Raw genomic sequence first — 57,671 nt, 5'->3', positions numbered from 1 at the left:
GATACAGTAATAATATAGATTGCTATGTTAATAATGCATTATATTTTGTTTTTTTAAGAAAAACAACACATTTTTGTATAAGAAATACACTGTATATAACATCAGAATTTATAAAAATACCACAGATAAGAATAATAATTTAATTCGTGTCATAACATATTACAGTGCTATCTGGTTGATTTTGCCAAACCAATCCTATAAAAAAGGCAACTACAAAAAATAGTACAACTACAGAGACTGCTTCAGAGCACGGCTATCTGGAAATTGTAAAAGCGCTAATTGAAGCAGATGCACCCCATTTTATTAAAGAAGAATGGGAAATACCACTTTAGCATCAGCCCCAAAAAAAACAAGCATAAGTATATTGTTGAGTGTTTGATAAAACATTTCCGTATGGAATTGTTTTATCAAACTAAGTGATATTAAATAGTATTTGGTTCAAAAAATCAAGGTATTAGCTAAAATAAACAAATAACAAAAAAATGAAAAAAACATTCACCTACACAGACGACAAAAGCTCAAAATTCTGGAGCATAGAAGTAATCAGCAACAGCTTTACCGTTAACTACGGCAAAACAGGTACTACCGGACAAACACAAACGAAAACATTCGACACCGAAATGCAGTGCCAGAAAGAAGCAGACAAACTAATAGCCGAAAAAACAAAAAAAGGTTATATAGAAGAAGGCGCAGCAACGGCAGAAAGAGTATCCTTAGCAAAAGGAACGCTTGCAGAGCAAATAGCAGCACTGCAAAAACATTTTGAGTCCTGGGCCGCAACGCCTGCATGTAAAGAAATTCTGCAAGATCTGCTTGCACGCCTTGTAGCATGCAGGGACAATGCCGGCTGGCTTGAACTGGACCTGAAAGCCACCGATGGCACAGTGTACACCGCACAATTTGGCGCACCCAATGCAGCCCGCGCACCAAAAGACATGCCCGCATCTCACCGCAAAGCAGCAGCATTGCATGGCTCAGTAACGTTCGACAATGGCGATGTAGGCGGCTTCTATTGGGATGCATCCGGCGACTCAGGTTCTTTTGAAGGTTATGATGATTATGATTTTGAAGAAGACGAAGACGGAAAATTCAGCAGCAACGAAGAACGTTACAAAGATTTTGCACAGGCTGCACAAAACTGGTTCCTGCTCGACAAAGGACGTAAAAACAAATTAGGCGAACCGCTCATCATCACCTTTGACCACGGCGGAGATTTTAGTGATGCCCGCATATTTGGCGGCGACAAGCAACTGAATACAGCCTTCGGCATACCAGGATTCATTCTCCGAGTAATAAGCTATTACATACTGGAAAACGATCCACGCTTGGAAGATTGTGATATGGGATAATTTTTTTTGAACACAACTACAGTGCAACTATTAAAATAACAGACAGGATTTTAAGGATTTGCTGTTCCACATGTTAGCGCAGCGCATGTGGAACTACAGATAAAAATGGATTTCCAAATCCATTACATCATGGGATTACAAATCCCTATTAACAACCGTTCAGGATGTTCTGTGCTAACATCCCGAACAGCGAAAAGAAGCAAGGGCTGAAAGCCCGAAAGCAATAGCATAGGGCAACGCCCTATGAACAAGCAAATAAAAAAAGCCCTGAAAGGGCGTAAGCAATTATGAACAAAACAAACGAATATAATAACGCAATGGCTTTCGCCCTTTCAGGGCTTAGGTTTAGGTTCGCTACTATTCATAGGGAGTTGCCCTATGCTATTGCTTATGCGTCTTCAGTGCAGGATGCAAATTTTTCGAAACAACCTTTAATAAACAATCATGTAAATCCTGTAAATTCTGTCAAAAAAAATAAGTATAAATACAACAACCAGTACATTGCCCAATAGTATTACTATGGTACAAGTGTGCGAGGCAACAAAAGCCCAACAGTAGCAATGCTGCTTAGTACAAAAAATAAAAAAAAGATCTTATTAATTCTATCAAAACAAAAAACATATGCTATTACAAAACACAAAAAGTTTACGCAAATGCGAAATAAGCAAAGAAGAAATCTATAAGCTGATTGAAAAATCAAACATAGATAAAGAACTATTGGAATATCATATAGATTATGATGAAGAAAATGAATGGGGTTGTGATACATTGATATGTATAGGCGATCTTACCATCGATGGGAACTTTGAGTTGGGTGATAAAGTAAACAACCTCATTGTAACCGGTAACCTTACTGTAAATGGTTTGTTAGAGCACTATGATGATGAGCCAATCACATTTCTTTTTGTAGGCGGCAACTTCAAAGCTAAAAATCTTATAACTGGTGGCACGTTAGAAGTACTGGGTAATGTAGAAATAGAAGGCGCTCTTATAGGCCACTACAACGATTGTTCAGCCATTATACAAGGCAATGCAAAGGCCGAATTCTTTTATCCCGAAGAACATTTTTTTGAAATAAACGGTATAATCAATTTTGAAAAAGCTTACGGCAACACCTGGCGCGTAAATGAAAAGAAAAATAATATTGACTTTATGAGCGACAGGGCTTTTTACGACCTGGTTGATCATGCTATACTTAACGAGCCTGTAACCGATGAACAAATAGAAGAAGATGAAATGGACGAAATGGATGATTACTATGACACCATTAACGATAATGAATGGTATGACAGGTTACGTGAAGGAAAATCTTTTTACAAAGAAATATAAAAAATTATCTGCTGTTTGGTATGCGTTGGGCTAACATCCCAAACAGCAGGTTTTATTGTAAGTTTATTTGTAATAGGTTTTGTTTTATATTAGCGCAGCAGTTTACTATAACTGCAATTAAAAGTATAATATGAAAATCAGTACAATTATTTTAAATATTATATGTGGAGTCCTTTTATTAGCCTTTTTTATAGATATTGACGAATATATTCCAGGCTTAAGTAATTATATTCCATTTATTTGTTTGCCTTTACTATTATTTGATATATACCAATCAATAAAATATTTAAACAATAATTATGATAATGAAATTAGATTAAAAAGTAGTAATGATACTTATTTAAATATACTGCCTTTTATTTTTGGGCTTATGGCTTTTGTAGGTTCCATTATATTCTTTTCTGTTTATGAAAACGAAAAAATGATATCACTTCTTTTTTTTATTTCAGGTTTGTTATTGATTCTAAAAGGTGTAATTATTATTCCAAGTGCACTAATAAAACAGGAAAATAAAATCTTGTATTTTGAAAATGGAAAGCAAAAACATTTTATAGAAATAGAACAAATTGAAAGTATTGTATTTACTAAAGATGATTTGATCTTAAAGCTAAAAGATGGTAAAAATTGTTTTTTTCAGCATCTTGAATTACATCAAACTGATATTAATAATGCTACAATTTTTTTCCGAAAATATTTTGATCGAAATATAGAAATCAGTTAAAATTTAAAAGATAAAAATGAAACAAACATTATTTTTAATATTAGCCTCTATTTTAATTAGTTGCTGTAATTCTAAGTCAGAATATAAAACAATTGACTTTGAAAGTTTTGAGATAACCGTTCCTCAAGATTGGAGTCAAATTGAAATCAAGGGAACAGATAGTTATGTAGGAGGAGTTATTACGGAGAAAAAAGATACTTTAATTTTTGATATTGGTTGGTATTCGGGTGATGTGACTAAAAATAATATCTCTTTAGTATATGATAAAAAAAGTTATGCAGAATTAAGTAAAATACAAAAAGAGCTTTTAAAGAAAACGAAGCATTTAGTTGTAGATTCGATTTCCGGGAATATTGATTTTAAAAAGTATCTGAAGCAAAAATTTGTATCACAAAAAATTGATTGTTTTATGGCAAAGTTAATTACACCAGTAAATAAAGAGTTTGGTACAACTGGTATTTATATTGATAGTTTAGAAGGAAGTAAAAAAAACTTCAATAAAACAAGAATGTCTTTTTATGGACAAAATTTGAAAGAGAAAACAGAGAAAGAATTTATAAAAGCATTGAAAACGATTAAGTTTAAAGAGTATTGCCATTAAAAAAAAATAAAATCTTTTATAAACAAGGGTTAATAAAAAAATATGAAGAAAAAATACATTTGGATTCTGATAATTTTAGTTATAGTAGTTTTTATTACTATTCCGGTTTGCCATGTTTTAAAAACAAAATTGAATGAAACGGACAAGAAAACAGATATTCCGAATGGTTATGCCAACGATGCCAGCCAGCTTAATTTAACTAAAGTAGATACAATTATTAAAGTTCCTAATGATAAGAAGGAAATGATAAATCAGCTGAAAGAAGTTTTAAAGTATGCCCAGAAACATCATCTCAAAATTTCTATCGCAGGCGCTCAACACAGTATGGGCGGACATACTATTTATCCAGATGGGATTGTTTTAAATATGTTGCCCTACAAACATATGTCATTAGATGAAGTAAATAATGTATTAATTATTGGGTCTGGCGCCTTGTGGCAGGACGCAATTGAATATTTAGATCAATACGGAAAATCGATTGCAGTTATGCAGGCTTTTAGCTCGTTTTCGGTTGGAGGCTCTATAAGCGTAAATGGGCATGGCTGGCAAAAAGATTCAGCGCCAATTTCATCCTCAGTACTTTCTTTTACTTTAATGAATTATAAAGGTGAAGTTATCACTTGCAGCAGAGATAAAAATCCTGAATTGTTTAAACTTGTATTAGGTGGTTACGGACTTTTTGGTATTATTTTAGAAGTCAAACTTAAAGTGGTTGATAATAAAGCTTTACAATTTAAATATTTTCGTTTAAGTCCTGAAAATTATATTTCTTATTATAAAAAACTAATTCTGGATAACCCGAAGGTAAATTTAGTTTTTGGAAGGTTGAAGATTTCTAACAAAGAGTTTTTAGAAGAAGCAACTCTTAATTTCTTTGAAGAGGTTGATCAGAAACCATTACCAATTCATGAGCAAAATAATAAGAATGAAGAAACAAAACGATTGGTTTTTAGAAGCTCTGTACGTAGTGAATACGGAAAGCGTTTGCGCTGGGACTTAGAAATCGGAATGAATAAAATAACAAAACACAATGTCTTTTCGCGAAATGAATTACTGAACGACCATGTATCATTAATCGAAAACAAAGACCCAAATTCTACTGATTTATTGCAGGAATATTTTATTCCGGAACGAAATTTTAATCAATTTATAAAAGACATAAAGCCAGTTTTACTGCAATCGAAACTTGATTTACTTAATATAACTATTCGCGCTGTTAATAAAGACGAAGATACTTATATGAGTTATGCTAAAGAAGATGTTTTTGGATTTGTTTTTCTTTTCAACCAGAAAAAAAATGAAAAAGAAGAAAAGGAAATGAAAGTTTTAACGAATCAACTGGTAGATGTTGCAATTAAAAATAATGGCACATTTTATCTTCCGTATCGTTTGCATATTGATAGAGAGAAAATGAGAAAAGTTTATCCCGAATCTGATGAGTTCTTTAGATTAAAAAAGAAGTATGATCCAACAGAATTGTTTAGAAACCAATTTTATGATCATTACAAATAACGATTTACAACTATGCAAATTGAATCAAAATTCAGAAAATTATTTTGGGCGAGAATAGGAGCTGGTTTTCTGCTTTTCATGATTACAGTATATCTGTGTTTAAACAGTATTTCGCAATATTCCCGACTTATCAAAAATCCTGTATTTATTGTATCATTTATATTTATATTATTTTTCTTTTTTGCAGCATTGGATTTGTTGCGAACTTTCAAATTAATAATTACAGATCAGGGAATTGAAAAAATCTTATTAATTTCTGGTCAAAAACAGTATATTCCTTTTACAAGTATAATTGGTATTGAGAGAAGAAAAATCAGAATGCAAACTAAATCAGGATATTTAACTGATGGTTATAGTATAAGTATCATAAAATTAGAAAATAACAGGACTTTGGTTGTTTCTCCTGATAATTTCGAAAACTACGATGAGATTATGTTTGCTATCAAAAATAAGGTAGCGTAAAAAAGTAAATACTCTGATGCTCGTTAATAATCTCTTTTTTTGAAGAAAATATTATTGTCATTATCAAAAGTTTGTTTATTTCGTATAGGCATTACTACTTTTATTTTCAGAATAACAAGGTTCTTTTTTATTGAAAATACAATGTGGAAAGCGAACATCTACCGAATCTTTTAATGTGTATGTTTTTGTACTGTCGATTACGCCATTTTTATTGTAATACTTCCATTCACCAAGCTTAAAATTATTTTTAACCTCGCCTTCTTCTTTTAAAATTTCTTTTGAATAATTCTGAGTTTTGCCATCCCATTTACTGTAATAATATTTCTTTAAATTACCTGTTCCGTTTATAAGTGTACTATTGTAATCTAAAAATGTAAAAATAGTTTCATTTGGGGTATATTGAATACCATACATACTTGGATAGGGATTATTGGCAATAATAATATTTTGACTTACTGGTAGGCCTTTTAAAATACCAACATTATAAAAAACGCCATTACATGCTCCAAAATATATTTCAAGGCTATCAACTAACTTATTATTAAAAAAAAGAAATCCATTTTTAATAGAATATTCTTTTTTTACGGTTAAGATATTTTTAGCAGTGCTCAAATTATAATAGCTTTGTTTTTCATCATAATAATTATTGGCTCGCCAATAATCTCTTTTTTTGAGGGAAATATTATTGTCATTACCACAAGCTTGTTTATTTCGTATAGGTATTACTACTTTTACAATTGGCTTATTTTCTTTCTTTATTTGAGCATTGCAATTATAAAAAATGAACAGAATTGCTATAAAAAAAAGTTTTTTCATTTTATTTCTTTTCTATATTGATTTCAACTCCTTTCTTAAAAAATGATTTATTTAATATCTCTCCTTTTTCATTATAAGTAATCCACTGACCATCTTTTTTATCATCTTTATATCTTCCTATAATTTTAATTATGGCATATTTATATTCATAATAGCCATGTTTTTCTCCTTTTTTGTATGTAATAATTTCGGAATCTCCAGTATCACTCGAATGTTTCCATATTCCATCTTTTCTTCCGTTTTTATAAAATCCTGACCATTCTCCAAGTGAAAAATATCCATTACGAATACCATTGACATAATATTCTTCACCTACAAATTCTCCCTTATTAAAATAAATAAAATGCCCGTGTTTTTTCCCATTTTTATATTCTGCTATCTGATTAGCAACATAACCAATTCCTTTAACATATCCTTGATATATTACTTGTCCATTAAGGTTTTTGGGAATGCCCATTTTATCAAAATCATCTTTATCAAAAACAGAATAATTTTTCATTTGAGCAAATATATGTATGCTACTAGCACACAGTAAAAAATATAAAGTAAAGTTATATTTCATGATTTCTTAGTTATAATATTTGATAGTCTCTTCTTGCATCAAGTCCCAATGCCATTTAAAAAATGATATTAAATTATTTTTATTAGGACTTTCTTCATCTTTTTTAGAATCATAATCCATGATATTATCGGTAGTACCACGTTCGAACACACACAAATTTATTAATCTTTGAAAATCTTCTAAATCACATATATTGGTATTTAATTCTATATTTTCATTTTCGATTTTTTGTTTCTGGTCATTGATTGCTTCTTGCTGTTCTTTTTGTATTTCACCTACACTTTTCTTTGTACCATCCTTAAATTTTATTATTTCGGATGCTGATTTATTCTTAAACTGCTTTAAAAAATCTTCTTTATCTTTTATGTTTTTTTCAAAAACCTTTATGTTATTTTCGTTAATTTTAATATTGCTTTCAAGATTCAATATATTTGCATTATTTTTGTTTTTCTCCGTAAATACATGCTCAAGACCTAAACAGTGACCAATCTCATGCAAATAGGTAATTTTTGAATTTACTCCTCTAGTTCCTATAATAACTGCCTGATTATTTCGAGGATAGGTCCAGGAAAAACCTGATTCTTTTCCTTTTTGATGGAAAACAGTCATGAAAACGAAAATTCCTTTAAAATTTTTATTCTTTTCCTTTGCTAATTTAATTAATTCATCTTTTAATAAATTATTATCTTCTGGAAATCTAGGTTGTTTCATTCCTTCAGGTATGTCAATTAATTTTCTGTTTTTAAAATCTTCAAAATCGATTTTTAAAAATTCTATTTCGGCTACAGATTTATCGACAAAAACTGGATTTATTAAAGCTTGATTAAGAGAGTTACTACTAAGAGTCTTTTTTAAATCAGAAAAAAAAGGATCATCAAACGCATCAAATACTTTAGAATAATAACTTTTTGATGTGTCAGCTTCATCCACAATTATGAATTTTATTGGTAAATTATATTTAACTGAATTTTTTATGATGTTTAATTTTCCTATTGTTTGATTATTTTTGTTAAATGCTTCAATAGCAACATCACTATTTAAATCTTGATTACATGTGATTAAAATTTCTGTATCATTTGCTTCTTTTGCATTTAGAGTATTTGGAATAATTTTAATCCCAATTGGTGGTTCTAGCCGAATTATATCAGTGTCATCCAGATCTCCTTTTTTTAGTGTTACAGATAGTTTTAACCTTACATCTACACCAGTTTTACTTCTATGTTCTTTAAATAAACTTAACCAAGGAATATAATAATCTTCACTGTTTATTTTAAAAGGAGAACCGTCAATATTTGAATATAATTTTTTTAAATCCTCAAGACCATCAATACAAATTCCTTCTAAATATTCATCTCTCATCCAATCGAAGCCAAACTCTCCATTATAAGAATCCAAATGCCTAAATTGAACTATAAAATCCGCATCCGTTTTTTCTATTACACTAGGCACAGGCGCACCAATAGTATCAATATCTGTAATTAAATTTCGTTGTCCGCAATCTGTAATTTTGATATCAATACTTCCGTATTCGCATTTTATGGTGCTTCTTAAAAGTACAGGTAACTGATCCTGAAAATATACAGTTCCGGGATCTTTCCAATCGGTAAGTTTCATTACCGAGGCACATGGGCTGGAACTGTAAGGGCTTTTTTTGCAATTGCCTTTAAAGATCAGACTTGTCATATCTTTTTCTACGACTGTAACAACACGTTTGTCTTGTATGCTTGGGGTATCAAAATTTGCTTTTAGGTCTCCATCTGGAACGGTACATAAATCGCACCTGATTTTGGCCCCATCGATAACAAATTTTAAACCATCTTCGGCGTTTTCTTTTTCTTCACGCATTTTTCGTTTTAAAGTATTATCCGGTTTTGCCATTATAAAAGAAGGTTAACATTATAAAAAGTGTTTATTTTTTCAGATCCGTATTTTGCAAACAGGATTTTAGTAAAGTTGAAAAAACAGAATTCTTTTATAGGCCCTTATAAGTTATATGAATAACAGAATAAGACTTTTAACTACATAAAAAAAACAGGAATAATAGGTGAGGATTTTTTTCAAAGAACAAAAAAGACGATACACTTTTTAGTATATCGTCTTTTGTTTATAATAGATAAATTTTTAAATGAACTGGTAAAAAAACTTTACTCTACACCCAAATAAGGATTTAAAATTTCGGCTAATTCGTTGAGCCAGTAAAAACTGTTTTCGAGGCTGGCTCTTTCGTTTTGAAACGTTTCGTGTTCTCTCATAAGTCCAAGGGCAAGTATGTAATTTGCTTGTCTTATTGCTTTTGCCATACCTTGTGGATCGATGGTATGATTAAAAAAATTCATCAGCCTGGTTTCGGCTTCTTTCGAAAGGGTGTTTGTACTCATAATGTCGTAGTTTGAGAATATAAAAACCCCTGTATCTTAGCGTTTCTAACGCCTACGACAGCGCCTACGGTCGTTTCCGATACCGCACACATAATACAAGGGCAAATCTTATTTCGTTCTTAAGGTCGTAGTTTAAGAGCCGCAAATATAGCAAAATCCATTATTCTTTTTATAATAACTTTCTTATGAAACCGAATATCCTAGCCCTGATGGGAGGGAAAATCCTTTTGTGCCGGGGTTCGGCACAAAAGATTGGAAGGACAGCAGGAAATAGCTCCTGAAAATTCTAATAACAAAATTGCATTCCTGATTAAAAGTAAAAATTGAATGTTTATTTCGACAAACGATCTCAGCTGTAGTTAATTATGAAAAGTTATAACAGAATTATATAACGGTTAATTCTTTCTTTTTGAGGAATTTTGGTAAACCATACATTGATTATTAATCTAAAAACTTTTAGTCATGGCAAATCCACGAATTAAAAATGAGGAACAATACGAAGCTCTTGTAAAAAAGGGTTACAGTAAAGAAAAATCGGCCCGAATTGCTAATACTCCAGATGCAGGCGAAAAAGGAGGAAGAGCAAAGCCTTATGAAGAATGGACAAAAGAAGAATTGTACCAACAGGCTAAAAGAGTTGGTATTCAGGGACGTTCGTACATGAACAAAAAAAATCTGATTAAATCCTTACGTACCAATTAAACTAATTATGCCACAGAGAAACGGATGAATTAAATATATCGGAAAACATTTTAAAAATCTGAAATCTGTGGCAAAATAAAGCAACCAACTACCATGAATGCAGCAGCAAAAACCGAAAAATTAATGAATCAATTGATTAAAACACCGCATTTGGTGCTTGAAAAATTAGATTTGGTTTATATCAATAATAATCAAAAATTGCCTATTGAACGCTGTAAATGCGAAGAGGGTTTTGTTTATAAAAAAAACGGACGCTGTATTAAACAAAAAAGCGAGCTTAAACGCATAAAGAGTCTGGTGCTTCCGCCGGCGTGGGAGAATGTTCAGATTTCGGATTTGCCAAACGGACATTTGCAAGCGGTTGGTCTGGATGATAAAAACAGAAAACAATACCGATATCACCCTAAGTGGAATTTGATCAGAAATCAAACTAAATTCTACAAAATAGCCGAGTTTGGAAGCAAATTACCCGCTATAAGGGAAAAAGTCGATCTGGATTTGGAACAAAAAGAATGGTCTAAAGAAAAAGTGATTGCTCTGGTGATTCGGTTAATGGAAGAAACCCACATTAGGATTGGAAACGAGAAATATGCCAAAGACAATAAATCGTACGGACTTTCGACTTTAAGAAAACGACATATCAACATTAATAAAAATTCGCTCAAGTTTGAATTTACAGGTAAAAAAGGAGTGAAGCACACGATTACAACCCGAAATAAGAAATTGATAAAACTGGTAAGCCGCTGTGAGGAAATTCCGGGTTGGGAAGTTTTTAAATATTATGATAAAAACGGCGAACGTAAAGTACTCGACAGCCATATGGTAAACGAATACTTGCATGAAATTTCGGGAGAGTATTTTAGTGCCAAAGATTTTAGAACCTGGGCAGCTTCTATCGTGTTTTTTGAAACTTTGATGGAAATTGGAATCACTACAGATGAAAAAGAAATCAAAAAGAACATTTTGACTGCTTTTGATACTACAGCCGAAGCTTTGGGCAATACGAGAAATGTATGTAAAAATTATTACGTTCATCCGTTATTGGTTTCTACTTACGAAGACGGTTCGATTGAGCAATATTTTGAACGTGCTAAAAAATGCCGAAGCAACAAAGAGTATTTTTCGCATAGCGAAATTGCCTTTTCGGAACTCATACAAAACTATCAGGTCGATTTATTGTAAAACGGCTTTGATTACGATAATAAAAGAATTTTTGGAGTTAATACATCTCTTTAAAAAGTATGAAATTTGAGTAACAAACAAAATCATTATTAATTAAAAAATCACACTTATGTTACGTTATACAGTCATTTTTATTATTCTTGCGATCATCGCCGGAATATTTGGTTTTACCGGAATTGCAGCCGGAGCCGCCAGTATCGCTAAAGTTTTATTCTTCATATTTTTAGTTTTATTCGTTATATCTCTAATTACCGGAAGAAAAAGAATTTAGTCAGCATAGTAAATAAAATAACAATCAAAAAACGACACATATATTCAGGTAAATGTGTCGTTTATATTTTCAAAAAATAAAAAACAAGAATTATGGGAACGAAAAGCGGTGCTTACCAGGACGTTTACATCAAAAGAGACGATGAAATGGTAAGTTTAAAAAACGATGTAACAGATTTTTGCGAAAAATATATCAAACCTGTACATCCTCAAAATTGGGACTGGTCAACACGGGATTTCGAAAATCCTAAAAACGATCCTACAGTTGACGAGGCAAGAGCGATAGGAAACGTCGTTTTTAAGGATTTAAACGATAAAAAGCAGACAGACGTAGATTTGTCTACAATGAACAACGTTGAGTCAATTAAGGCCTATTTAAATCCAAAAAGCAAATATGAAGCTTTTAACATGGAAGAATTTGCTTTTGCTTTGAAAGTTGAACTCGAACACGGAAAAATTAAAGATGTCAATGTAACCAACAATCATCCGTTTCTAACAGCAATGATTGCATTGGCACACATGACCGAAAGCCTGACTTATTACAAAAGACTGAAAGTAATGGAAGCCGAAGGTGAGATTTACGAAATCATGCGTAAAATTGAACAGGTTTCTTCTGGAAAAGACGAATTATACAAAGAACTCATAGCTGCCGAAGAAGAACTAAAAGAGGCAAGGGCAGGACTGGCAGAGCGCCTGGAAAAAATGGACGATATTCCGGTTCTGGAAAAAATTGGGGATTAGGTTTTTTTAAGGTTCAAAGGGGCAAAGGTTCTGAGGGACTAAGGTTGAAAATAGAAGTGAAAAGACAAAGGTTCAAAGGGGCAAAGGTTCTGAGGGGCTAAGGTTGAAAATGAAAATGAAAATGAAAAGACAAAGGTTCAAAGAAGAAAGATAAAGTATATAAACTTTTAACCTTTGCCTCTTTGAACCTTTGTAGCTTTGTAGCTTTCTCTATCTCTGAACATCATCTTCGATATATTCTTCGCCTTCGTCATCTTCATCGTCGTCATCAAGATCTTCAAGGTCGTCTTCGGTTTCATTAAAATCGTCTGATGGGTTATCAAGTTCATCGTTTACTTCATTGAGTTCATTTCCGTCAATATCCAGTTCGGCATCTTCATCTTCCAGTTCAACTTCATACACATCATTGTTGTCCTCCAGATCACGGTCTGTATGAAAATCATCATTTAAGTCATCATCGAGATCAAGATCATCCTCATCTGGATTTGGTTTATTAGGATTGTGTCCGTCTCTTACCGTATAACCGCGATTAGCGATCTCTTCGTTACTGTCTTTTGTTTCTTTTGTTCTGTCTAAATCAAAGAATTCGTCATTGACTGCATTGTTTCTGTCGTATGAATTATGATTTTTAAAAACGCTGTTTTTTTTATTTGAAGTATCCATGATATTTGAATTTTAAATATTTGTATATCACAAATCTAGGTATGAAATATGTCGTTTCTATTATAAGATTATCAATTGTAATTGTATAATTAACAGATGATTATGTTTTGATGATTCCATAAAAAAATCCGCTATAAACAATAGCGGATTTTTTTATTTTCCTGAAAAATGAGTGTAGCAGTAAAAGAATTCTAATTATCATTTCTTTCTAAATCATCGTCATCAAAATGATCTTCATCTTCGATATGTTCTTCATCATCAAAATCTTCTGGTTGATTAAAATCATCTTCATTTTCCTGATTATTAGTGATGTAATCGTCTTCATTGACTACTTGCTCTTCATTCGGAATATTTTCATTTCTGATAATATGGTCTTTTTGCAGGAGCTTGTCGATAGCATTATCAATCAAAATAGCAGTATCTACATCCAAATGTCCCTGCTGGTATTTTTGATGAAAGAAAAGTATGGCTTCCTGATAAATAGTATCTGTATGTGCTTTCATGGCAATTATGTTTAAAATTTAAGTCATACAAATTTATCTCCCGTTCAAACGAATTGTCTTACAGAATTCTAAAATCAAGTTGTATAATCTGCAGGTGATTAGCTTGCAACTTTAATGGTTAATGATGTAACCTGACTGATAATCAAGGTGGTAATTTTGAGTATTATTAATCCATAAAATTATTACCATGAAAACTATAGTGAGTAAAAAAGAAACTACTGCAAAACCGGGAGTCAAAAAAGGAGTAACCAAGCCTAAGTCAAATGCAGCATCCGGATTGACAGAATTGTTTGAAGACGGACTAAAAGACATTTACTGGGCAGAAAAAGCCTTGACAAAAGCGCTTCCAACGATGGCTAAAAATGCAACATCACCAGAATTAATCGATGCAATAAACCATCATTTAGTCGAAACTGAAGAACATATAACACGTTTAGAGAAAGTTTTTGCACTTATTCACCAAAAGGCAACCGCAAAAAAATGCGATGCTATGGAAGGCCTAATTGAAGAAGGAAAAGGAATTCTGGAAGAAACCGAAATAGGAGTAGTACGTGACGCCGGAATTATTGCAGCAAGTCAGAAAATAGAGCATTATGAAATAGCAACTTACGGGACTTTAAGACAATTTGCAGAAACGCTTGGTCTGACCGAAGCCGCTTCGATCTTGGAACTAACATTAGACGAAGAAAAAGGCGCTGACAAAAAATTGACAGAAGTAGCTGTTAATGCAGTAAACCTTGAAGCTGCAGAAGCTGATTAAGAAGTAAATAACAGACTAAAAAGTGTGACTTAAAGTTGCACTTTTTTGCTTTAAAAAATAAAGTATTATGCCAGAAGGTCCATCAATATTGATTTTAAAAGAAGAAGTACAGCAGTTTTCGGGACAAAAGATCATTTCGGTTTCCGGGAATAGTTCTATTGATATTCAACGAATGCATCATCAGGTCATAAAATCCTTTAAAACCTGGGGAAAGCATTTTTTGATTTGTTTTGAGGACTTTACGGTAAAAATTCACCTGCTCATGTTTGGTACTTATCGCATTAATGAACGAAAAGAAACGGTGCCCAGACTAAGTTTAGTCTTTAAAAACGGCGAACTTAACTTTTATACCTGTTCAATTAAAATTCTGGAAGGCGATATAAACAATTATTACAATTGGAGCGAAGATGTAATGAATGATTCCTGGGATCCTGAAAAGGCAAAACAGAGTTTAGAAGCCATACCAAACGAAATGATTTGCGACGCTCTTTTAGAACAAAATATTTTTGCCGGAGTAGGGAATATTATCAAAAACGAAGTTTTGTATCGATGCCGGATTCATCCGGAATCATTGACAGGGAAAATTCCGCCGGAAGATCTCAGCTGGATTATTAGCGAGGCTTCGATTTATAGTTTTGAATTTTTATACTGGAAGAAAAAATTTGAATTGAAAAAACACTGGCTGGCACACAACAAAAAAATGTGTTTGCGATGCAATCTTCCGCTAATCAGAAAACACACAGGAAAGAAAAACCGCAGAAGTTTTTTCTGTACCAACTGTCAAAAATTACACATATGAAAAATAAGTTTTTAATAGGCTGTTCAAGTTACAATAACAGGTTCTGGAAGGGAATTTTCTACCCTGACAATATGTCTGGTTCAGGGTTCTTTGAGTTTTATTTCCAGCACTTTAACACGTATGAGTTCAACGGAAGCTTTTATAGGTTTCCAACGGTTAAAATTTTTGAAAACTGGTATAAAAAAGCACCGGAAAATTTTATTTTTTCAGTAAAAGCGCCTAAAGAAATTACACATATTCGCAAATTTACAGACTGCGAAAACCTGTTATCAGAGTTTTATAATGTTTGTAAAACCGGTTTAAAAGAGAAATTAGGCTGTATATTATTCCAGTTTCCGCCCAGTTATTCGTTTACCGCAGCAAAACTCCGTCAGATAATCGATAATGTAGACTTAACGTTTCAAAATGTAATTGAATTTCGTCATGAAAGTTGGTGGAATCAGGAAGTCTGGGACGCCTTTTTAGTAAACAATATTACCTTTTGCAGTGTAAGTCACCCGCAATTGCCACAAACTATTTTTAAAGATTTTCCGCTTATTTATATCAGATTGCATGGAACTCCTAAGATGTTTTATTCAAGTTATAGTGCTAAAGAATTACTTGATATAAAACGTGTAATTAATTCTAAATCAGGATTTTTGTATTTTAATAATACGGCAAGTGAAGCCGGAATTTTAAATGCTTTAGAGTTAAAACATATGTTGGAATGATCTAAAAGCTTAAACACAAAAGTTATAAAAAAATTAGCCACAGATTTAAGGATTCAAAGGATTTTAAAATCACTGTAATCTTTTAAATCTGTGGCTAAAAAACTTTGTGCTTTTTGACGTTAAATCTTTATAACTTCAAATTACCTTCAATTCCGTCATCCATTGTTTTACCGCTTACCATTGCAACGGCCATTTTAGCAATAGCGACCATTTTCCCGTTTTTGTTGTTCCAGTAATAACCATCTTCCGGAATTACCTTGATTACGCTTAAATTCCGGTCATCTTCGCCGCCTGGCATCCAAACCTTCACAATTGGATCGTATAATTCTTTAATTGTTTCCCTGTCGTACGAAATAGAAGCGTTACCATGAATGGTAAGGAATTTGTCGTGTGGCTCAGAAAAAAAGAGCTCAACCTGAGGATTAAGGCTAATTTCGGCATTATGGCTGCTGTTTCGGTCTGATAGAAACCAAAGCTGGCCTGAATCATCAATTTTCTGAACAGACATTGGGCGTGATTGTAGTCTGTATTCGTCGTAAGTGCAAAACATGCACGTTTTTATATTTTCTGCAAGATCTTTTATTTTATCTACAGCAAATTCGTTCGTAAGGTCTTTGTGATCTCCCATGGCTTTATACTTTTTAAATTGTGATATATTATTTTATAAAATTCTCATTTAGTGGTTACTAAAATCACGAATTTCATCAAAAACTTAATACTTGTAAAGTTGCCATTTTTATGCTTTTTGAGCTTACATAATTCAGTTTTTAAATTATGAGATTTCAATTATAGTGTTTTGGAGTGATAATCGAAAAGGCATTGATTAATCTATAAATTTGGTTATCTTTGGAGAAGAACAATTCTCAAATTTGCAAATACCACATGACTGATTTTACTATATTTTATACAGATGACGATGAAGATGATTTAAGCATTTTTACAGATGCCGTAGAATCATTATCCAAAAAAATACAGCTTCAGACATATTCAGGAGGAGAAAAGTTGCTAACGGCTATTTATAATCCGCCCCCAACGCCACATGTAGTGTTTTTAGATTTGAACATGCCGGGTAAAAACGGATTTGATGTTTTGTCTGAGCTTAAAAATTCAGAAAAGAAAAATGACATTCCTGTTGTTATTTTCTCGACTTCAAATGAGCCGAGCATTATTGAAAGATGCCGTAATTTGGGAGCGAGTTTATTTATCACAAAACCTGTTTTGATGAAAGATATCGTAAAATCGATCGAACACGCCATCGAAATTGACTGGACAAAGTTTCATCCAACAGATAAAGATTTCGTATACAAATCCTAACTCAATTACTGGATTACCGGAATGTAAATATCAAAAGTAGCACCTTTATCTTTTTCGCCCCTTGCGGTAATAATGCCTTTGTGGTTTTCTACAATCTTTTTTACAATGGCAAGTCCAATTCCCGTTCCGGCAAACTCATTTTCTGTATTTAAGCGCTGAAAAACCTCAAAAATGCGATCCTTATATTCCGGGTCAAAACCAATTCCGTTATCAGAAACCTGAAGATGGTAATACATTTTATCCGGATAATTTATTTCCTGTTTTATTCGGGTTCCTCTTATTCTTTTTGCTTTGATTTCGACAACCGGATCAACTTCTTTTCTGGAGAATTTTAACGCATTCCCGACTAGATTATGAAGTAATTGTCTAAACTGAAACGGAATAATAGTCGCTTGTCCTAAAGGATAAAAGTTAATTTGCGCATTTTTTTCTTCGATACGTTCAGAAAAATCACTTTTGATTTCTTCGGCAATATCGTCCATATTGGTTTTTACAAAAACTCTTTCGGCAGAGTTGGTTCTGGAATATTCTAAAAGATCCTGGATTAAAGTCTGCATTCTCTTTGCCGAAAATTCAATTCGGTTGAGGTATGTTTTGGCTTTCGCCGAAATATTCTGTTCATCCAGATCAGACAATCGGCTGGCAAAAGTCTGAATTTTGCGAAGTGGTTCCTGCAAGTCATGACTTGATATATAAGCAAAAGACTGGAGTTCAATATTCATATTAATCAAATCCCTGTTTTTGATTTCCAGCTGTTCCGTACGTTCAAAAACTTCTTTTTCCAGCTGATTGGTAAAATTCTTTTGATCGTGAATATCAGTACTTGTACCTACCCACATCTGAATTTTTCCCTGAGCATCTTTTTGAGCAATAGCGCGGCTTAGCTGCCATCTGTATTCGCCATCATAACGTCGAAATCGATGTTCCAGTAAAAAATCTTTTCCTGTTTTTACAGCTTCCATCCAGGCGTTAACATTGGCTTCGCGATCTTCAGGATGCACAATCTGAAGCCATCCTTTTTTAGTAATTTCTTCAACCGGTATTCCGGAATAGGTATAAACAGACTGGTTAAAATAATTGAGATTTCCCAAAGGATCACTTGTCCAGATATGCTGCGGCATCGAATCAGCAAGAAGCCTGAATTTTTGTTCGCTTTTAATCAAAGTCTCCTGATTGTTTTTCTCATCTGTAATATCCATCACAGTTCCCAGCATTTTTACAGGCTTTTTATTTTCGTCAAAAAAGATCTTGCCGTGTGCCCTGATCCACGAAATTGAATTATCAGGTTTAATAATTCGCGATTCGTATTTGTAAATACTGGTTTTAAGCGCCATTTTATAAGCTTCTTCTACAATTTGCTTATCATCCGGATGCATTTGCTCTTTGATCTCCGGACGTGTCAATTTTAAGGCTTTATCATGTCCGAAAATAGTAACTAAATTTTCAGAGTAAATCAATTCCTGAGTTGGTACATTTAAATCCCAGGTTGCGATTTCGGCAATTTCAGCAGCTAATCGGGCTCTTTCTTCGGCATCTTCGACCTTTTTACGCGCTTCTACTTTTGAGGTTACATCATTAACCGTTACCATAACTCCAGAGGGATTTCCTTCTTTCTCCAGTAACGGAGTATATTGATAATCCAGATAGAACTTTTTAGGTTCTCCTTTTATGTTCACATAAGCAATTGATTCGTTTTCGCGTACAATTTTCTTATTCAGAACAACCTGATCCAGCAACTCAGGATATTTTTGTTCCAGCAATTCAGGGAAAACTTCAAGAATAGGTTTTCCAATCGTTTCCTTTTTCTTCTTTTGCCAGATTGTTTTCATCATAGCATTGTTCGCCATTTCAATAATATGATCTTTTCCCCTAAAAATGGCCATTGCAATAGGAGAGTCCATCACCAGTTCTCTAAATGCCTTTTCACTTTCAGTCAGTAAATGCCTTGCTTTTACAGCTTCTGTAACTTCATAGGTCACAATAATAACACCTTCAATAGCATTGTTTTCGTCTTTTAAAGGATGAAAAACCAAATTAAAGTAGCAAACCTCCTGTTTTTCATAACGATTCAGTGTAACCTCTAATTCGTCGGTATAATACGGGATTCCGTCTTCATAGACTTTAGAAAGTAACGGATATACTTTGTCTTTTGCCTCAGGAACCAATGCAAAAACAGGCTTTCCCACAATCTGATCTTCTGTTTTATCTACAATTTGCAAGTAAGTTGCATTAGCCATTTCTACCACCAAATCAGCACCTTTAAGAATCGCAATTCCAAGCGGAAGCTGTTTTACCGTGTTTCTAAAGCGTTTCTCACTTTCCTCAACAGCAAAACGCGAAATTACCTGAACCGTCACATCGTTTGCAATTGCAACAATACCGGAAATTGTTCCGTCAGGTTCTTTCAAAGCTTCGTAAACAACATTGATAAAAGTATTTTCGATCTTGCCTTTTCGGGTTAACTTAACCGGAAGTTCATACGCCATAAACTTTTCTCCCGTAGTATAAACATCTTCCAGAATTGCTTCTAAACCCTGATCTCTTACTTCTGGCAGCGCATCAAAAACAGGCTGATTGATAACATCTTCTATTTTTCGTTCCCAGATTTCGAGCATCAAGTCATTTGCAATTTCAATTACATGGTCTTTTCCCCTAAAAATGCACATGGCATTAGGAGTTTGTAAAATATTATTTCGATAACGTTCGTTGCTGTTTTCCAGCTTTTTATGAATTTTTACCTTTTCGGTAGTTTCATTACAAATAACCAATACGCCGGTTACTTCGCCTTCATCATTGTTTACAGGACTATAGCTAAAAGTCCAGTAAACATCTTCCATTTTTCCGTTTCTGTAAATTGGTAATAATTGGTCTTCGTGCCAGGTTGCTTCTCCTTCAGTTAATACCTGATCGATTAATGGTTTTATAAAATCCCAGATTTCCGGCCAGAATTCAGCACCTTTTTGTCCTAAAATAGCAGGATGTTTACCATCATTTCCAAGACTTGGGCGATAAGCATCATTATAAAAACAAATATGATCCGGTCCCCAGAATAAAAACATGGGAAATTTTGAATTTAAAAGAATACCCAGAGTAGTGCGTAAACTTTGTGGCCATGAATCAACAGAGCCAACAGGAGTTGAACTCCAGTCTTTGGCGCGTGTTAATGCACCCATTTCGCCTCCATTCGCCAGAAAATTGTGATTTACAGTACTCATTAAAAGTGGTTTTGTTTTGGATTAAAACAATAAAGCATCAGTATTACGTATTTAGGATTTTAGGAATAAGCTCCGGATAATTGTTAAAATTAGTAAAATAAATATTGATTCTATTTCGATTTTTTTGAATGAGATAATATAAAAATCAATTGAGTTAATTTTATTTGATTTCAATGATGAAATTTGAATAAATAACAGATTTGAAAAAAATCTTAAATCGACTGAATCATGAAAAAAGAGCAAAAACACGAAACCGACTATATAAAAAAATACCAAAACGAAGGCTATACCACTAATTATTTGTTTGATGGTAAATATCTCGTAGATTCAGAAACTAAAGATGTTTATGATCCTGAAGACATTTTTATTGTGGCTCATCACAGATATGAAGGCATGAGCGATCCTGATGATATGTCGATTTTGTATGTAATCGAAACAAAGGATAAAAAGAAAGGAACACATTTATTGGGATACGGACCAACAGCCGACTTAGAAGAAGCCGAATTTTTTAAAGAAATCCCAAAGGTAAATTATGCTAAAAATGCCGATATAAATGAGCTTACATAATTAAATATAAGAGTTTTTTATTTTGCTGATGAACAGTTGTTTCGGGTATTATCCGGAGCAGCTGTTTTTTTTATGTTAGGCGCTAAGGTACTAAGATGCTGAGTTGCCAGGATTTGAGAGTATACAATTCAAAACTTATGATTCACAACGTCTAACTTTTAATTATGAAATATCTCTCTGAAATTGTATAATAAATTGATTAGCAACATGTACGAAATTTGAAATATCAAAAAGTTGTAAAAACCAAGCTGATGTTTTGTACGTAAATAAGTACGAACCATTTTATTAAAACCAGAGCATTATGAAAAAACTATACTTAAATACAGGAAGATTTGATACTATTTTTAATGATCTTAAAGATAGTTTTAATGGCGAATTAACCTTTAATAATAATGAATATCGTTTAGCGATTAAATCAAAATGGGCAAAAGGAACTATTAGTGGCGTTTGTCTGGACAATAAAATGTCTCATTTGACTTTTGACCTTACATTAAATCAGGATGTAAGTTTAAGTATAGAATCTTTTCAGACAGCGCCTGTATTTTTTGCCTATTGCGAAAACGGACGATTTACACACAGTTTTGGTATAAATGGAGAGAAAACAAGTCTTAAAAAGAATCAAACCGGAGTTTTAAGCAATACATCATCAATCAATAGTGTGTTGCATTTTGAGAGCCATAAACAGATACAGTTTTCATTAATAGGAATACCAACTATGATTGCTGCTGAAGATCAGGATTTTGAAATGATTTCGCAGCTAAAGAAAAGATTTATAAACGAACCTGGAAATTATATTTATACAGGTTACGGAAACTTAAAGATTGCTCAGAAATGGCAGGAATTAAAAACACTTCCACAACAGGGAATTGTTAGAAATTTGCTTAAAAAAGTAATCTTAAACGAAATTGTAGAGATGGAGATAGCCCAGCATAGTTATAACTACCTCAAAACAATCGAATCTATTTTTAATCTGGCAACCAGACCAATCAATGAAATAAAAAGAATTTCAGGTATGCATATTTCTGAAGTAATAAATGCCGCAGGATTAGCCAGCCGACACTATTTGCCACGCATTTTCAAAGAAAAATATCATTTATCCTATAAGCCATTCAATCAAAAATTAGCTAGCTAATAAGCATTACATACACTTCGACTATTACGAAAAACAGCTTTTACGGGCTGTTTTTTTTATTTCCATAACAAACTTAAAATCTCAGAACCTTAGCATCTCAGCATCTCTAAAAAAAACTCATTCTTTTTCATAGTAAATGATAAAATAAACCATAATGAGGTTCAGGCATAAAGAAACGCTGTTGGTAATGATAATAGGGAGATCTTCTTTTAAGATTCCGTAAACAATCCATACCAAAATACCAAAAGTCAGAATCCCAAAAGTTTTAAGCGAAATCTCTTTGACTTTCTTGGTTTTCCAGACTTTTAAAATTTGCGGAATCACCGAAATCGTAACGCAAGTTCCTGCAAAAAGTCCAATAATATCTATGAAGTTCATTTTTTTAAGGTGCTAAGGTTCTGAGATACTAAGATGCTAAGGTTTTGAAATCTCGTAAAGGCGAGACGTCATGTTTTTATTTAAGATTTGATAAACTAAAAACTTTGCGTTTTTACGAGATTAAATTATACTATTAAAGTCAGGATAAAAACTCAGAATCTTAGTACTTATAAATTACCCACCAACCAATTCACCACCATTAATATGGATAAATTGTCCGGTGATATAACTACTGTCTTCGCAAGCCAGAAAAACATAAGCAGGAGCGACTTCAGATGGCTGTCCGGCTCGTTCCATTGGATTGTCTTTTCCAAAATCTGCTAGATTATCAAAACTGGCCACGATTAGCGGTGTCCAGATAGGACCGGGAGCAACACCATTTACACGGATTTGTTTTTTGGCAAGCATTGTCGATAAAGATCGCGTAAAACTTACAATAGCCCCTTTTGTACTCGCATAATCTGCCAGATGCTCACTGCCGCGATAGGCTGTGACCGAACTGGTGTTGATAATAGTATCGCCTTTTTCTAAGAAAGGTAAAGCTGCTTTTGTAATATAAAAATACGGATAGATATTGGTTTCGAATGTTTTATGAAGCTGAGAAGCTGTTATTTTTTCTAACTCGTTTTGAGGGAATTGTACAGCAGCATTATTAACCACAATATTTATTTTTTTGAATAAGATCTGGCACTTTTTCACAGCACTTTTGCAGAATTTTTCGTCTTTTAAATCACCGCTGATAATCAAACATTGCTGGCCTTCTTTTTCAATTAATTCTTTGGTTGCCAGTGCATCTTTATCTTCTTTGAGATAAACAATGGCAATATTAGCGCCTTCTCTGGCAAAATGTACCGCAACACTTCGGCCAATACCGCTGTCACCGCCGGTTATAAAAGCGACTTTTCCCAGTAGTTTCCCGCTCCCCACATAATTTTCTCTTATAATTTCAGGTTCCGGATTCATTTTATATTCGTGTCCCGGAAGCTCCTGTTTTTGTTCCGGAAATGTTTGTGTCTTTTTCATAATTCGTAAGTTTAGAGCAATTAATCTGACTCTAAAGTAGTTAATGAAAGAAAACCAGATTAACCGAAAGAATTTTAAAATTATCCCAATAAAAATGGTTGTGCAATTTTAAGGTCAAACATGGGAATTATGTAACGATTTTCAATTTCGATAAAATTCCTTTCCTCTTTTTTTTTATACATTTGAAGGCTTTGCCAATGTTGTTTAATAATAGGATCAGCTATTTTTAAAGGGCATTTTCAATATTTTTCAAACCAAAAACGAATTTTATTCCTAACATTTTACTCCCCTAAAAACAGTATGGTATTAATTGTAGACGATATAAAGGCCAATATCATTGCCTTAAAAAAAACATTAGAGCTGCATAATATCGACGTAGATACTGCGGAGTCGGGGGAAGAAGCCCTGAAAAAAATCCTTAAAACAAATTATTGCCTGATTATAATGGACGTTCAGATGCCGGGACTTGACGGATTTGAAGTGGTTAAAATCCTTTCGGGCAACAAACGCACTAAAGACATTCCGGTTATTTTTCTATCAGCACTTAATATTGAAAAAAAATACATTTTTAAAGGGTACGAAACCGGTGCGGTAGAATACATTACAAAGCCTGTCGATTCTGATTTATTGATTTTAAAAGTAAAAACATTCCTTAAGATCTATGAACAGCAAAATGAGCTGAAAGGAATTAAAGAATTGCTTTCTAAAGAAATAAAAATCAGGAAAGAAGCACAGGACAATCTCGAAATTAAAATCGCGGAAAGGACCAAAGAACTGGTTTTGAAAAACGAAGAATTAGAGATGAAAAACCACGAACTCCAACAATTTTCCTGGGTCGTTTCGCACGATTTAAATGAACCGATCCGAAAGATCCAGATCTTTATAAAAATTATCAAAGAACTTTATCTTGCTAATGATGCAAAAGCGGTTGATTATGTAGATCGTACGATTAAATCAGCCGAAAGAATGCAGACTTTAATTACAGACTTACTGGCTTATTCCAGATTATCGTCGCAGGTAAAACCGGAAGTAACAGACTTAAATGTGGTTTTGCAGGAAGTCCTTTCGGATTTTGATTATCTGATCGAGAGAAAAAATGCTACCATAAGAACCAGCGAACTTCCTACTATAGACAGTATTCCGAGTCAGCTGAGACAGGTTTTTCAGAATCTGATCGGAAATGCCCTGAAGTTTTCCGGAAACTCAGAACATCCGTTAATCGAAATTACCTCAGAAATCATTTCAAACAAATCGTTTGACAGTCCTGTTTCCCCGCAAGGGAAATTTTGCAGAATTACTGTAAAAGATAACGGAATTGGTTTTGATGAAATTTATCTCGATCGTATTTTCATTATTTTCCAAAGCTTAAACGATCGTCAGTCTTACGAAGGAACCGGAATTGGACTGGCAATTGCCAAAAAAATCATAGAAAAACACAACGGATTAATTACAGCAAAAAGTCAGCTGGGCAAGGGAGCAAGCTTTATTATCATACTTCCATTAAAATACGAATAACTATAACCAAAAAACATGAAGAGTAATTTTAAAAGAAATTTATTAATAAGTTCAACGGTTTCGTTGCTGGTCTTAATGATTAGTTCGACAGCCTCGTATCTTAGTATAAAAAGCTTGTTAGACAGCAATTCCTGGGTCAATCATACTCAGGATGTTATTTATAATCTCAACGAAGGTTCGGCTATCATTACAGAAGCGCAAACCAGCATGCGAGGTTATCTAATTACGGGCGACGAACAGTTTGTAGAAAGATACAATGATGCTGAAGCAAAATCAAATGCTTATTTTGAAAAAGTAACTGAACTTACAATCGATAATTCTTCACAACAAACACAGTTAAAAGAATTAAAAACGCTGCGCGACAATTTTTTTAAATACCTGAACAATCAAATTGTAAAAAAACGTTTCGGAAAAAACTCAGCCACATTCGACCTTACCGAAGGCCGTAATATGATGAGCGATTTGCGTGCAAAAATTAAATCAATTGAAAACACAGAACAAAATCTTTTAAAAGAACGAAACGAGAATTCAGAACGCTATGGTAATTACAGCGTTATCCTGATCATTGTTGCTTTTATTATCGCCTTTATTATTTCGATTGTGTTTTTAATCAGAATATTAAAAGATTTTAACGAACGTGCTTTACTTCAAAACGAACTCGAGAAAAAAGACAGGGAAACTGCAGACAGAATTGATGTTATCAGTACGATTGCCAGCAATATTTCGAACGGAAATTATGACATTCGTGTAGACGATACCAAAGCTGATGCATTGGGAAGTGTGGGAGAATCATTGAATAATATGGGTGTTTCGCTTAAAAGTTCTTTCGATTTATTGTCACAAAAAGAATGGCTTCAAACCGGTATTGCGAATTTGAATAATGTGATGCTTGGCGACAAACTGATGCAAAAATTATCTAAAGATGTAATCGAATTTGTATGTCAGTATACCAATAGCAGTGCAGGAGTTTTATATGTTTTAGAAGATAATGAACTTTATGCAGCCGGAGGATATAGCTATATACCAAGTAAAAATAGAGAACGAATCCAAAAAGGAGAAGGCTTAATTGGTCAGGCAATAGTTTCAGGAAAATTACTGGAATTAAAAACATTATCTCCGGATGATATTCAGATTAATTATGCTTTAGGACAAATAAAACCTACTCATATTGTTGCCCTTCCTTTGTTGGATAACAGGATCGAAGGTGCCATGGAATTAGCAAGTATTTATGGATTTTCGGACCTGCATCTGGAATTTTTAAGAACAGTTGCAAATAATATTGGAATTGCTATTAAATCAACTCAAAACAGAAAAAGAGTACTCGAATTACTGGAAGAAACCAAAGCGCAGTCTGAAGAACTTCAGGTTCAGCACAGCGAACTGGAAGCGATCAATGCAGAATTAGAAGCACAAACAGAAAAACTTCAGGCTTCTGAAGAAGAACTTCGTGTACAACAGGAAGAACTGGAACAAACCAATGAAGAATTGTCTGAAAGAAGTGTTTTACTGGAAGAAAAAAACAACGAAATCCAGAAGAAATCAGAAGCTCTGGAACTGACTACACGTTACAAATCAGAGTTTTTGGCAAATATGTCGCACGAATTAAGAACTCCTTTAAATTCGATTTTGCTGTTAAGCCGTTTGTTATCCGAAAATAATAACAAAAGCATGGTAGCCGAAGAAATTGAGTTTGCCAAAGTAATCCAGAGTTCAGGAAACAGTTTATTAGGATTGATCGATGAGATTCTGGATCTTTCGAAAATCGAAGCCGGAAAAATGGAGTTGGAGTTCTTAGATGTTTCAACAAAAGAAATCACGGATACGTTATGGAATTTATTCAATCAGGTAGCAAAAGAGAAAGGAGTTGCTTTTGAAATCATTTCGAAAGATGCGCCAATTGTCATTAAAACAGACAAAATGCGTTTAGAGCAAATTCTGAAAAACCTGATTTCGAATGCGATAAAATTCACTGAAAAAGGTACAGTTAGTCTGGAAATTAAAATAAGTACAGACGACGATAAAATTATTTGTTTTATTGTAAAAGATACCGGAATCGGAATTCCGTTAGAAAAACAGCCTTTAGTTTTTGAAGCTTTCCAACAAGCAGATGGTTCTACAAAACGTAAATATGGCGGAACCGGTTTAGGGTTGTCTATTAGCAGAGAACTGGCAAAACTGCTTCGAGGCGAGATTATCCTGCATAGTAAAGTTAATCAAGGAAGTACATTTACATTATGTTTGCCTGTTTTTGGATCTGCCATTCATAAAATCAATGTAGAAAAAATACCGCCAACTGAATTTACTGAGGTTGAACCGGATGAAAAAACAACTGCAAAAAACAAATACATCAGCGCAACAATTCCTGATGAAATCGAAGATGACAGAGATTCTGTTTTACCGGGAGATAAAGTCATTTTAATTGTCGAGGATGACATCAATTTTGCCAAATCACTTTTAACCTTTACCAGAAAAAAAGGATACAAAGGTATTGTTTCTGTCCGAGGCGATTATGCGCTTAATTTTACTTTGCATTATAAACCGGTTGGAGTTTTACTGGATATCGAATTACCAATAAAAAGTGGCTGGGAAGTACTGGAAGAATTAAAAAACCATGCAGAAACCAAACATATTCCGGTTCATATTATGTCATCGCACAAATTGAAACAGGAAAGTTTGCTAAAAGGAGCCGTAGATTTCTTAGACAAACCGGTTGCTTTTGATAAAATTCCGGATGTGTTTTTACGAATTGAACATATCATTAATAAAGAAGCCCAAAAAGTTCTGATTATAGAAGATAATCCAAAACATGCAAAAGCATTAGCCTACTTTTTAGAAACATACAATATCAACTCCGAAATAAAAAGTGAAGTTTCACAAGGATTAGAAGCACTTACCAAAACCGAAGTAGATTGTGTGATTCTTGATATGGGAATTCCGGACAAACATGCTTATCAGATTTTAGATGGCGTGAAGAAATCTCCGGGATTAGAAAACCTGCCTGTAATTGTATTTACAGGAAAAAGTTTATCGATGAAAGAAGAAGTTAAAATTAAAAAATATGCTGATTCTATTATTGTAAAAACTGCACATTCGTACCAAAGAATGCTGGATGAAGTTTCGCTTTTCCTTCATTTAGTCGAAGATAAAAAAGATGCAAAAGACAAAAAAGAAAGCTATAAAAAGCTAAATTTACTCAACAACATTCTACACGAGAAAAAAGTATTGATTGTAGACGATGATGTTCGTAATATTTATTCGCTTACAAAAGCCCTGGAAGTTTTTAAAATGAATGTCATTACTGCTTTTGATGGTAAAGAAGCCATTAAAACATTAAATGAAAATCCGGATACAGATATTGTTTTACTGGATATGATGATGCCGAATATGGATGGTTACGAAACTGCCGAAAAAATCCGTAGCATGCCTAAATTTTTAAACTTACCTTTAATAGCTGTAACAGCCAAGGCTATGACAGGCGACAGAGAAAAATGTATTAAGGCGGGAGCTTCAGATTATATCACCAAACCGGTAGATATTGATCAGTTACTTTCGTTATTGAGAGTATGGTTGTACGATAAAATATAAAATAAAAAAGACGCTACGAATTGCCCGAATTTCCACAAATTAAAAGTAAAGCAGGAATTTAAAAATTAGGGCAGATTCGTGCAATTCGTGGCAAAAAAACAGAACGCACATTCGTGACAAAAAAATAAAAAGTAGACGAAATGAATAAAAAAAGACTCTTAATTATTGATGATGATTCTAGAAACATTTTTGCTTTAGAACACACTTTACGTGCCAAATCATATGATTGCTTGTCTTGTTTAAGTGCCGAAGAAGCTTTGAAACTATTAAGTACTGATGAACATATCGATGCGGTTTTGATTGATATGATGATGCCTGAGATGGATGGTTACGATGCTATTCCGTTAATAAAGGCACTTCCTGGCAGAAGATCAGTTTTTATTGTGGTAGTAACGGCACAGGCAATGGTAGGAGATAAAGAGAAATGTTTGGAGGCCGGAGCAGATGCGTACATCTCTAAACCGGTTGATGTGGATAAATTACTGCTTCTTTTAAGCAAAATTTAATGGATTATGATTGAAGATATCGAGTTAGAAACACTTATTAATGATGTTTATGAATATTATGGTTTTGACTTTAGCAGTTATTCGAGAGCTTCGTTAAAACGACGCGTAAACCGGGTAATGCATTTGGATGGATTTACTCATTTTCATGAATTTCTCTCAAGAGTTCGATATGATACCGAGTATTATAAAAGAATGGTCGACGAAATTACGGTAAATGTTACAGAGATGTTTCGTGACCCGGCTTTTTATACTGTTCTCAGAAAAGAAATATTACCCTTATTAGGGACAAAACCCTTTATTAGATTATGGCATGCCGGATGTTCTACAGGCGAAGAAGTATATTCGATGGCCATTATGCTAAAAGAAGCAGGTTTGCTCCACAAATCCCTTATTTATGCCACAGATATAAATGCTACAGTTCTGGAAACAGCCAAAAAAGGAATTTTCCCTTTACGGATGATGAAAGAATATTCAGAAAACTATCGTGATGCCGGCGGACAGGAAGATTTTTCAAGTTACTATATTGCTAATTATGGCATTGCCAAGTTTAATGAAGAACTGGCAGAAAAAATGGTTTTCTCACAGCACAACCTCGTTTCAGATACTTCATTTAATGAATTTGATATGATATTGTGCCGTAATGTTTTAATTTATTTTGATAATGATCTCCAAAAAAGAGTCATTAATTTATTTGACGAAAGTTTAGCTGTTTTAGGTTTTCTGGCATTAGGAACAAAAGAAACAATAAAATATTCTATAGCGCCAAACAAATACAAACAGTTAGGCAAAGAAAAAATATGGAGGAAAGTAAAATAATATCAAATTGCAAAGTAGTCATCATTGGCGGATCGGCAGGAAGTTTAAATGCTTTGATGCAAATTTTACCTGATTTGCCTCAACTAAATGGTTTTGCTATTGTAATTGTAGTACACAGGAAAAGTACAGATGATCAGACATTAGAAGAATTAATTACGCTAAAATCAAAAGTTTCAGTAAAACCGGTTGAAGATAAAGTGCCGCTTTTACCCGGATTTGTTTATGTAGCGCCTTCAAATTATCATTTACTATTCGAAAAAAACGATACACTTTCTTTAGATATTTCCGAGAAAATAAACTACAGTCGTCCAAGCATAGATGTTTCTTTTGAGTCTGCTGCCGAAGTTTACAAAGAAACTTTAGTGGGCATTTTATTATCAGGATCCAATACCGATGGTACTTATGGTCTAAAAGCCATAAAAGCCGCCGGAGGAACCATTGTAGTACAAAACCCAACAGCAGCCGAAATGCCTTTTATGCCACACAATGCCGTTTTAAATGCAGCTCCTGATTTTGTATTGGACAATCAGGAAATCCTGGAATTTATTAGCATTATCAATACCTAATATTATTGTTTAGGTTTCACCATTTCATCTTCAGGAAGAATAACTTTATTTAGTTCAGCTTCTTTTTCAGCTCGTTTTTGCGCTGCTTTTCCTTTTCCTATAGGAATTCCGGCAGTGAGATAGAATGATCTGTTGTACACATTTGGACCATCGCCTTTCATGACCGGAACCAGTCCGTAATAATATTGCACCGTTATATTCAAGCCATTGCCAACATTCATATGATAACCTGCGCCAAAAGCAATACCGGCATCAATAACCCGAATCTGATCCCTGATATTCTTTTTATAGACCACATCGTCCTTGTCAACTTCTTTCTTAAATTCATCAAATGCTTTAGCCAATAAACCAAATTGCGGACCTGTTTTAAGGTAAATATTATTTTTAAACTGATATTTAATCAAAATAGGCACATTAAAGTAACGTATTTCGCGGTTTACGCTTCCTCCGGCAAAAGTATTGTCCAGATTGACGTCGTTTAAAGAATAGACCGGAATGTCATGCGCACCCATTGGTGATTTCACAATAACACCTGTATTAATCATCCAGGCAGGATTTTGTTTAGATCTGAAATCAAAGTAAAAACCAAGATTAAAACCCACATTTGTTCCCGTACTTTCAAGGCCTGAAATAGTAGAGAAATTGGCACCGCCTTCTAAACCAAATTCCAGAAATGGCGAATTAAGTTTGTCTCCAAAAATTAAAGAAATTAAAACCTGAGAATGTATAGGAGCGATACAAAATAACGCGATAAGTAACCATAAACCTTTTTTCATAAAGAAAAGATTAAAGTCCAAAACGGTACTGAAGACCCGTTAAAAATTGTGTACGGGTTCCTAAAAATCCGGCTTCTGCTCTAAACATAATATGTTTATTGTATTGAAACTGAGACCCAACAATAAAATTCCACATATCTTTAGGTGCCTTTTGTAAAGAATACTGAACCGTTGATGATCCGGCAGTACTCAAAGCCCCATCCAGAGTAGCTAAAAAGTTTCCGGCAGATTCCAGCGCTCTGTTAGCAGTATTGTGTTTCGCAATATTGGCAGGATTTTTTTGCTGAGAAGCCGTTAATCCATCCCACCAGGTATCAACTTTTGTCTGGTTTTCAGATACTTTGTTCAAGCCTTCATCTACTTTTTGCTGAGCGTTATCCAGATTTAATACATCAGATAAAGCAATATTTCCCTGCGTATTTCCTTCAATGTGAACCCTGAAACCGCCAACCCACAAAGCAATAGTTCTTTCAGGCTTACGAAGTTTAAAGGTTTTTCCAAGCCTTGGTCCAAAAATATAAGAAAAAGCAGGTTTATCCAGCGCACTCACATCGCTCCAGGACATATTCATGTCAAGAGCCAGCCAGCCGCCGCCAATACCAATAGTAGGCGTTAAGCCTAATCCAAACGTCGTCGCATCAAAATTGGCTTTGGTATTAAAACTGGCAATTTGCGACCAGTTATTATCGGCATCGGGAATCCAGATTCCCGCATTTATTTTGGTAGTAGGTTTTGCTTTTCCAAAAATTCCGTAGACATTTAAAAAAGGAAGCAGCCAGATATCCGGTCTGATTGTGATCGCTCCGGCTTCTACAGACGATTTATCAAAACGAACAATTTCGTCTAAATTATACATGGGGCCATTATTAAAACCTACCTGAAGGTTTTTTATCGTAATTTCTGAATCCTGCCAGAAATAGTTCACTGAAAGCCCTGCAGAATAAGGTAAATTATACCCTTTTTGAGCTACCTTTTCTCCCCAGATGGGCAGAGCATAAGGATAATCGATTGTTTTAAGACTATCTTTTAATTGTTTGTTTTTTTCTCCTACGATTTTGTCAGTATAAACCTGACCGAAAAATTGAATACTAAAGAATAAGAAAGCGGCTGATATTAGTTTGTTACATTTCATTGATGAGTGTTTTTAAAATTAATTAATAAAACTGCGTAAATAATAATGTGTACTAATGAATAGGGGGACTATGTCGGCTTATCTTTTTGTTTTACAGGAGTATAGTTTATATGGTTTTAAGGGTAAAAGTTTTGAAATATGTGTTAATTATTGTTAAAGTTAATTAAAAAAAATTAACAGTTATAATATTTTTTAAGAAACTATACTTATAAGATGAAGATAATCAGTGTGTTCTGTTAAAATGTTCTTGATTTTTAAAAATAAACATCATAAAATATTTACTTTTTGTAAAAGAATAAATATTATTTTTGTGCTTATGAAATGGATAACAATACTATTATCAATTTATTTGATGGCACTTTCAAATATGCCCTGTGCAGATATGGAAGTAAATAGTGTTGCACATAAAACGGCTCAGTTCTCTTCAGAAGCGAATCATACTCATGATAAACAAAACGATTTATGTTCACCATTTTGCACCTGTAATTGTTGTGGTGCACAGGTTTTAAGTTATCAGACCTCTGTAGTTTTTGATTTTCCTGTAACCTGTTCTATTATTTCAGTTCCATTACCCAATTATAATTCTGTTTTAGCTTCCAATTTCTACGGAAGTATCTGGCAGCCCCCTCAAATAGCATAATGACACCTGTCCGGGAGATTATTGATTTTAGATCTTAGATTGAAAATTAACGGCTTTTGATTTTAAAAATGCTGTATATCTAAAATTTTCCATCAGCAATCACTGGAAACGTTGTGGACTCTCCACAGAAGTAACAGACAAAATCTTGTCTAAGTTTCTCACGTCATTATACCTTAAAAATGTTAGATAAAATTATACAGTTTAGTATAAAGAATAAGTTCGTTATACTATTACTTACCCTTGTTTTAATAGCCTGGGGAAGCTATTCGCTTAAAAAATTACCATTAGACGCTTTGCCGGATATCACCAATAATCAGGTGCAGATTATCACAACAGCGCCTACTTTGGCCAGTCAGGAAGTCGAACAATTAATAACCTATCCGCTGGAACAAGCTGTAAAAACAGTTCCGGATGTGATCGAACTTCGCAGTATTTCCCGTTTTGGATTATCTGTAGTCACCGTTGTTTTTGAAGACGATGTCGATATTTACTGGGCCAGAGAACAGATCTTTCAACGCTTAAAACAAGCCGAAGAAAATATTCCTGCCTACGCTGGTTCGCCCGAATTAGCGCCTATTTCAACCGGATTGGGAGAAATTTACCAATATGATGTGTATGCCAAAAAAGGCTACGAAAACAAATACGACGCAGTTAAACTAAGAACCATTCAGGATTGGATCATTATTCCGCAATTGCAGGGCGTTAAAGGCGTTGCAGATGTCAGTACCTGGGGCGGAAAGTTAAAACAATACGAAATTGCCGTTAATCCTAATACCTTGAACAGTCTGGGCGTAACGATTACCGAAATTTTTGATGCCCTCGAAAAAAACAACCAAAATACCGGAGGTGCTTATATTGAAAAAGATCAGTATGCTTATTTTATTCGTGGTGTCGGAATGGCAAAAGGTACAAAAGATCTCGGAAATGTCGTGGTTAAAAACCGAAACGGTTCTCCCGTTTTAGTCCGTGATGTTGCCGAAGTCCGCGAAGGCGTTGCTTTACGTTACGGAGCTTCAACCAAAGACGGAAAAGGAGAAATCGTTTCCGGAATGGTATTGATGCTCAAAGGCGAAAATTCCAGCGCAGTCGTTGATCGTGTTAAAGAAAGAATGGTTCAGATTAACAAAAGCCTGCCGGAAGGTGTAGTTGCCGAAGCCTTTATCGACAGAGGAAAACTGGTTGATAACGCTATCGGAACCGTTACAAAAAACTTACTCGAAGGCGCTTTAATCGTCATTTTTGTACTGATCTTATTTCTGGGCAATCTTCGCGCAGGATTGATCGTTGCTTCGGTAATTCCGTTAGCGATGCTGTTTGCTATTATTTTGATGAATGCCTTTGGCGTAAGCGGAAATTTAATGAGCCTAGGAGCAATCGATTTTGGAATCATTGTAGATGGAGCCGTTATTATCGTAGAAGCTACGATGCATCATTTGCAGAAACTCAAAAACAAAAAAGAATTGTCGCAAGGCGAAATGGATGTTGAAGTCTATAACTCGGCATCAAAAATCAGAAATAGTGCCGCTTTTGGAGAAATCATTATCCTGATCGTTTATCTCCCAATTTTAGCCTTAATCGGAACCGAAGGAAAAATGTTCAAACCAATGGCAATGACCGTTGGATTTGCTGTAATTGGTGCTTTTATACTTTCGCTGACGTATGTTCCGATGATGAGTGCTTTGTTTCTTTCAAAGAAAACAGAACATAAAGCAAATTTCAGTGACAGAATGATGCTTTGGTTCGAGAATTTATATACACCGCTTTTGAATAAAGCATTACAATTTAAAAAGATCGTTCTGGGAATATCACTTGGGTTGTTTGCCTTGGGATTAATTGTTTTTCAGAATATGGGAGGTGAATTTATTCCAACCATCGAAGAAGGCGATTTGGCTATAAATGCGACTATTATGACTGGAAGCTCGCTTACGCAGATGGTAGAAACAACGACAAAATACGAGCAGATTTTAAAAGCAAAGTTTCCGGAAATCAAAACCATAGTCACCAAAATTGGAAGCGGGGAAATCCCAACAGATCCAATGCCTATTGAAAGCGGTGATTTGATTATTGTATTGAAAGACAAAAAAGAATGGTCTAAAAAATACCGTAACTGGGAAGAACTGGCAAATGCCATGAAAGAAGAGATGGAAATAATTCCGGGAGCCAATATCGAGATTTCGCAGCCTATACAAATGCGTTTTAACGAGTTAATGACCGGAAGCCGAAGCGACATCGCGATCAAAATTTTTGGAGATGATTTGGAAATTCTGGATGCTAAAGCCACTGAGTTAATCTCAAAGATTAAAAGCATTGACGGGATTGGGGATTTAAAAGCCGATAAAGTAACAGGATTACCGCAAATTACCATTAAATACGATTATAATAAAATTGCCTTATACGGATTGAACATTTCAGACATCAACCAGATTATCCGCTCATCATTTGCCGGAGAAAGTGCCGGAAAAATTTATGACGAAAGTAAAAGGTTTGATGTTGTGGTTAGGATGAACGAAGACAATCGTGCTGATATTACGGATGTGAGCAATCTGTTTATTCCGTTGCCAAACGGTCAGCAGGTACCGCTTTCGCAAGTGGCAACTGTTGATTATGAGCAAGGTCCGGTACAGGTAATCCGCGAAGACGGAAAACGCCGAATCACGGTTGGATTAAACGTTCGCGGCCGTGATATTAAAAGTGTAGTAGAGGAGATTCAGCAAAAGCTGGATAAAAATTTTAAACTTCCTGCGGGATATTATGTCACCTATGGCGGTCAGTTTGAGAATTTAATCGAAGCCACCAAGCGACTTTCGGTTGCATTGCCAATTGCTCTGGGATTAATATTAGTACTGTTGTATTTTACTTTCAAAAGTTTCAAACAGGCAGGATTAATTTTTACTGCCATTCCGTTATCAGCTATTGGAGGTGTTTTTGCACTTTGGTTACGCGGAATGCCGTTTAGTATTTCGGCAGGAATTGGTTTTATTGCCTTATTCGGAATCGCGGTCTTAAACGGAATTGTTCTGATTTCGTATTTCAATCAGCTTAAAGCTGAAGGAATTTTAGATCCGCTGCAACGAGTTTTAATCGGAACCAAAACCAGATTACGTCCTGTTTTAATGACCGCTGCCGTAGCCTCCTTAGGATTTATGCCAATGGCATTATCAACCAGCGGAGGAGCAGAGGTACAAAAACCTTTAGCAACTGTAGTTATTGGAGGTTTATTTTCTGCAACATTATTAACGCTAATCGTTTTACCGATTTTGTATTTATTGCTGGAAAGTAAATTTAACCGCAAAGAAGTAAGATCATAAAGTTTTGGAGAGATTAAAATAATTTTTTTCACGCAGATATTGCTGATTAAAACAGATTTTATTTAAAAAATGTACCAATAATCATCTGCACCTATCTGTTTAAATCTTTTTAAAATCTGCGTGAAATAAAAAATAAGACAATAAGATTAAAAATTAAAAAATGAAAAACATATCATATCATATAATCCAAAAAAGTTTTGCGAAAAGTCTTTCGCGAACTTTGTGGCTAATAGCGTTTCTACTGGCATGCAAAACAACATTTGCACAGCAAAAAATTACATTAGAAAAGGCAATCGAGCTTGCCAAATCAAGCAACATTGATTTAAAAATTGCGGATAAAGAAATAGAACGACAAACAGTTTTGAAAAAGACTGCTTTTCAGCCGGAACCGCTTCAGGTACAATATCAGGGCGGACAATTTAATAGTGTTGATTTTGATCATAACGTTTCGATACAGCAGTTTTTTCCAATAGGAAATATCACAAAAGCCAATCGTCAGCTGCAGGAAGAACTCGTAAAACTAGCCGAAAAACGAAAAGCATTATCGTCTTATGAAATCGAAAAAGCGGTAACACTGGCGTATTATCAGTATTTGTATGGTGTTTCGATTCAGAAATTAAATTCAGAACTCAATGACATCTATACCAAATTCCTGAAGAATGCAGAATTACGTTTTCAGACTGGAGAAAGCGGAAACATTGAAGTAATCAGCGCTAAAGCGAAAGTAAAAGAGATTGAAACCCAAAAAGCCCAATTAGAATACGATTTGGCGATTTACCAAAAGCAACTCCAGTTTTTTGTTCAGACAGATGAAAATATTGTGCCTGATGATCAAACCTCTTTACAATATACAATGCTGAAAGAAGAAGGAAGTTCGAAAGCAGAAGGCTTGATGACCGATTTTTATCAGCAGCAAATATCAGTATATCAAAAAGAAGCCAGGACTTACAAAGCAATGCGAACTCCTAAACTGGGACTGGGATATTTTGCCCAAACCATCAATACTGAATCATTGTTTCAGGGCTTTACCGCCGGATTACAGATTCCGTTATTTGGAGGCGTGAATACCGCAAAAGCACAGGCAGCTTCTATTAGTATTTCGCAATCGCAATTGGCTTTAGACAAAAATAAATTAACACTGAATCTGCAAAAGCAGGAATTGCAGAATAACTTCGAAAAGCAAAAAAAGGCATTGGATTATTATCAGAAAGAAGGGCTTCAGTACGCCGATCAGATCATTACAACGGCACAAAAAGGGTATGCCAATGGCGATATGAGTTATTGGGCGTACATCAGTTTTTTAAATCAGGCAATCGATATTAAAAAACAATATACAGAGGCGACCCATAATTTTAACCAGAGTGCCATCGAGCTTCAATTTCCAACCATCAAAAACAATTAAAAATGAAAATAAATTTAACCGCAAAGTTCGCAAAGATTTTATCGCAAAGAAGATTAGGTTATTGCTTATTGCTTCTAGCCTACAGCGGAATATTAATTTCCTGCAATGAAAAGAAAACAGAAGAACCACAGGAAGAAGAAAAATCACAAACAGAAGTGGCTTTAAACGAATCACAATATAAAACAGTTGGGATCGAAACAGGATTTGTAGAAAACAGAAACTTGAACAAAGTCATAAAAGCAAACGGATATACCACAGTGCCGCCACAAAACTCTGCCGAAGTTTCGACTTTGATAGGAGGAACGGTAAAGGATATTTTTGTTCTGGAAGGTATTTTTGTCAACAAAGGAAAAGTGCTGGCAACGATTCAGAATCTGGAAGTGATCGAAATGCAGGAAGATTATCATTCGGCTACTGCCAATATCGAATATTTGCAATTAGAATACAATCGTCAGAAGACCTTGAGTGACGAAAATGTAAATCCGAGGAAAGTTTTTCAGGAAGTAAAATCAAAATTAGCAGCAGAAAGAGCAAGGGCACAGGCAGCAAAAAACAAATTAGATGCTTTGCATATCAATACAAAAGGCAGTACTTCGTTAGTTCCCATTGTGGCACCAATCAGCGGTTATGTAGGTAAAATAAGCATTGCAAAAGGAGCCTATGCACAAACCGGGGTAGTATTGTTTGAAGTAGTTGATAACAGCCAGATGCATCTGGATTTAAATGTATATGAGAAAGATTTGGGTTCTATTTCGGTAGGGCAGGTAATCGATTTTGTTTTAACAAATCAGTCCAATAAATCGATAAAAGGAAAGATCTTCGGAATTAATAAATCATTTTCGAACGAAAGTAAAACGGTTGCTGTTCATGCTAAAATTGAATCGGCTGATGCCAAAGGATTGATTCCGGGTATGTATGTTTCGGCAAACATCAATATTACCAATGCCACTGTTCCGGCACTACCAAAAGATGCTGTGGTTCGAAATGCAGACAAGTATTTTGTTTTTATGGAAGAAGAAGCACATGAAGAAAAGAAACCGGAATCCGGAACTCCTCATGAAAAAGAAACTCATTTTAAAGCGATTGAAGTAGTTCCCGGAACCACAGATTTAGGCTTTACAGAGGTGAAATTTGTAGACCGTGTTCCTGAAAAAGCAAAAATAGTAACAAAAGGAGCTTTCTATCTGCTTTCAGCAATGAAAGGCGGAGGAGAACACGGACATTAAGATTTTGTTTTAAGGTTTGTTTCAAGTTTCAAGTTTCAGGTTTCGGGTTTCGGGTTGGTTTAACCGTAAGAAGTGCTAAGATTTACGCAAAGTTCGCCAGTTCAATAACCTGAAGCCTGAAACAAAACAAACCTGAAACAAAGAATACTAAAACTTTGCAAGATTAAAATATACATACTTTGAAAACAATTGTCTCAAAAGATGTAACTTTAGGAACTGTTTTTAGGGATTTAAAATTTGAAACAAAACAAGCCTGAAACAAGCCATTAAAAACTTGAAATTATCCATCTATGGAACATTTACATAAAGAAGAAAAAATTATAAAAAATAAACCCAAACAAGCCAGCTGCTGCTGTTCACACGATGAGCCGGTGCATAATGATAATGATGGACATGATCACGGTCACGACCACGAACATAATGCTGATGGAGGTTTGTTTAAAATGTTTTTACCAGCCATAATTTCCTTTGTTTTGTTACTTATTGGGATTGGTTTGGACCACTATTTTCCGCAAAACTGGTTTTCAGGCTATGTTAGAATTGCCTGGTATGTTATAGCTTATTTGCCAGTTGGACTTCCGGTTTTAAAAGAAGCTTATGAAAGCATTATAAAAGGGGATGTTTTCTCCGAATTTTTCCTGATGTGTATTGCCACAATTGGTGCATTTGCCATAGGAGAATATCCCGAAGGTGTTGCCGTAATGTTGTTTTATACCATTGGAGAAAACTTTCAGGGATTGGCGGTAAGCCGTGCAAAATCAAATATCAAAAGTTTACTCGATCAGCGACCTGATGAGGTAAATGTGGTAGAAAATAATGTTGCCACAAAAGTCAAAGCGGCTGATGTTGCGATAGGATCGACAATTCAGCTAAAAGCAGGAGAAAAACTAGGTTTGGATGGCGAATTACTATCAGATACGGCTTCGTTTAATACTGCGGCTCTTACCGGAGAAAGCAAGCCAGATACCAAAGTAAAAGGAGAAACTGTTTTAGCCGGAATGATCAATGGCAACACTATTGCATTAGTAAAAGTAACAACGGCATATAAAGACAGTAAGCTTTCTAAGATCTTGGAAATGGTACAAAATGCGACAACAAAAAAAGCTCCAGCCGAACTGTTTATTCGCAAATTTGCCAAGATTTACACCCCAATTGTAGTGTATCTTGCAATTGCCATTTGTTTGTTGCCAATGCTTTTTGTCTCTAACTACGTTTTTAGTGATTGGCTGTACAGAGCTTTGGTTTTTCTGGTAATTTCATGTCCGTGCGCTTTAGTTATTAGTATTCCGTTAGGATATTTTGGCGGAATTGGAGCGGCGAGTAAAAACGGAATTTTGTTTAAAGGAAGTAACTTTTTGGACAGTATTTCTACCATTCAGAATGTGGTTATGGATAAAACCGGAACTATGACCGAAGGTGTTTTTAAAGTACAGGAAGTCATTATTCAGGAAGGTTTTGATAAAGAAGAGATTCTGAAACTGGTAAATGTTTTAGAAAGTCAGAGTACACATCCTGTAGCTACAGCAATTCACAATCATGTGGGGCAAATTGATGCATCAGTTGAACTAAAAAATGTAGAAGAAATTTCAGGGCATGGTTTAAAAGCCGAAATCAACGGAAAAGAGCTGCATGTAGGGAATTTCAAATTACTGGATAAATTCAATATCAATTACAATGTTGATCCAAATGCGGTTGTATATACCACAATTGCGATTGCTTACGATAACAAATTCGCAGGGTATTTAACCATTGCTGATGAAATCAAAGCCGATGCGCAGGAAGCTGTAAGCAAACTAAAAGCATTAGGCGTAAAAGTAACCATGTTGAGCGGTGATAAAGCCAATGTAGTACAATTTGTTGCTGATAAATTAGGAATACCAAACTCTTACGGCGATTTATTGCCGGAAGACAAAGTCAATAAACTAAACGAAATTAAAGCTAAAAACGAAACCGTAGCTTTTGTTGGAGATGGTGTAAATGATGCTCCGGTAATTGCCTTAAGTACCGTTGGTATTGCAATGGGAGGTTTAGGAAGCGATGCCACCATTGAAACCGCCGATGTTGTGATTCAGGATGATAAGCCAAGTAAAATTGCAATGGCAATCAATATAGGAAAACAAACCAAAAAAATTGTCTGGCAAAATATCACCTTAGCCTTTGTGGTAAAAGCTTTTGTATTAATCCTGGGCGCCGGCGGACTTGCCACCATGTGGGAAGCTGTTTTTGCCGATGTTGGAGTTGCATTATTGGCTATACTAAATGCCGTAAGGATTCAGAAAATGAAATTTTAACTAATCGCCGCAATTTGCGGCGATTTTTATTTTCTAAACCACATAAAAAGAATAAAGATGGTTTCATTTTATAATATGCAACGTATGACAAGGTAAATTAAAAGGCTGTTTTTGAGTGAAGTATTAGTTTTGTTATATATTAAAAACATAACGATGAAGAAAATACTTTTACTTTCGATACTATTATGTTTATGGTATTGCCAAACATGGTCACAAAAAAAGCCAACAGATAGTATTGCAACATCAAAAGGGCATACAAAAAGTATTGATTTTAATGTGATGCCGTATATCAATTACAACAGAACACTCGACTTTATGTTTGGTGCCATTCCCATGATGATGTACAAATTAAACAAAGCCGATACGATTTCACCTAAATCCTTATCTGGTATTTCAGGAGTTTATACAACCAATAAATCTTATTTTATAGCTTCATTCAATAAATGGTATTTTAAAGAAGACCACTGGCGTGCACAATTTTTTGTAGCAACTGGCAATCAGAACGCCCAGTATTTTGTAGACGATATTGATACACCGGATTTTTACAATTACGGAACCAAAACCACAATGGTTAATTTTAGCCTTCAGCGTAAAGTAATAAAAAGCTTGTATGCAGGACTTGGTTATGCTTATGCTCATTATAATACAAAATATGAAGATGATGTTCAGCCATCGTCTGTAACTCATACTAATGGTTTGCAGCTGATTACGATGTATGATACACGCGACGCTGTTTATTATCCGACCAAGGGCGATAAGATAAAATTGCGATGGCTGAGTTATCCGGAATGGTTTGGAAACGATGTCAATGCCAATAAAATACTTTCAGAATTCAATAAATATTTTCCAATGCGAAACGGAACTGATGTTCTGGCTGCCCGTTTTTCGGGTAAATTCGGATTAGGAAATATTGCTTTCGAACAGCAGGTAACTATTGGAAACGAAGATATAAGAGGATATTCTGAAGGCAAATACCGTGGTGACGGATTAATGGATTTACAGGCTGAATATCGATACAATTTCAATAAAAGAATGGGATTGGTTGGATTTGCCGGAATCGCTACAATTTACGGATCTGATACAGAAAGTTTCAACTGGAAATTATATCCCGGAGCAGGAGCCGGTTTTCGCTACAGGGCATTTAAAACCGAAAAATTTAATGTAGGTCTGGATGCCGCTGTAGGAAAAGGCGATTGGGGACTTTATTTCCGTATCGGGGAAGCTTTTTAAAAGATTTTATTTCTTTAAATGTGCAGGTTCCTGAATTTCACCATTACCAAAAGACCAATTTTCTAAACCGTTATTTTCTAATAAAATAATGATGACATTATTGATCTGAATTTCTGTTGTTGCAGCAATTTTTGTCGCAATTTGATGGTATAATTTTTTCTTTTGTTCGGCTGTTCGGCCTTGTCCTGCGGTAATTTGAACATATACAATATCTTCAGAATGTGAAATACCAAGATAACTTTCAGGATATTTAATCTGATGCTGCTCCAGTTCTTCAATAACATGAAAATAATCATCTTTCGGAATATTAAATTCAGCTATTAAAGACTGATGAACCGCTGCTGAAATATTGTTTTTGGTTGCTAATGAAAGTTTCTTAGGCAAACTGATTCGTACAAATGGCATTTTTTTGAAATTTTAGTTTTCTATAAAAATAGAGAATATTAAATAACGAAAACAATAAAGTCTTTTAAAACTTTAATTCAATTTGAGTTCCGTTATTTACTATTTTAACTTCAGTTTTATTGCTTTCAGATGGTGTTTGGGTAGGATACCAGTTTCGATTTGGTTTAACCATAATTAGTAAACCTTCGTCATCACCAACAGCGGCAAAAAGTTCGCTATTGTCATTTTTAGAAAAGAATTCCAAATCATATTCTGCTATTAATTCTTTTCCCAATGCTAACGGATTTTCATTGACGATACCAATTTCACTGATGTTCAAAATTGATTTTGAAGTGAATGTTTCTGTTTGTGCATTATTCAAATCATGTCTGGCGATAAATTCCAGTAAATTTCCATTATTATCATAGAAATAAACCGCGTTGGCATTCCAGTTTTCAAAGTTTGTGATGACATTTTGATCTTTAATAAAAATCAAATCAACTTTGTTTTTGCACCATTGAATTGCCTCATCAAGTTTGTTTTTCGGAATATTAAAGGCAAAATGATAAATCGACTTAAACTCTGGATCATTAACAAACTTTAAAACAGAATCACCCGCCTGAATGCTAATTGATGTTGCTGTTTTTTCGATGATGGGAAGTTCTAATACAGTAGTATAAAATGCAGCAGTTTTTTGAATATTGCGGGTCTGAATTTGAATGTGTTCTAATTTCATGATAATACTTTTTAGAAGAAGCAATAACTTCTTTTGGTTTCACACAAATTTAAAAAACGACATTTGTATTTTGACGGATGCGTTATTTTATACCTCAATGAAGGAATAGCAAATTAGTATTATAAGTATTTGGTATGTCAAGTTTTATAATTGTTTGTCTTATTTTAATATACTTATAATTTTTACAGATTCTTTGAAAACTTAAATATTCATAAATTTGTCTTTTATTATTTAACTTATGAATTTCATTGAAAAAACATTAAACAATTTATGTGACATGACGGCCGATGATGTTGTCCAATCAATGGCTAAAATTTATAATGAGCCAATTGATAGAAATAAGTTACTTGAATACCCTCAGTTTATTAGAGACATCATTTTTTTAATAGATTTTGATACAGAAATGAATATGCAAGGCGATGTTCTTCAAAATAGTATCAAAGAACATGTTCCAAATATAATTACAGCATTAGGAAATATTGAAGCCAATAATGAATCAAAAATATTGCAAGAAATATATAAGCGATTCCAACAAAATCCAGATGACGAAATGATTGATAAACTTTATGCAAAAATGTATCTCTATACTGATTTTGATATTTGGCTATTACTGGATATTTATGTCGAAAAACAGATGAAAGAATATATTCTGAAATCAAATAATGAAAATAAATAAAACTATATAAATTAGAATGTCTAAAAAGACTCTTTGAAGATATTTTTAATAGATTGCCTTAAATGGCGGATGATTTGTTTCCTTATTTTGTAATTCAGAAGATTTTCTAAATCTGGAACTTGATTCTATTTTAAAAATAATACTATCTTTTAAATATTCTTTTACAGAAACATTTATCCATAATGGAAAGTATAGTTTAGGATGAGTTAGGAAATCAATAACTTCATCTAATTCTCTAATTTTATTTGGTATATTATAGTTGTTAAAAACGACTAATCTCATCAAGTCATCTGCTGAATTATGATTTTTAACAGATTCTTCATCTATTGTTATTGTAAATTTATAGTTCGTTTGGGATTTTTTTTGAGTTGAAATTATTTCTTCAATTGTTTTTAAGAGATTTTCTTTGAACAATTGCTTATTCATTGGATTAAAATTCAAATTTAATTTCTGCTCTGACATATGACCTAATTTACTTTTATAAATATATTGTTTTTTATAAAATCATGACAATATTCTTTTATAGTTTGTTGGACAGATCTAAACTCCTGTAAAATTTCTTCTTCGGTTCCGGTTGCTTTGGCAGGGTCCTGAAAGTTTTGATGAAATTTTTGAGCTTTTGACGGAAAAAACGGGCATCTCTCTTTGGCATTATCACAAACCGTAAGGACAATATCAAAATCAATGTTCTGATATTCATCAATATGATTTGAAGTATGTTTTGAAATATCGATTCCGTCTTCTTTCATCGTTTCGATCGCCCTTGGATTTACACCGTGTGTTTCGACACCGGCACTGTAAATTTCTGCCTGATCTCCTGAAAAATGGCGTAAATACCCTTCGGCGATTTGGCTTCTGCAACTATTACCTGTGCAGAGTACCAGAATTTTTTTTGTCATAATTTAAACAAGTAACCAAATGATATTGATAAGGCAAAACTTTGGCTCAAAACCAAAAATGAGTTGCAAAACAATAACAGCTGTAGTGATTATAATTGGTTTTTTATATTTAAGGAACAAGGCACTCATTGCTTAACAACAGCCGGAATCCGGAGAACAGGAATTTGTTTTGTCCTTGTTTAACTCGATAAAACCAGATTGAGATGGAATTCCGCAGGCATCTTGTGCCAGGCAGGCTGTAACTTTGTTTTTCAATATAAAATGACTGCCATTAAACTCTAAATCATATCTGCCAATCGTTTCATTTTGATATTCTACTTCAATATCAAAATCTTCGATATTCAGTTTTTCTTCAGATAATTTGATGATCTGTAGCAGTTTTCCCGGCTTTAGTCTGTGTTCGTAATCATCGGCATTCCATAATTGAAAATTGACTACATTTTCATTGCGAATAACGCCTCCGCAATCGATAAATTTTTTAGTAATGGTTCCTACTTCGGTAACATGAAAATGTTCGGGAACAAAAGTTCCGTTTTCTAACTGAAACACTGTATTTTCTAAATTCGGAAGGATTTTTTTGATTTCTGATAATTTCATCATTATTTATTTTTATTGTTATAATGCAATATTGCGATATAAATTTTTAAAAAAAGGTCAACAGCATTTCTGCTCTTTGGTAACGGCAATAATAGTAGAGAAATACGTTTTTAACAGATCAAAAGTAGTTTCGTCTATGCAGTAACAAATGGCATTTCCTTCGATGTTTCCTTTGATCAGTCCGGCATTTTTCAATTCTTTAAGATGCTGCGAAACGGTTGGCTGTGCTAACGGAAGCTCATTAACGATATCTCCGCAAATGCATTCATTTACTTTTAAAAGATATTCAATAATGGCAATTCTGGCAGGATGCCCTAAAGCTTTTGCAATCGTCGCAATTTGATTTTGCTTAGCTGTAAAATGTTCTGTTTTAGTTGCGCCCATGATTTTTAATTTAATATTGCAATATTACGATATAGATATTTCTAAAACAAATTTTTTTAATGATATATAATAAGAGAGACTTTAAGTAACTTTAAAAAACATAAAAAAGCCCGTTTCAGAAGGAAACAGGCTTTGCAGGTTCAAAAATTTTGGGGACAATTTAAGAAACCGTTTTTGTATTTGTCTTTACTTAGGCATGGCTGGAATAATAATTCTTCGTGTTGGTGTACTCAAAGTTTCGATAAAAGCGAGAAGATCACTGATTTCTTCTTTACTTAAATCTAACTTTTTGAGCAACGGATCCGGTTTTGGAATTAATGAATCACGTGCTGTTCCCAGATATTTTTTCTGTACCGGAGCTGGATTTCCTAAATTATACAATTCGACAACATCCAGTAAAGACGGAAAATGCCCGTGATGCATCCAGGGTTTGGTATTGACAACTTCACGTAAGGTTGGTGTTCTGAATTTGCCAATATCATCTTTGTTTTTCGTCACATTATAACGTCCGAAATCTTCATTTTTTGTACCAAATAAAGTTTGTCCGTCGTTATGAAACTGATTGTCGCTAAAATAAGGTGTATTATGACAATTAATGCATTGTGCTTTGGTCCTGAACAAATGCAGGCCTTTTACCTGAGAATCGGTATAAGCATCAGATTTTCCGCTTATGAACTGATCAAATTTACTTTTCGGGCTATTAATCGATCTTTCGAAAGTAGCAATTGCATATTGTATTCTTTGCAGACTTACTTTTTTATCGCCAAAAGCAGCTGTAAAAAGCTCATTATAACCTTTGATTTTGGCAATTTTATCGACCGCAATAGTGAGTTTCTCATTCATTTCGAGAGGATCTCCAATAGGAAATTGCGCCTGATCTTCAAGACTTGAAGCACGGCCGTCCCAGAATAAAGTTTTGGCATACGCCGAGTTTAAAATTGTCATTGAGTTGCGTTTTCCTGTCTGACGATCGTGACCAAAAGAGCGCGTTAGATTGTCAGTCCAGCCCAGTTCAGGATTATGACAGGAAGCACAGGCAATTTGTCCGCTGTTGGATAATCTCGGATCAAAAAACAATATTTTACCCAGATTTTCTTTTTCTTTCGAATACGGATTGTACTCCGGGTATGGAACAGCAGAAAGCACTCCAATATCCTGGAATGCTTTTTTGTCTATACTTTTATCTAATTCAGGCGCAGGCCAGGAAGACGGATCTCCGCTCGAATACAATTTTCTTAATTCCTGTATATCGATATAATCAGGCTGTTCGATGCTTTTGTAAGCCGTCAGACTAATTAGGAGTAAGATTGGAAAGATTAGTTTTTTCAATTCTTTTATTTTTTTGTTTTTTTTGATGTATGCTTAGTTTTCGATCTTAGCTTTTAGTTTGGAGGCAAAAGCTTTGTCAGAGTTTTACACTTTGACAAAGCGGAATGTATTGGTGTTTTTGTATGTAGTTAATACGTTACACTAAAACTAAATGCTGCGATTTAAAACGTCTATATCTAAAGATCAACTTCTTTGGCACAAGGCTCGTTTATCGGGCTTATTTTTGGATAGGTTTTGTTGTTGTATATTTTGTATTGAGAAGTAGCTGTTCCTCCAAATAACTCCTGATTGGTTAACTTTAATTCAAACGAAATTTCAAATAATCCGGTGCTGATTTCTTTATAAGTTCCTTCGCCTGCAATTGCAATAATATGACTGTTTTTTGTGGTGCTTGCAACGGTAATATATTGCGGAATAACCAATACTTTGCCCTGTGTTTTACTGTTTCCGTTTTCTGGGAAAAATTCTAATGCTGAAGTGATGTTAAATCCGGGAGAATTGGCAGCTGCAGTACTTTCGTTGGTAAACCATCGTTTTAAGTTGAAAGAATTGGTTGTCGAAGTTCCCGAAACAACATTAAACCCAATTTTGAAAGCATCGTGGTAAATATCGTCGTTTGGATTTGTGGTGCCTTTATCGCTGTATAAAATAGCATTTGGATTGTCTTTTGTTACCACAACCGGAAACGTAAAAGCATTAAATGCCTGCCAGGCACAAGTTCCGCTTTTATCAAACCAGTTTTCGCCATAAGTCAGATAAAACTGATTCGATAAATCGTAGAATTTAGAAGCCGGATTAGCCAGAACATCTCTTGGGGATTTTATAGGTTTTACAATTTGCAGGATTTTATTTCCTGTTGCAGGATAATTGGCTGTATTGTTTAAGGTAAGCGAACTTTCGTAATAAACATCATCATTCTGAATGTCTTCTAAAAGTGTTAAATGATACGTAACAGCGTTTCTGTTTGTACCATAATCATCATGGGTAAGCTGGTAATCAAACCCGTTTAAAAACTGAAACATTTCAAGCTTATCGATTTCTGAAGGGAAAAATCCGTTAGGGAAATTTACTTTAAAATCAATCACTTCTCCTTTAACTCCTTTAATATCGATTTTGCTTACTGGAAAAGTATAGTTGGTAGAAATTGTGCCCAAATCTATTCTGAAAGTATCGTTTACAGCTTCGGTATTCAGATTCCCGATATGAATTTCAGGATCTGAAGTATTTTCCAGTTTTAAGGTAATACTTTGGTTAGCTGTCCATCTTTTATCAAAAGAAACAAAAATAGTATCGGTTAATTTATTAGTCTGAAAAGTAAGTTCTGTTTTCGGATTTAAGCTATAACTATCACTGATTCCGGTTGTAGTAGCACTAAAAGTAGCTGTTACAGGATTTTTTAATGAAAAGGATGTTAGCGCTACAGGAACTTTTAGTGTTTTTACAGACTTGTTTTCATAATGGTCTACAGGAATCAAAGCGGCATTTACCGTTGGATATTCAAGAGGTGTATTGTCACTTTTAAGCTGGAAATTAAATCTTAAATACGGATTTACATTTTCGCTGCCTAATTTGTAATCATCTTTAGAACAGGATGCAAATAATAGTATTACAGCAATACTTAAGGTCGATATAAATTTAATACGATTCATTTTGCTTTAAGTTTGAGTTAAGATTGATATTGTAAGTTGGTATTGGCAATATAAATTTTGGAGAAGGGTAGTTTAGACTGCAAATGTTTGATATACAGCCGTCGTTTCTGGTGATTCCTCTTTGATTTCTAAGAAGATCAAATAATAAATGCCCTTCAAAACAAAGTTCTTTTCTTCTTTCTAAAAGCACGTTTTCAAGAATATTGGCAGAACTGGTTAAAAGTGTGGCATTGGCACGGGACCTGATGATATTAATATCTGCCATTGCTAAATCTGGTTTGTTGTTTTGAGCAGCGGCTTCGGCACGTATTAAATACATTTCGCTTAATCTAAAAGCTACATAACCCGGATTGTCATGGTATTTTTTGGTAAAATTATAAGGTTGCAATACTTGATTTCCGGCAATTAAAGTAGAAAGCTGTAAGTTTAAAAATAGCTTTTTACGTAAGTCGTTTGTTTCATAAAGATTGAATAAATCGTTTGAAGCCACATATTTTCGACCTGTATCTGATATGGTAAAAGAAGGAGCAGGCGAGGTAGAATAGCCAAATATTGAGGCCATAGAACTCGATGTGGTTCCTGAATTGTCTTTTGGAGTCGAAAATTCCAGCAAAATTTCAGAAACAGGCAAATCCGGTTTTTCCCATTCTGATACTAAATTAGCAGAACTCATAAGGGACATTCCTGAATTTATAATAACATCATTTGCTGTGTCGTAGGCGTTTTGCCAGTCTCTTTTATACAAATAAACTCTTGCAAGCAAGGCTTTTGCGCTGTTACTGCTAAAATAAGAATAGGCAGGGCCTTCTAAACCTGAAGTAGTGGTATAATTATTAATTGCCGTTTTTAAATCGTTGATAATGAAAGAATAAGTATTAGCAACTGTTTCTCTTTCAGGATATTTAATACCTGATTTTATCGATTGAGTGTTGTAAACGATTCCTAAATGAGTTGCATTTAAGGTATATCCATAGTTTTGACTGTAAATTAAGGACAACAAAAAGTGGGCATAAGCCCGTATTGTTAAGGCTTCGGCTATGATTTGATTTTTTTCGGTTTCTGTTGCGTCGGTTAATTTTGGAGTATATTCCAGAATTAAATTTGCCTGATTAATAATACTGTAGCTACCATCATAAAAAGTTTTAAAATCACTAACATCAGCTTGGTCTTCAAATGAGTAGGTATTTTTTAAAGCAGTTGGTATCGTAATTTCTCCCTTATTTGCTGTGGTTTCGTAAGGTGTAACTTTTAGATTTCCGCCTTGCAAATCAGCGTAAACTCCAAAACGCTCCCCTCTCACATTTGATTCAATATTGGTATAAAGTCCTTTTAGAGCCATTAGAACGCCTTGTTTATTTTGTAAAAGCTCGTCGATAGAAGTTTGTGTTCCGGGTTCCTGCTCTAAAAAATCGCTGCAGCTTTGTGCAGACAGTATCAGGATGGCAATTGTGATATATTTTAAATATTTCATATTCTTAAAATTTAGCGTTCATTCCGATCGAAATAGTTCTCGCTTGCGGATAACTGTAATTCAACTCTCTTATTCCATTCATTCCCTTTGGGCTTTTTTCTTTGTACCAGTACCAAACATTAGAAGCATCAGCAAAAATAGCCAGCGTATCCAGAAAAGTATTCTTTAAAGGAACATTGTAGCTTAAATTGATATTGTTGATTTTTAAAAAAGTAGCATCATAAACATACTTACTTAAATTGGCGTTAACTGGTGAAATACTCACCGAAGACTGCGTTACAATATCTCCGGGCTGCCTCCAGTGATCGTAAGCATTTACAGAAAGATTTCTGTTTAAAGTGTTCGAATATTTATCAATAAGCACATCCTGAACTAAGTAATCCCCACCAATCTGAAACGCGCCTCTAATCGATAAAACAATATTTTTATTGATGGTAAAGTTGTTATTAAAACCTCCATACGCATCGGCTTGTTTATCGCCAATAGGCACCCAGTCAGCATTTGTATACAAAGATTTATAAGTAGCAGCATCGTATACCTTGCCATCTTTTTCGAGTAAATCACGACCTGTTGCAGGATCAACGCCAACCCAGTTTATTCCCCAAAGTGTAGTAGTACTATAACCCACTTTTTGTGCCAGTGCAATTGTGGCTACAGAGTAGTCGCTTCCTAAACCTTTAAGTTCTGTTACTTTGTTTTTTACAGTCGAAATATTAAATGAAGTTGTCCATTTAAAACGATCGCTTTTAATCCATTTTATTCTTGTTGTAAACTCAAAACCTTTGTTGTACATACTTGAAGCATTGAGTTGTACAGAACTGTAACCTGTTTCAGTAGGAATATCTCTTGTCGTGATTAAATCACTTAGATTATCATAATAGTATTCCAGTAGCATTTCGACACGATCGAAAATATTAAAGTCAAGACCCACATTAAATTTGGTGTTTTTTTCCCAGCCTAAATTCTCGTTTGGAGCAGAGCCCGGAGTAGCTTCAGTTCCGCCATTGTAACCATTTTGTCTGATGTTGTATAAACCTTTGGAACGGTATGATCCAATTCTGGAGTTTCCGGTAGTTCCGTAACTTACTTTAAATTTCAGTAAATCGATCCATGAAGCTGATTTCAGGAAACTTTCGTTGCTGGTAATCCAGCTAAAACCTGCACCGCCATTGTTGGCAATATCAGAATCATTGCCAAAAACAGAACTTTGATCACGTCTGAAATTGGCTAAGAAATAATAGCGTTTTTTATAATTGTAATTGATTTGCGAAAATGCTGAAACCCTGGAATTATAACTAATATCATGCGAATAGGTCTGACCTGATCTCGTTTCATCGATTTCAGTGTCGGGATTATCATCACGCAATGCTTCTGAAACCTTATGAATCTGATTTGGATTTACAAAGCCAACACCTGACGCATAATCAAAATTTGTTCTATCTTCAGAAAGTTCCATTCCTGCAACTCCATCGATAGCATGGTTTTTATTGAGTTGTTTTTCAAACAAAAGTTGTCCCTGCCAGTTCCATTTTGTTGCATTTCTTTGATTGATTAGTCGGCGTCCCCATGATGGATAAGTAATTTGGTCTAAAACGAAACTTCCGTTAAACTGACCGCTTTCATTTTCTCCTGAAAAGTAACGATCCTGTTCTTTATCAGTATAATCAATTCCAAAAAGAGTTGAGAATTTTAAGCCTTTAGCAATTTGGTAGCCAATATTTAAGCTCCCCATCATTCCGTAAGTCTGGGATTGATTTTTATTTTGTGCAATGGCAGCCAGCGGGTTTCCGCCGCTAATTCCTGTTAAGCCAATTTTCGAATAAGTTCCATCAGCATTATAAGGAGAAATAGTAGGCAAATAAGCAAAATTGTAAAAGATATTAGGAGCATCTTTTTGAACAAAACTTGGATTCAGCATCAGGTTAATGTCCCATTTATTGGTACGGTACCCCAGATTAACACCAAGATTTAATTGTTTCGTTGAATTGCCCATTTGTGGCTCATCGATTTTTAAATAACTCACATTACTGCGGTAAGAAAATTTAGAAGTCGAGCCGGAAACACTTAAATTGTATTTATTAAAATAGCCTGAATTGTTCAATAAGTCAAACCAGTTTGTATTTACACCATTATAAGGAACAGCAACATATCCGGGAGTTGTATTTTTTAGAAATTCATTTCTAACTTCATTATATTGCTCACCATTCATGTATTTAATTTGGTTCATAGCCGATGAGATTCCGGATTGATTTGAAAAACCAAATTGTGTTTTGCCTTTTTTACCTTTTTTAGTGGTGATCAAAATAACACCATTAGCACCGTCGGCACCATAAATACCAACAGCTGCGGCATCTTTTAATACAGTGAACGATTCTATATTTTCAGGTGCAATTTTCGTTAACGGATTAGAAAAACTTTCAGCAGCATCGCCATTTCCATTAAAAAAAGAACTGTCGATTCCAAATTCTTCGCTCATCACCAGTCCGTCAATAATAATAAGAGGCTGAGTCGAAGTTCCAACTTTGGCTCCGGATAATGAAGATAAAGTTCCTTGTCCGCGGATGTTGATTTTAACCGGACCACCAACTCCTGTAGTATTTTCGACTAAAACTCCGGCAATTTGCCCTTCGACCATTTTATCGATACTTTCTGATGCCTGTTCTACAGCGATATCTTTAGCGTTTAAAGTCGAAATACTTCCTACGATTTCTTCTTTTAGTTTTTTAGTTCCGTAAGATGACGTAATAACAACCTGATTTAGTTCATCTGTATATTCTTCAAGATAAAATACAAACTCTTTTTTGCTGTCTGCTTTTACTGTTTGGGTTTGCATGCCTAAAAAGCCAGCCTCAAGTACCATATTACTGATATTGTTTCCTTTTAGTTCATAAACAAATTTTCCGTTAAAATCAGTTATAGCACCCATTCCGCTACCTTTTATGCGAATTGTTGCTCCGGCAAGAGGCAGTTTTTCTTTAGCACTGTATACAACTCCGCTAATAAATCTTTCCTTTTCGGAAACACTTGAGTTAGGAGCTAAAAGAGGAGCAGAGCTTGTCAATAAAACCTGTTTGTTCTGGATGTAAAACGAAATGTTTTTTCCAGTGAATAGCTGTGTTAAAGTTGTTTCTAAAGTCGCATTCTGAACATTAATATCAGCTAACTGATCAGCATCGATTTTTCGGGCATTGTAAATAATCCTGAAATCACTTTGTTCTTCAATCGATTTAATAATCAGGCTGATAGGTTTGTTTCTTAGCTGTAATGTGATGCCTTTATGCTGAGAAAAACCTTTAAAACAGGATATAAGAAGGGCTAGGAAAAATAGAATTTTCCTTAAATTGGGTATCGTAATAGTCATGTTTATTTAGTTATGGAAGATTGGTAATGGTAATTGTGTTTTGTTTAATAGAATAATGAAACGGCGTGTCACGTTTTAGAAGTTCTAAAATGTTTTCGACACTTGATTCGCTAATTTTAATAGTACCTGTGAAATTCTGTTTGGCCAAAACAGCATTTTCATTGATAATTTCGACGTCGTAGGTGCGCTGAATTATTTTAGCGATTGTAGAAAATGGGGTATCTTTAAAAGCAAGTTCACCTTTTGTCCAGGCTGTATAAAAATTAGTATCAACTGCTTTTGTTGTTATTTTTCTGGAAGTATTTTGCCAGGTTGCCATTTGATTTGGCTGGAGTAAAACCAGATTTTGTTTGTTCTCAACTTCATACATCTGAATGCTTCCTTCAACTAGAGTACTGTTAACGCTGGGGTTTTCAGGATATGCGCTTACATTAAAGTGGGTTCCGAGAACTTCAATATCAACCTGATTGGCATTGACAATAAACGGATGTTCTTTGTCTTTGGCAACTTCAAAAAAAGCTTCACCGGTTAAGTAAACATTTCTTTTTCCGCTGATACCAAATTGTTCCGGATATCGTAATGTAGTTCCTGAATTTAAACTCACTACCGTTCCGTCAGAAAGAGTTAGTTTAAATCTTTTTCCGTAAGGAACTTTAAGTGTATTGTAAACTACTTTTTGATTCTGAACTTTTCCGAAATAAACAATATGATTTGGAAATTTTTTCGCGATCAGTTTTTTGTTATTGTCGAGTACTATTGTAGCCTGATTGTTTTTTGTAATGATTTCTGAACGTCCGTCTGCCCATTCTAAAACAATTTCTTTAGCATTTGATTGGGTTGAATGGCTCAAATCGAAAGCCAGTTTTCCTAATCCGATCAAAACCAAAAAGATTGCAGCATATTTTAAAAGCTGGATTCGTTTCTTTTTAGGCTGAATAGAGATTACCGGAGTTGAATTGCCTGAAATATCTTCAGAAAGTGCTGTTAAGGCCCATGCTTTCTTTAAGGCTATAAATTGTTTCTTATTCTCTTCTGAAGCTTCAATCCAGTCAAAAAGTGCCTGAACTTCTTGCTCTGAAGCTTCGTTAGAAAGATATTTAGGAATAATTTCGGTAATCATACTTTGATTTTAATCTTCTGGTTTTAGTAAGTACACTTCAGAAATAAAATACCCTACCTTTTATTTTTAATTATTACAAATAAGGATAAAAATTAAGAACAAATAATCGGATAATTTGGTTTTTAAAATCTTTAAAGCCTTTGTCATGTGGGCTTCGACAGCTTTTAAGGTTACCTGCATTTCTTCTGCGATTTCGGCATTTTTTTTATTCTCAAAACGTTTTTTTATAAAAACTTCTCTGGTTTTTGGAGGCAGATCGCTTATAGATTCCTGAATTAAACGTTCTAATTCTGTTAATTCTAAAGTATCAAACTGCACCGAACTTAAGATTTCGATATCCAGTTCTCTTTCTTTTTGGTTTAATATATCGCTTTTAAATTTATCCTTTACTTTATTATGTCGGATCAAATTAAGGCATTTTGACTTGGCATACGTATATAAAAAAGAAGTTATACCATTAAGAGACTCAACAGTTTCCCTGTTTTGCCAAAGATGCAGAAAAGCTTCCTGAGCGAGATTCTCAGCTTCATCTTTATCATAAATAAACTGAATGCTAAAAGCTGTGATTCTGGAAAAGTATTTGTCGTAGAAGTAAGTAAAGGCAGTTTCGTCTCCTTCTTTGAAAGATAGAAAAAGATTCAATTCGAAACTGTTATTGTGGTTCATTAAACGAAATTTACTTAGAAAAGCAATATTGGTAAATATAAAAACTACCAAGATTTGCCATGAAAGCGGCAAATATAAAAGTTTATTTATATTAATTCTAAATAAAATTCAAATAAAGATGGTTTGAAAAAATATTAGTCAGAATAAGAAGAAAAAAGAGAAAAAATCTCTAAATGTTTTGATTTTAAACCGCAAAGCAAGTAAAGATTTTTGTTAGCCAGGCTTTATAGTAAATAAAAAGTTCGCAAAGCTTTGTATAAAAAAACTTTGCGAACTTGTGTATTTAAACTCTTTTTAAGCAACCTAAAAATTGCTGTACAACAATTGTAATGTGTGAAAATCAGATGATCCGTCGAAATACTTATCCAGTACTTCATTAAATACAGGTTCAGTATTTTGAATACTGGCAAATAAAGTCATACAGGATTGCAGTTTTTCATCATCAGGATTTCCGAATATTTCTGTGGCTGTTTTTTCATCTGTTTTGATTAATTCGCCTGTAATTTCGATAAGATGTTTGCCCAGAATTGGATGTTCTAAAAAGGCGATGGCTTCGTCGGCATTTTTAATTTCGTAGAATTTTGAGGTATCGCAGGAGCCAAGTCCTTTTATCTGAGGAAAAATAAACCACATCCATGGCGATTCTTTCTTGCCTTTTTTAATTTCGGAAAGCGCAGACAGGTACAACTTATTTTGCGCATCTAAAAAACGAACTAATTCTTTGTTATTGTAAGCCATTATTTACTGATTTTATTTGGGACAATCAGTTCGTAAAACTACTGAAAATAAATATAGTTGAGCATTTCAAAAGTTTTTTTTAGATGTATTTTTTTCTATATATTATGCACAAAAGGGATGTAGTATTTATCGGAAAAATTCAATGTCAATAGCAATGACAATGACATTGACAATAGCAATGACAATATCAATGACAATATCAATGCCAATGGGAATGTCAATGTCAATGGGAAAGTCAATTTCAATTTTGAACTTTGTATGTCTTTATAATTTTTAAGAAGAAATTGATTTTGTGTAAAATGATGTTTAGTGAATTTTTAGATTTGATAATTCATAGTTGAGAAAAGCTGGCAGATTTTTATAGTTAGAATTAATTCCCAAAGCAAATTCAAAATGTTTTGACAATATTATTCCTGTTAAGAAGGCTCTTTTTTGTTATAAAACTCAATATTTGTTAGTGATCCGGTTATATTATTTCTATTTTTACTAATAGAGTATCATTATCGACTTAGATAATAATTAAATTTTTGATTTGGCATAAACCTCAAAAATCGCCAAATTTTATTAACGAGCGTACTGCTCAATAAAAAAATAAATTATGAAAATAGGACTAATCGGATTCGGAAAGACTGGAAAATCAGTAGCCTCAATACTACTGGAAAACAAGAAATTTTGCCTGGAATGGGTTTTAAGACAAAGCACTGTTTTAGAACATCGATCTGTTCCGGAATTTCTGGGTATTCAGTCAGACGAGCCCGGATTGATCTATTCCAGTTCTAAAACCACCATTGAAGAGTTATTAGACAAACATCCTGTTGATGTTATTATTGATTTTTCGTCAAATGAAGGTATTTATACTTATGGAGAACTTGCAGCCAACAGAAAGATTAAAATTATCTCGGCGATTTCTCATTATAAAGATAAAGAGCTTAAATTGTTAAAGAAACTGGCTCATAAAACCACTGTTTTCTGGTCTCCC

At 34.2% G+C, this 57,671-nt stretch carries 54 protein-coding genes (1 of these 54 only partly in view); 29 read left to right on the top strand and 25 right to left on the bottom strand.

The features are described from left to right. Nucleotides 1-482 precede the first annotated feature (482 nt). The 6 genes from A4F88_RS04080 to A4F88_RS04050 all read left to right on the top strand — a co-directional run bounded on the left by A4F88_RS04080 (nt 483) and on the right by A4F88_RS04050 (nt 5,974). Nucleotides 483-1,349 carry a WGR domain-containing protein gene (locus tag A4F88_RS04080; protein ID WP_068841227.1) on the top strand — a complete coding sequence of 289 codons (867 nt, stop codon included), beginning with the start codon at nt 483-485 and terminating at the stop codon, nt 1,347-1,349. A 621-nt stretch (nt 1,350-1,970) separates the two neighbouring features. After that, nucleotides 1,971-2,678 carry a hypothetical protein gene (locus tag A4F88_RS04070; protein WP_068841225.1) on the top strand — a complete coding sequence of 236 codons (708 nt, stop codon included), beginning with the start codon at nt 1,971-1,973 and terminating at the stop codon, nt 2,676-2,678. A 130-nt stretch (nt 2,679-2,808) separates the two neighbouring features. Beyond that, nucleotides 2,809-3,399 (top strand): hypothetical protein, encoded by a 591-nt coding sequence (locus A4F88_RS04065; RefSeq protein WP_068841224.1) that lies wholly within the window; start codon nt 2,809-2,811, stop codon nt 3,397-3,399. Nucleotides 3,400-3,415: 16 nt separating this feature from the next. Further along, nucleotides 3,416-4,000: a hypothetical protein gene (locus A4F88_RS04060; protein WP_068841223.1), complete on the top strand. Its 585-nt coding sequence runs from the start codon at nt 3,416-3,418 to the stop codon at nt 3,998-4,000. 42 nt (nt 4,001-4,042) lie between these two features. Then, the gene (locus A4F88_RS04055) at nt 4,043-5,512 is read left to right on the top strand and encodes an FAD-binding oxidoreductase (RefSeq protein ID WP_068841222.1); all 1,470 of its coding nucleotides are present in this window, start codon (nt 4,043-4,045) and stop codon (nt 5,510-5,512) included. A gap of 12 nt (nt 5,513-5,524) precedes the next feature. Next, nucleotides 5,525-5,974 (top strand): hypothetical protein, encoded by a 450-nt coding sequence (locus A4F88_RS04050; protein WP_068841221.1) that lies wholly within the window; start codon nt 5,525-5,527, stop codon nt 5,972-5,974. A 75-nt stretch (nt 5,975-6,049) separates the two neighbouring features. On the opposite strand, the gene A4F88_RS04045 is transcribed toward A4F88_RS04050, so the two are convergent. The 4 genes from A4F88_RS04045 to A4F88_RS04030 all read right to left on the bottom strand — a co-directional run bounded on the left by A4F88_RS04045 (nt 6,050) and on the right by A4F88_RS04030 (nt 9,730). After that, complete coding sequence (locus A4F88_RS04045; RefSeq protein WP_068841220.1) at nt 6,050-6,790, bottom strand: hypothetical protein; 741 nt, start codon at nt 6,788-6,790, stop codon at nt 6,050-6,052. Nucleotide 6,791: 1 nt separating this feature from the next. Then, nucleotides 6,792-7,352, bottom strand: a complete 561-nt coding sequence (locus A4F88_RS04040) for a toxin-antitoxin system YwqK family antitoxin (RefSeq protein WP_143154983.1) — start codon at nt 7,350-7,352, stop codon at nt 6,792-6,794. Between the two features lie 6 nt (nt 7,353-7,358). Beyond that, nucleotides 7,359-9,230, bottom strand: a complete 1,872-nt coding sequence (locus tag A4F88_RS04035) for a PAAR-like protein (protein WP_068841218.1) — start codon at nt 9,228-9,230, stop codon at nt 7,359-7,361. A 266-nt stretch (nt 9,231-9,496) separates the two neighbouring features. Beyond that, nucleotides 9,497-9,730, bottom strand: coding sequence for a hypothetical protein (locus A4F88_RS04030; protein WP_068841217.1), 234 nt, complete (start codon nt 9,728-9,730; stop codon nt 9,497-9,499). Nucleotides 9,731-10,192: 462 nt separating this feature from the next. Between A4F88_RS04030 and A4F88_RS04025 the strand changes: the two genes are divergently transcribed. From A4F88_RS04025 to A4F88_RS04010, 4 genes are all read left to right on the top strand, one after another. After that, nucleotides 10,193-10,432, top strand: coding sequence for a DUF7218 family protein (locus A4F88_RS04025; protein ID WP_068841216.1), 240 nt, complete (start codon nt 10,193-10,195; stop codon nt 10,430-10,432). 93 nt (nt 10,433-10,525) lie between these two features. After that, entirely contained in the window at nt 10,526-11,614 is a 1,089-nt protein-coding gene (locus A4F88_RS04020) for a DNA topoisomerase IB (protein ID WP_068841215.1), read from the top strand. Nucleotides 11,615-11,723: 109 nt separating this feature from the next. After that, on the top strand, nt 11,724-11,885 hold the full coding sequence (locus tag A4F88_RS04015) for a DUF1328 domain-containing protein (protein WP_068841214.1): 162 nt from the start codon (nt 11,724-11,726) through the stop codon (nt 11,883-11,885). A 92-nt stretch (nt 11,886-11,977) separates the two neighbouring features. Next, a complete protein-coding gene (locus tag A4F88_RS04010; protein ID WP_068841213.1) occupies nt 11,978-12,625 on the top strand; it encodes a DUF5661 family protein in 648 nt (215 codons plus the stop codon). A gap of 210 nt (nt 12,626-12,835) precedes the next feature. On the opposite strand, the gene A4F88_RS04005 is transcribed toward A4F88_RS04010, so the two are convergent. Then, on the bottom strand, nt 12,836-13,288 hold the full coding sequence (locus A4F88_RS04005; protein ID WP_068841212.1) for a hypothetical protein: 453 nt from the start codon (nt 13,286-13,288) through the stop codon (nt 12,836-12,838). A gap of 191 nt (nt 13,289-13,479) precedes the next feature. After that, nucleotides 13,480-13,791, bottom strand: coding sequence for a hypothetical protein (locus tag A4F88_RS04000; protein WP_068841211.1), 312 nt, complete (start codon nt 13,789-13,791; stop codon nt 13,480-13,482). Nucleotides 13,792-13,978: 187 nt separating this feature from the next. Between A4F88_RS04000 and A4F88_RS03995 the strand changes: the two genes are divergently transcribed. From A4F88_RS03995 to A4F88_RS03985, 3 genes are all read left to right on the top strand, one after another. After that, nucleotides 13,979-14,551: a YciE/YciF ferroxidase family protein gene (locus A4F88_RS03995; RefSeq protein ID WP_068841210.1), complete on the top strand. Its 573-nt coding sequence runs from the start codon at nt 13,979-13,981 to the stop codon at nt 14,549-14,551. A gap of 67 nt (nt 14,552-14,618) precedes the next feature. After that, on the top strand, nt 14,619-15,350 hold the full coding sequence (locus A4F88_RS03990; RefSeq protein WP_068841209.1) for a DNA-formamidopyrimidine glycosylase family protein: 732 nt from the start codon (nt 14,619-14,621) through the stop codon (nt 15,348-15,350). Then, nucleotides 15,347-16,060: a DUF72 domain-containing protein gene (locus A4F88_RS03985; protein WP_068841208.1), complete on the top strand. Its 714-nt coding sequence runs from the start codon at nt 15,347-15,349 to the stop codon at nt 16,058-16,060. The genes A4F88_RS03990 and A4F88_RS03985 overlap by 4 nt, the downstream gene beginning before the upstream one ends. A 127-nt stretch (nt 16,061-16,187) precedes the next feature. Here A4F88_RS03985 and A4F88_RS03980 read toward each other — a convergent pair whose 3' ends face one another. Then, nucleotides 16,188-16,688: a pyridoxamine 5'-phosphate oxidase family protein gene (locus A4F88_RS03980; protein WP_068841207.1), complete on the bottom strand. Its 501-nt coding sequence runs from the start codon at nt 16,686-16,688 to the stop codon at nt 16,188-16,190. A gap of 254 nt (nt 16,689-16,942) precedes the next feature. Here A4F88_RS03980 and A4F88_RS03975 point away from each other — a divergent pair, with 254 nt between their 5' ends. Beyond that, entirely contained in the window at nt 16,943-17,374 is a 432-nt protein-coding gene (locus tag A4F88_RS03975) for a response regulator (RefSeq protein ID WP_068841206.1), read from the top strand. A gap of 5 nt (nt 17,375-17,379) precedes the next feature. Here the strand turns inward: A4F88_RS03975 and A4F88_RS03970 are convergent, their stop codons facing one another. Then, a complete protein-coding gene (locus A4F88_RS03970) occupies nt 17,380-20,589 on the bottom strand; it encodes a PAS domain-containing sensor histidine kinase (protein ID WP_068841205.1) in 3,210 nt (1,069 codons plus the stop codon). A gap of 228 nt (nt 20,590-20,817) precedes the next feature. Here A4F88_RS03970 and A4F88_RS03965 point away from each other — a divergent pair, with 228 nt between their 5' ends. Both A4F88_RS03965 and A4F88_RS03960 read left to right on the top strand, forming a co-directional pair. Beyond that, a complete protein-coding gene (locus A4F88_RS03965) occupies nt 20,818-21,156 on the top strand; it encodes a hypothetical protein (RefSeq protein ID WP_068841204.1) in 339 nt (112 codons plus the stop codon). A gap of 301 nt (nt 21,157-21,457) precedes the next feature. Beyond that, nucleotides 21,458-22,288 carry a hypothetical protein gene (locus tag A4F88_RS03960; protein ID WP_068841203.1) on the top strand — a complete coding sequence of 277 codons (831 nt, stop codon included), beginning with the start codon at nt 21,458-21,460 and terminating at the stop codon, nt 22,286-22,288. A gap of 117 nt (nt 22,289-22,405) precedes the next feature. Here A4F88_RS03960 and A4F88_RS03955 read toward each other — a convergent pair whose 3' ends face one another. Then, complete coding sequence (locus A4F88_RS03955; RefSeq protein ID WP_068841202.1) at nt 22,406-22,666, bottom strand: SemiSWEET family sugar transporter; 261 nt, start codon at nt 22,664-22,666, stop codon at nt 22,406-22,408. A gap of 174 nt (nt 22,667-22,840) precedes the next feature. Continuing rightward, entirely contained in the window at nt 22,841-23,689 is an 849-nt protein-coding gene (locus A4F88_RS03950; protein WP_068841201.1) for an SDR family oxidoreductase, read from the bottom strand. A gap of 300 nt (nt 23,690-23,989) precedes the next feature. On the opposite strand from A4F88_RS03950, the gene A4F88_RS03945 reads away from it, so the two are divergent. The 5 genes from A4F88_RS03945 to A4F88_RS03925 all read left to right on the top strand — a co-directional run bounded on the left by A4F88_RS03945 (nt 23,990) and on the right by A4F88_RS03925 (nt 30,677). Further along, the gene (locus A4F88_RS03945; RefSeq protein WP_068841200.1) at nt 23,990-25,204 is read left to right on the top strand and encodes a hybrid sensor histidine kinase/response regulator; all 1,215 of its coding nucleotides are present in this window, start codon (nt 23,990-23,992) and stop codon (nt 25,202-25,204) included. A 15-nt stretch (nt 25,205-25,219) separates the two neighbouring features. Further along, nucleotides 25,220-28,789 carry a response regulator gene (locus A4F88_RS03940; protein ID WP_068841199.1) on the top strand — a complete coding sequence of 1,190 codons (3,570 nt, stop codon included), beginning with the start codon at nt 25,220-25,222 and terminating at the stop codon, nt 28,787-28,789. 140 nt (nt 28,790-28,929) lie between these two features. Next, nucleotides 28,930-29,295 carry a response regulator gene (locus A4F88_RS03935; protein ID WP_068841198.1) on the top strand — a complete coding sequence of 122 codons (366 nt, stop codon included), beginning with the start codon at nt 28,930-28,932 and terminating at the stop codon, nt 29,293-29,295. A 6-nt stretch (nt 29,296-29,301) separates the two neighbouring features. After that, complete coding sequence (locus tag A4F88_RS03930; protein WP_068841197.1) at nt 29,302-30,111, top strand: CheR family methyltransferase; 810 nt, start codon at nt 29,302-29,304, stop codon at nt 30,109-30,111. Further along, on the top strand, nt 30,093-30,677 hold the full coding sequence (locus tag A4F88_RS03925) for a chemotaxis protein CheB (RefSeq protein WP_068841196.1): 585 nt from the start codon (nt 30,093-30,095) through the stop codon (nt 30,675-30,677). Before A4F88_RS03930 ends, A4F88_RS03925 begins: the two co-directional genes overlap by 19 nt. A gap of 2 nt (nt 30,678-30,679) precedes the next feature. On the opposite strand, the gene A4F88_RS03920 is transcribed toward A4F88_RS03925, so the two are convergent. Together A4F88_RS03920 and A4F88_RS03915 are read right to left on the bottom strand one after the other, a co-directional pair. Then, nucleotides 30,680-31,453, bottom strand: a complete 774-nt coding sequence (locus A4F88_RS03920; RefSeq protein WP_068841195.1) for a porin family protein — start codon at nt 31,451-31,453, stop codon at nt 30,680-30,682. A gap of 10 nt (nt 31,454-31,463) precedes the next feature. After that, nucleotides 31,464-32,585 (bottom strand): hypothetical protein, encoded by a 1,122-nt coding sequence (locus A4F88_RS03915; protein ID WP_068841194.1) that lies wholly within the window; start codon nt 32,583-32,585, stop codon nt 31,464-31,466. 316 nt (nt 32,586-32,901) lie between these two features. On the opposite strand from A4F88_RS03915, the gene A4F88_RS03910 reads away from it, so the two are divergent. From A4F88_RS03910 to A4F88_RS03885, 6 genes are all read left to right on the top strand, one after another. Further along, entirely contained in the window at nt 32,902-33,225 is a 324-nt protein-coding gene (locus A4F88_RS03910; protein WP_245179023.1) for a DUF6660 family protein, read from the top strand. Nucleotides 33,226-33,404: 179 nt separating this feature from the next. Next, complete coding sequence (locus tag A4F88_RS03905) at nt 33,405-36,533, top strand: efflux RND transporter permease subunit (protein WP_068841193.1); 3,129 nt, start codon at nt 33,405-33,407, stop codon at nt 36,531-36,533. 160 nt (nt 36,534-36,693) lie between these two features. Continuing rightward, nucleotides 36,694-37,935, top strand: coding sequence for a TolC family protein (locus A4F88_RS03900; protein WP_068841192.1), 1,242 nt, complete (start codon nt 36,694-36,696; stop codon nt 37,933-37,935). Nucleotides 37,936-37,937: 2 nt separating this feature from the next. Next, on the top strand, nt 37,938-39,161 hold the full coding sequence (locus A4F88_RS03895) for an efflux RND transporter periplasmic adaptor subunit (protein WP_068841191.1): 1,224 nt from the start codon (nt 37,938-37,940) through the stop codon (nt 39,159-39,161). A gap of 290 nt (nt 39,162-39,451) precedes the next feature. Then, entirely contained in the window at nt 39,452-41,452 is a 2,001-nt protein-coding gene (locus A4F88_RS03890) for a heavy metal translocating P-type ATPase (protein WP_068841190.1), read from the top strand. Nucleotides 41,453-41,605: 153 nt separating this feature from the next. Then, nucleotides 41,606-42,682, top strand: coding sequence for a BamA/TamA family outer membrane protein (locus A4F88_RS03885; protein WP_068841189.1), 1,077 nt, complete (start codon nt 41,606-41,608; stop codon nt 42,680-42,682). A 6-nt stretch (nt 42,683-42,688) separates the two neighbouring features. Here A4F88_RS03885 and A4F88_RS03880 read toward each other — a convergent pair whose 3' ends face one another. Both A4F88_RS03880 and A4F88_RS03875 read right to left on the bottom strand, forming a co-directional pair. Next, entirely contained in the window at nt 42,689-43,087 is a 399-nt protein-coding gene (locus A4F88_RS03880; RefSeq protein WP_068841188.1) for a tautomerase family protein, read from the bottom strand. A gap of 64 nt (nt 43,088-43,151) precedes the next feature. After that, nucleotides 43,152-43,802, bottom strand: a complete 651-nt coding sequence (locus tag A4F88_RS03875; RefSeq protein WP_068841187.1) for a VOC family protein — start codon at nt 43,800-43,802, stop codon at nt 43,152-43,154. Between the two features lie 238 nt (nt 43,803-44,040). Between A4F88_RS03875 and A4F88_RS03870 the strand changes: the two genes are divergently transcribed. After that, nucleotides 44,041-44,478 carry a DMP19 family protein gene (locus A4F88_RS03870; protein WP_068841186.1) on the top strand — a complete coding sequence of 146 codons (438 nt, stop codon included), beginning with the start codon at nt 44,041-44,043 and terminating at the stop codon, nt 44,476-44,478. 45 nt (nt 44,479-44,523) lie between these two features. Here the strand turns inward: A4F88_RS03870 and A4F88_RS03865 are convergent, their stop codons facing one another. The 11 genes from A4F88_RS03865 to A4F88_RS03815 all read right to left on the bottom strand — a co-directional run bounded on the left by A4F88_RS03865 (nt 44,524) and on the right by A4F88_RS03815 (nt 56,692). Continuing rightward, a complete protein-coding gene (locus A4F88_RS03865) occupies nt 44,524-44,940 on the bottom strand; it encodes a hypothetical protein (protein ID WP_082815691.1) in 417 nt (138 codons plus the stop codon). Between the two features lie 5 nt (nt 44,941-44,945). After that, nucleotides 44,946-45,377: an arsenate reductase ArsC gene (locus A4F88_RS03860; protein WP_068841185.1), complete on the bottom strand. Its 432-nt coding sequence runs from the start codon at nt 45,375-45,377 to the stop codon at nt 44,946-44,948. A gap of 132 nt (nt 45,378-45,509) precedes the next feature. Next, a complete protein-coding gene (locus tag A4F88_RS03855) occupies nt 45,510-45,974 on the bottom strand; it encodes a DUF6428 family protein (protein ID WP_068841184.1) in 465 nt (154 codons plus the stop codon). Between the two features lie 57 nt (nt 45,975-46,031). Beyond that, nucleotides 46,032-46,358 carry an ArsR/SmtB family transcription factor gene (locus tag A4F88_RS03850; RefSeq protein ID WP_068841183.1) on the bottom strand — a complete coding sequence of 109 codons (327 nt, stop codon included), beginning with the start codon at nt 46,356-46,358 and terminating at the stop codon, nt 46,032-46,034. Between the two features lie 186 nt (nt 46,359-46,544). Next, a complete protein-coding gene (locus A4F88_RS03845; RefSeq protein ID WP_068841182.1) occupies nt 46,545-47,696 on the bottom strand; it encodes a cytochrome-c peroxidase in 1,152 nt (383 codons plus the stop codon). A gap of 167 nt (nt 47,697-47,863) precedes the next feature. After that, complete coding sequence (locus A4F88_RS03840) at nt 47,864-49,336, bottom strand: hypothetical protein (RefSeq protein WP_068841181.1); 1,473 nt, start codon at nt 49,334-49,336, stop codon at nt 47,864-47,866. Beyond that, nucleotides 49,323-50,807, bottom strand: a complete 1,485-nt coding sequence (locus tag A4F88_RS03835) for a RagB/SusD family nutrient uptake outer membrane protein (RefSeq protein ID WP_068841180.1) — start codon at nt 50,805-50,807, stop codon at nt 49,323-49,325. Before A4F88_RS03835 ends, A4F88_RS03840 begins: the two co-directional genes overlap by 14 nt. A 4-nt stretch (nt 50,808-50,811) precedes the next feature. Continuing rightward, a complete protein-coding gene (locus tag A4F88_RS03830; RefSeq protein ID WP_068841179.1) occupies nt 50,812-54,168 on the bottom strand; it encodes a SusC/RagA family TonB-linked outer membrane protein in 3,357 nt (1,118 codons plus the stop codon). A gap of 10 nt (nt 54,169-54,178) precedes the next feature. Further along, nucleotides 54,179-55,288: a FecR family protein gene (locus A4F88_RS03825; RefSeq protein WP_068841178.1), complete on the bottom strand. Its 1,110-nt coding sequence runs from the start codon at nt 55,286-55,288 to the stop codon at nt 54,179-54,181. A 66-nt stretch (nt 55,289-55,354) separates the two neighbouring features. Beyond that, nucleotides 55,355-55,954 carry an RNA polymerase sigma-70 factor gene (locus A4F88_RS03820; protein ID WP_068841472.1) on the bottom strand — a complete coding sequence of 200 codons (600 nt, stop codon included), beginning with the start codon at nt 55,952-55,954 and terminating at the stop codon, nt 55,355-55,357. A 303-nt stretch (nt 55,955-56,257) separates the two neighbouring features. After that, nucleotides 56,258-56,692 (bottom strand): DUF1810 domain-containing protein, encoded by a 435-nt coding sequence (locus A4F88_RS03815; RefSeq protein WP_068841177.1) that lies wholly within the window; start codon nt 56,690-56,692, stop codon nt 56,258-56,260. Between the two features lie 598 nt (nt 56,693-57,290). Between A4F88_RS03815 and A4F88_RS03810 the strand changes: the two genes are divergently transcribed. Further along, a protein-coding gene (locus A4F88_RS03810; RefSeq protein ID WP_068841176.1) for a dihydrodipicolinate reductase C-terminal domain-containing protein crosses the window boundary here: on the top strand, nt 57,291-57,671 show its 5' portion. Its footprint extends 369 nt past the window's final position; 381 of the gene's 750 nt are visible here — the first part of the coding sequence; its start codon is at nt 57,291-57,293; the stop codon falls past the right edge of the window.

Source organism: Flavobacterium chilense (genome assembly GCF_001602525.1).
Taxonomy (GTDB): Bacteria; Bacteroidota; Bacteroidia; order Flavobacteriales; family Flavobacteriaceae; genus Flavobacterium; species Flavobacterium chilense.
This window is presented reverse-complemented; position numbering and strand designations above follow the sequence as displayed.

What these genes read in the sequence shown, in the direction of transcription:
- A4F88_RS03905 (WP_068841193.1), top strand. Translation starts at nt 33,405, where the DNA reads ATGTTAGATAAAATTATACAGTTTAGTATAAAGAATAAGTTCGTTATA.
- A4F88_RS03855 (WP_068841184.1), bottom strand. Translation starts at nt 45,974, where the DNA reads ATGAAATTATCAGAAATCAAAAAAATCCTTCCGAATTTAGAAAATACA.
- A4F88_RS03965 (WP_068841204.1), top strand. Translation starts at nt 20,818, where the DNA reads ATGAAAAAAGAGCAAAAACACGAAACCGACTATATAAAAAAATACCAA.
- A4F88_RS04040 (WP_143154983.1), bottom strand. Translation starts at nt 7,352, where the DNA reads ATGAAATATAACTTTACTTTATATTTTTTACTGTGTGCTAGTAGCATA.
- A4F88_RS04070 (WP_068841225.1), top strand. Translation starts at nt 1,971, where the DNA reads ATGCTATTACAAAACACAAAAAGTTTACGCAAATGCGAAATAAGCAAA.
- A4F88_RS03955 (WP_068841202.1), bottom strand. Translation starts at nt 22,666, where the DNA reads ATGAACTTCATAGATATTATTGGACTTTTTGCAGGAACTTGCGTTACG.
- A4F88_RS04050 (WP_068841221.1), top strand. Translation starts at nt 5,525, where the DNA reads ATGCAAATTGAATCAAAATTCAGAAAATTATTTTGGGCGAGAATAGGA.
- A4F88_RS03900 (WP_068841192.1), top strand. Translation starts at nt 36,694, where the DNA reads ATGAAAAACATATCATATCATATAATCCAAAAAAGTTTTGCGAAAAGT.
- A4F88_RS03960 (WP_068841203.1), top strand. Translation starts at nt 21,458, where the DNA reads ATGAAAAAACTATACTTAAATACAGGAAGATTTGATACTATTTTTAAT.
- A4F88_RS03870 (WP_068841186.1), top strand. Translation starts at nt 44,041, where the DNA reads ATGAATTTCATTGAAAAAACATTAAACAATTTATGTGACATGACGGCC.
- A4F88_RS03910 (WP_245179023.1), top strand. Translation starts at nt 32,902, where the DNA reads ATGAAATGGATAACAATACTATTATCAATTTATTTGATGGCACTTTCA.
- A4F88_RS03835 (WP_068841180.1), bottom strand. Translation starts at nt 50,807, where the DNA reads ATGAAATATTTAAAATATATCACAATTGCCATCCTGATACTGTCTGCA.
- A4F88_RS03880 (WP_068841188.1), bottom strand. Translation starts at nt 43,087, where the DNA reads ATGCCATTTGTACGAATCAGTTTGCCTAAGAAACTTTCATTAGCAACC.
- A4F88_RS03915 (WP_068841194.1), bottom strand. Translation starts at nt 32,585, where the DNA reads ATGAAATGTAACAAACTAATATCAGCCGCTTTCTTATTCTTTAGTATT.
- A4F88_RS03985 (WP_068841208.1), top strand. Translation starts at nt 15,347, where the DNA reads ATGAAAAATAAGTTTTTAATAGGCTGTTCAAGTTACAATAACAGGTTC.
- A4F88_RS04045 (WP_068841220.1), bottom strand. Translation starts at nt 6,790, where the DNA reads ATGAAAAAACTTTTTTTTATAGCAATTCTGTTCATTTTTTATAATTGC.
- A4F88_RS03850 (WP_068841183.1), bottom strand. Translation starts at nt 46,358, where the DNA reads ATGGGCGCAACTAAAACAGAACATTTTACAGCTAAGCAAAATCAAATT.
- A4F88_RS03815 (WP_068841177.1), bottom strand. Translation starts at nt 56,692, where the DNA reads ATGGCTTACAATAACAAAGAATTAGTTCGTTTTTTAGATGCGCAAAAT.
- A4F88_RS03895 (WP_068841191.1), top strand. Translation starts at nt 37,938, where the DNA reads ATGAAAATAAATTTAACCGCAAAGTTCGCAAAGATTTTATCGCAAAGA.
- A4F88_RS03840 (WP_068841181.1), bottom strand. Translation starts at nt 49,336, where the DNA reads ATGAATCGTATTAAATTTATATCGACCTTAAGTATTGCTGTAATACTA.
- A4F88_RS04065 (WP_068841224.1), top strand. Translation starts at nt 2,809, where the DNA reads ATGAAAATCAGTACAATTATTTTAAATATTATATGTGGAGTCCTTTTA.
- A4F88_RS04060 (WP_068841223.1), top strand. Translation starts at nt 3,416, where the DNA reads ATGAAACAAACATTATTTTTAATATTAGCCTCTATTTTAATTAGTTGC.
- A4F88_RS03885 (WP_068841189.1), top strand. Translation starts at nt 41,606, where the DNA reads ATGAAGAAAATACTTTTACTTTCGATACTATTATGTTTATGGTATTGC.
- A4F88_RS03980 (WP_068841207.1), bottom strand. Translation starts at nt 16,688, where the DNA reads ATGGGAGATCACAAAGACCTTACGAACGAATTTGCTGTAGATAAAATA.
- A4F88_RS04020 (WP_068841215.1), top strand. Translation starts at nt 10,526, where the DNA reads ATGAATGCAGCAGCAAAAACCGAAAAATTAATGAATCAATTGATTAAA.
- A4F88_RS03995 (WP_068841210.1), top strand. Translation starts at nt 13,979, where the DNA reads ATGAAAACTATAGTGAGTAAAAAAGAAACTACTGCAAAACCGGGAGTC.
- A4F88_RS03825 (WP_068841178.1), bottom strand. Translation starts at nt 55,288, where the DNA reads ATGATTACCGAAATTATTCCTAAATATCTTTCTAACGAAGCTTCAGAG.
- A4F88_RS03975 (WP_068841206.1), top strand. Translation starts at nt 16,943, where the DNA reads ATGACTGATTTTACTATATTTTATACAGATGACGATGAAGATGATTTA.
- A4F88_RS03970 (WP_068841205.1), bottom strand. Translation starts at nt 20,589, where the DNA reads ATGAGTACTGTAAATCACAATTTTCTGGCGAATGGAGGCGAAATGGGT.
- A4F88_RS04015 (WP_068841214.1), top strand. Translation starts at nt 11,724, where the DNA reads ATGTTACGTTATACAGTCATTTTTATTATTCTTGCGATCATCGCCGGA.
- A4F88_RS03940 (WP_068841199.1), top strand. Translation starts at nt 25,220, where the DNA reads ATGAAGAGTAATTTTAAAAGAAATTTATTAATAAGTTCAACGGTTTCG.
- A4F88_RS03830 (WP_068841179.1), bottom strand. Translation starts at nt 54,168, where the DNA reads ATGACTATTACGATACCCAATTTAAGGAAAATTCTATTTTTCCTAGCC.
- A4F88_RS03945 (WP_068841200.1), top strand. Translation starts at nt 23,990, where the DNA reads ATGGTATTAATTGTAGACGATATAAAGGCCAATATCATTGCCTTAAAA.
- A4F88_RS04010 (WP_068841213.1), top strand. Translation starts at nt 11,978, where the DNA reads ATGGGAACGAAAAGCGGTGCTTACCAGGACGTTTACATCAAAAGAGAC.
- A4F88_RS04025 (WP_068841216.1), top strand. Translation starts at nt 10,193, where the DNA reads ATGGCAAATCCACGAATTAAAAATGAGGAACAATACGAAGCTCTTGTA.
- A4F88_RS03920 (WP_068841195.1), bottom strand. Translation starts at nt 31,453, where the DNA reads ATGAAAAAAGGTTTATGGTTACTTATCGCGTTATTTTGTATCGCTCCT.
- A4F88_RS03935 (WP_068841198.1), top strand. Translation starts at nt 28,930, where the DNA reads ATGAATAAAAAAAGACTCTTAATTATTGATGATGATTCTAGAAACATT.
- A4F88_RS04000 (WP_068841211.1), bottom strand. Translation starts at nt 13,791, where the DNA reads ATGAAAGCACATACAGATACTATTTATCAGGAAGCCATACTTTTCTTT.
- A4F88_RS04035 (WP_068841218.1), bottom strand. Translation starts at nt 9,230, where the DNA reads ATGGCAAAACCGGATAATACTTTAAAACGAAAAATGCGTGAAGAAAAA.
- A4F88_RS03820 (WP_068841472.1), bottom strand. Translation starts at nt 55,954, where the DNA reads ATGAACCACAATAACAGTTTCGAATTGAATCTTTTTCTATCTTTCAAA.
- A4F88_RS03890 (WP_068841190.1), top strand. Translation starts at nt 39,452, where the DNA reads ATGGAACATTTACATAAAGAAGAAAAAATTATAAAAAATAAACCCAAA.
- A4F88_RS03950 (WP_068841201.1), bottom strand. Translation starts at nt 23,689, where the DNA reads ATGAAAAAGACACAAACATTTCCGGAACAAAAACAGGAGCTTCCGGGA.
- A4F88_RS03990 (WP_068841209.1), top strand. Translation starts at nt 14,619, where the DNA reads ATGCCAGAAGGTCCATCAATATTGATTTTAAAAGAAGAAGTACAGCAG.
- A4F88_RS04005 (WP_068841212.1), bottom strand. Translation starts at nt 13,288, where the DNA reads ATGGATACTTCAAATAAAAAAAACAGCGTTTTTAAAAATCATAATTCA.
- A4F88_RS03925 (WP_068841196.1), top strand. Translation starts at nt 30,093, where the DNA reads ATGGAGGAAAGTAAAATAATATCAAATTGCAAAGTAGTCATCATTGGC.
- A4F88_RS03860 (WP_068841185.1), bottom strand. Translation starts at nt 45,377, where the DNA reads ATGACAAAAAAAATTCTGGTACTCTGCACAGGTAATAGTTGCAGAAGC.
- A4F88_RS04055 (WP_068841222.1), top strand. Translation starts at nt 4,043, where the DNA reads ATGAAGAAAAAATACATTTGGATTCTGATAATTTTAGTTATAGTAGTT.
- A4F88_RS03865 (WP_082815691.1), bottom strand. Translation starts at nt 44,940, where the DNA reads ATGTCAGAGCAGAAATTAAATTTGAATTTTAATCCAATGAATAAGCAA.
- A4F88_RS03930 (WP_068841197.1), top strand. Translation starts at nt 29,302, where the DNA reads ATGATTGAAGATATCGAGTTAGAAACACTTATTAATGATGTTTATGAA.
- A4F88_RS04030 (WP_068841217.1), bottom strand. Translation starts at nt 9,730, where the DNA reads ATGAGTACAAACACCCTTTCGAAAGAAGCCGAAACCAGGCTGATGAAT.
- A4F88_RS04080 (WP_068841227.1), top strand. Translation starts at nt 483, where the DNA reads ATGAAAAAAACATTCACCTACACAGACGACAAAAGCTCAAAATTCTGG.
- A4F88_RS03875 (WP_068841187.1), bottom strand. Translation starts at nt 43,802, where the DNA reads ATGAAATTAGAACACATTCAAATTCAGACCCGCAATATTCAAAAAACT.